Annotated in this window: 33 protein-coding genes; 22 read left to right on the top strand and 11 right to left on the bottom strand. The window is 38.5% G+C overall.

The annotated features are described in order from the left end of the window. Nucleotides 1-143: 143 nt before the first annotated feature. From E1140_RS17085 to E1140_RS17045, 9 genes are all read left to right on the top strand, one after another. Nucleotides 144-1,034: an ABC transporter ATP-binding protein gene (locus E1140_RS17085; RefSeq protein ID WP_155186742.1), complete on the top strand. Its 891-nt coding sequence runs from the start codon at nt 144-146 to the stop codon at nt 1,032-1,034. Beyond that, nucleotides 1,031-4,360: a golvesin C-terminal-like domain-containing protein gene (locus tag E1140_RS17080; protein WP_155186739.1), complete on the top strand. Its 3,330-nt coding sequence runs from the start codon at nt 1,031-1,033 to the stop codon at nt 4,358-4,360. The genes E1140_RS17085 and E1140_RS17080 overlap by 4 nt, the downstream gene beginning before the upstream one ends. Nucleotides 4,361-4,366: 6 nt before the next feature. Continuing rightward, nucleotides 4,367-5,881 carry a TolC family protein gene (locus tag E1140_RS17075; protein ID WP_155186736.1) on the top strand — a complete coding sequence of 505 codons (1,515 nt, stop codon included), beginning with the start codon at nt 4,367-4,369 and terminating at the stop codon, nt 5,879-5,881. Nucleotides 5,882-5,953: 72 nt separating this feature from the next. Further along, on the top strand, nt 5,954-7,012 hold the full coding sequence (locus tag E1140_RS17070) for an efflux RND transporter periplasmic adaptor subunit (protein ID WP_155186733.1): 1,059 nt from the start codon (nt 5,954-5,956) through the stop codon (nt 7,010-7,012). A 124-nt stretch (nt 7,013-7,136) separates the two neighbouring features. Next, a complete protein-coding gene (locus E1140_RS17065) occupies nt 7,137-10,298 on the top strand; it encodes an efflux RND transporter permease subunit (RefSeq protein ID WP_185153649.1) in 3,162 nt (1,053 codons plus the stop codon). Next, nucleotides 10,291-15,027 (top strand): efflux RND transporter permease subunit, encoded by a 4,737-nt coding sequence (locus E1140_RS17060; RefSeq protein WP_155186730.1) that lies wholly within the window; start codon nt 10,291-10,293, stop codon nt 15,025-15,027. Before E1140_RS17065 ends, E1140_RS17060 begins: the two co-directional genes overlap by 8 nt. Before the next feature lie 237 nt (nt 15,028-15,264). Further along, nucleotides 15,265-15,966 carry a hypothetical protein gene (locus E1140_RS17055; protein ID WP_155186725.1) on the top strand — a complete coding sequence of 234 codons (702 nt, stop codon included), beginning with the start codon at nt 15,265-15,267 and terminating at the stop codon, nt 15,964-15,966. A 107-nt stretch (nt 15,967-16,073) separates the two neighbouring features. Beyond that, nucleotides 16,074-17,696, top strand: a complete 1,623-nt coding sequence (locus E1140_RS17050; protein ID WP_155186722.1) for a caspase family protein — start codon at nt 16,074-16,076, stop codon at nt 17,694-17,696. Nucleotides 17,697-17,834: 138 nt separating this feature from the next. Further along, nucleotides 17,835-18,467, top strand: a complete 633-nt coding sequence (locus tag E1140_RS17045) for a hypothetical protein (RefSeq protein WP_155186719.1) — start codon at nt 17,835-17,837, stop codon at nt 18,465-18,467. An 8-nt stretch (nt 18,468-18,475) separates the two neighbouring features. Here E1140_RS17045 and E1140_RS17040 read toward each other — a convergent pair whose 3' ends face one another. The 4 genes from E1140_RS17040 to E1140_RS17025 form a co-directional block, all read right to left on the bottom strand. Beyond that, nucleotides 18,476-19,195 carry a hypothetical protein gene (locus tag E1140_RS17040; protein ID WP_155186715.1) on the bottom strand — a complete coding sequence of 240 codons (720 nt, stop codon included), beginning with the start codon at nt 19,193-19,195 and terminating at the stop codon, nt 18,476-18,478. A gap of 213 nt (nt 19,196-19,408) precedes the next feature. Next, nucleotides 19,409-20,743: a DEAD/DEAH box helicase gene (locus tag E1140_RS17035; RefSeq protein WP_155186712.1), complete on the bottom strand. Its 1,335-nt coding sequence runs from the start codon at nt 20,741-20,743 to the stop codon at nt 19,409-19,411. Between the two features lie 159 nt (nt 20,744-20,902). Next, nucleotides 20,903-21,649: an alpha/beta hydrolase family protein gene (locus E1140_RS17030; protein WP_155186709.1), complete on the bottom strand. Its 747-nt coding sequence runs from the start codon at nt 21,647-21,649 to the stop codon at nt 20,903-20,905. 190 nt (nt 21,650-21,839) lie between these two features. After that, complete coding sequence (locus E1140_RS17025) at nt 21,840-23,861, bottom strand: M13 family metallopeptidase (RefSeq protein ID WP_155186705.1); 2,022 nt, start codon at nt 23,859-23,861, stop codon at nt 21,840-21,842. A gap of 257 nt (nt 23,862-24,118) precedes the next feature. Here E1140_RS17025 and E1140_RS17020 point away from each other — a divergent pair, with 257 nt between their 5' ends. Beyond that, nucleotides 24,119-24,667 carry a hypothetical protein gene (locus E1140_RS17020; RefSeq protein ID WP_155186702.1) on the top strand — a complete coding sequence of 183 codons (549 nt, stop codon included), beginning with the start codon at nt 24,119-24,121 and terminating at the stop codon, nt 24,665-24,667. Between the two features lie 25 nt (nt 24,668-24,692). Here the strand turns inward: E1140_RS17020 and E1140_RS17015 are convergent, their stop codons facing one another. Then, nucleotides 24,693-25,250, bottom strand: coding sequence for a hypothetical protein (locus tag E1140_RS17015; RefSeq protein WP_155186699.1), 558 nt, complete (start codon nt 25,248-25,250; stop codon nt 24,693-24,695). A 236-nt stretch (nt 25,251-25,486) separates the two neighbouring features. Between E1140_RS17015 and E1140_RS17010 the strand changes: the two genes are divergently transcribed. From E1140_RS17010 to E1140_RS16970, 9 genes are all read left to right on the top strand, one after another. Further along, nucleotides 25,487-27,943 carry a TonB-dependent receptor gene (locus E1140_RS17010; RefSeq protein ID WP_155186696.1) on the top strand — a complete coding sequence of 819 codons (2,457 nt, stop codon included), beginning with the start codon at nt 25,487-25,489 and terminating at the stop codon, nt 27,941-27,943. 15 nt (nt 27,944-27,958) lie between these two features. Then, on the top strand, nt 27,959-29,107 hold the full coding sequence (locus tag E1140_RS17005) for a PepSY-associated TM helix domain-containing protein (RefSeq protein WP_155186693.1): 1,149 nt from the start codon (nt 27,959-27,961) through the stop codon (nt 29,105-29,107). Nucleotides 29,108-29,280: 173 nt separating this feature from the next. After that, on the top strand, nt 29,281-31,440 hold the full coding sequence (locus E1140_RS17000) for a PAS domain S-box protein (protein WP_155186690.1): 2,160 nt from the start codon (nt 29,281-29,283) through the stop codon (nt 31,438-31,440). Between the two features lie 203 nt (nt 31,441-31,643). Further along, nucleotides 31,644-33,101 carry a M81 family metallopeptidase gene (locus tag E1140_RS16995; RefSeq protein WP_155186687.1) on the top strand — a complete coding sequence of 486 codons (1,458 nt, stop codon included), beginning with the start codon at nt 31,644-31,646 and terminating at the stop codon, nt 33,099-33,101. A 97-nt stretch (nt 33,102-33,198) separates the two neighbouring features. Then, nucleotides 33,199-34,209, top strand: coding sequence for a glycosyltransferase family 2 protein (locus E1140_RS16990; RefSeq protein ID WP_155186684.1), 1,011 nt, complete (start codon nt 33,199-33,201; stop codon nt 34,207-34,209). 95 nt (nt 34,210-34,304) lie between these two features. After that, entirely contained in the window at nt 34,305-35,420 is a 1,116-nt protein-coding gene (locus E1140_RS16985; protein ID WP_155186681.1) for a DUF2914 domain-containing protein, read from the top strand. 129 nt (nt 35,421-35,549) lie between these two features. After that, entirely contained in the window at nt 35,550-37,580 is a 2,031-nt protein-coding gene (locus E1140_RS16980; protein ID WP_155186678.1) for a glutamine--tRNA ligase/YqeY domain fusion protein, read from the top strand. A 335-nt stretch (nt 37,581-37,915) separates the two neighbouring features. Beyond that, entirely contained in the window at nt 37,916-38,179 is a 264-nt protein-coding gene (locus E1140_RS16975) for a YtxH domain-containing protein (protein ID WP_155186675.1), read from the top strand. Between the two features lie 48 nt (nt 38,180-38,227). Then, complete coding sequence (locus E1140_RS16970) at nt 38,228-38,428, top strand: CsbD family protein (RefSeq protein WP_246202997.1); 201 nt, start codon at nt 38,228-38,230, stop codon at nt 38,426-38,428. A gap of 58 nt (nt 38,429-38,486) precedes the next feature. Here E1140_RS16970 and E1140_RS16965 read toward each other — a convergent pair whose 3' ends face one another. From E1140_RS16965 to E1140_RS16940, 6 genes are all read right to left on the bottom strand, one after another. After that, nucleotides 38,487-38,666, bottom strand: coding sequence for a general stress protein CsbD (locus tag E1140_RS16965; RefSeq protein WP_155186672.1), 180 nt, complete (start codon nt 38,664-38,666; stop codon nt 38,487-38,489). Between the two features lie 13 nt (nt 38,667-38,679). Continuing rightward, nucleotides 38,680-38,874: a hypothetical protein gene (locus E1140_RS16960; protein WP_155186670.1), complete on the bottom strand. Its 195-nt coding sequence runs from the start codon at nt 38,872-38,874 to the stop codon at nt 38,680-38,682. Nucleotides 38,875-39,265: 391 nt separating this feature from the next. Further along, nucleotides 39,266-39,469 carry a hypothetical protein gene (locus E1140_RS16955; protein WP_155186666.1) on the bottom strand — a complete coding sequence of 68 codons (204 nt, stop codon included), beginning with the start codon at nt 39,467-39,469 and terminating at the stop codon, nt 39,266-39,268. Nucleotides 39,470-39,472: 3 nt separating this feature from the next. After that, nucleotides 39,473-39,628: a lmo0937 family membrane protein gene (locus tag E1140_RS16950; RefSeq protein ID WP_155186663.1), complete on the bottom strand. Its 156-nt coding sequence runs from the start codon at nt 39,626-39,628 to the stop codon at nt 39,473-39,475. 10 nt (nt 39,629-39,638) lie between these two features. Next, entirely contained in the window at nt 39,639-39,944 is a 306-nt protein-coding gene (locus E1140_RS16945) for a hypothetical protein (RefSeq protein WP_155186660.1), read from the bottom strand. A 78-nt stretch (nt 39,945-40,022) separates the two neighbouring features. Continuing rightward, entirely contained in the window at nt 40,023-40,589 is a 567-nt protein-coding gene (locus E1140_RS16940; protein WP_246202996.1) for a helix-turn-helix domain-containing protein, read from the bottom strand. Nucleotides 40,590-40,803: 214 nt separating this feature from the next. Between E1140_RS16940 and E1140_RS16935 the strand changes: the two genes are divergently transcribed. The 3 genes from E1140_RS16935 (at nt 40,804) to E1140_RS16925 (ending at nt 44,803) form a co-directional block, all read left to right on the top strand. Beyond that, nucleotides 40,804-41,910, top strand: coding sequence for an SPFH domain-containing protein (locus E1140_RS16935; protein WP_155186657.1), 1,107 nt, complete (start codon nt 40,804-40,806; stop codon nt 41,908-41,910). Next, entirely contained in the window at nt 41,910-43,004 is a 1,095-nt protein-coding gene (locus E1140_RS16930; protein ID WP_155186654.1) for a TFIIB-type zinc ribbon-containing protein, read from the top strand. The genes E1140_RS16935 and E1140_RS16930 overlap by 1 nt, the downstream gene beginning before the upstream one ends. Before the next feature lie 335 nt (nt 43,005-43,339). Continuing rightward, nucleotides 43,340-44,803, top strand: a complete 1,464-nt coding sequence (locus E1140_RS16925) for a M20/M25/M40 family metallo-hydrolase (RefSeq protein WP_155186651.1) — start codon at nt 43,340-43,342, stop codon at nt 44,801-44,803. Nucleotides 44,804-44,999: the final 196 nt, after the last annotated feature.

The raw sequence follows: 44,999 nt of genomic DNA, 5'->3' as shown, positions 1-44,999 counted from the left end.
AGGATGAGAGCAGTAGAATTATCATTAATTAAAATCATTTGATAGTTAGCTGTAACAAAAACCAGTTTCAGTCTTCCTATAGTAAATCAATCAAAACAAATGTCAACGGTCAAACTCATTTACAGTTCTCAACCTGAAGCCCAATGAATATAGAGATCACAGGTCTTTCTAAGGTCTACCCTAACGGTTTTGCGGCTATTAAAAACATCAATCTCGAAATAGGTAGTGGTATGTTCGGACTACTAGGACCTAATGGAGCAGGAAAATCCAGCTTCATGAGAATCCTGGTAACAGTTCAAAAGTCTACCTCTGGCACTATTCTTATTGATGGCATGGATATCAATGAGCATCGCCAGAAGATCAGACCATTAATAGGTTATCTCCCTCAGGATTTCACTTTTTTCTCAAAACTGAAAACCTGGGAGTTTCTGGATTATGCAGCGAGTTTATCAACTTCTTTAAAGAAAAAGGAACGCATCAAAAAAGTGGATGAGCTATTAGATCAGGTTGGTCTGCTCGATGTAAGAGAAAGAATGGCCAATAAGCTGTCTGGTGGTATGAAACGGAGATTAGGTATTGCGCAGGCTTTGATCGGTAATCCAAAATTATTGGTAATTGATGAGCCTACTACTGGTCTTGATCCCGAAGAGCGCATCAGGTTTAGAAACATCTTGTCAGACTTAAGCCAGAAGGATGTTACAATTATCCTTTCCACACACATTGTTGGTGATATAAGCAGTACATGTCACAATATGGCTATGTTAAACAAAGGCGAGGTGGCCTTTAAAGGATCACCAGAAGGCATGATAGAGCGAGTACGAGGGCATGTATGGCAGGTGCTTCTTGATGATGAAGAGTTTAATGAGCTGAAGGCGAAATATCCGGTGGTTTCCACCATTCCTACCGAGGGTAAGTGGGAAGTACAGTTGATTGCTAACGATCAGCCACACCCAAGAGCTAAGAATGCTAACCCTAACCTGGAGCATGCCTATGTATATTTTATGGAAAATGAATTAGGAGTATCGCTGGTATGATTTCTATCAAAAACATATTAACCATAGCTAAATACGAATCGAAAGTGCTTTGGAGAAATTGGTTCTTCAGAATAGTTGCCTTGGCAGGTCTATTCTTTGTTACCGTTTTTAATATTGCAGTTTTCTCTGAAGTAGACGACCCTAGGTGGTTTGTGCTGTCCAATAGCTTTATAATGCCGTCAGCGGTAATGGTGATGATCAGCATCCCACAGGTAGCAGCAGTTATATTTCTGGCTACTGGACTTGTTAAAAAAGACAAGAAAATTGACACCAACGAAGTGTTCTTTGTAAGACCAATAACAAACCTGGATTTTGTGCTTGGTAAAGCTTTAGCGCTTTTTAAGCTATTCTTTTTATTGAATTTGGTATTACTGTGTATTCCGGTGATTGTTAATCTCACAAGCCCCTACACTACCTTTAACCCATTAGCCTTTGTAGCTTACCCTTTGTTGATAAGTGTACCAAGTATTGTATTTACAACAGGAATAGCCTTTTTGGTTGTAACACTACTAAAAAATCAACCAATAACTATCGTGCTACTACTGGGTGTAGCAGGTGTACAGCTGATCTACTACTTCGATCAGTTCTCAAATATTCTGGACTTTATGGCTTTCAGGCTATCATTATTAGGCTCAGAGATGACAGGCTTTGCAGATTTTGAATTCGCATTAAGTCAACGACTGTTTTACTTTATTACAGGCATTGGATTACTATTCTTAACTGCGTTTTTTCTTGATCGCTTATCGAGCCACAGAGCTACCAAAATAACAACCGGGCTTCTGGGGGTTGGAGTATTAGGTTTCGCTTCTCTAATTATAGTTAAGCTCTGGAACATGCGCCAGGAGACTATTTCTATACGTCAGGATATGATTACTGTTAATGGTAAGTGGGCTGATATTCCTAATGTAGATATTGTTTCTAATAGTCTTGAATTAGAATTAGTTGACGGTGAGATTATCAGCACCTCAACGCTCATGGTTCAAAACAATACCTCAAAAGCTCTAAATCAGATTTATTTTACACTGAACCCAGAATTGGAAGTAGATGAAGCTAAAGTAAATGGTAAGTCACAACAGGTTGATAGAGAGTTACAGATAGCATCAGTAAAGCAAGGCGTTAACATCCGTCCAGGTCAAAAATCTGAAGTACAGTTAAAATACCATGGGCGAATATCAGAAGCTGCCGCTCACCTGGAAGTGGAACAGGAAAGGTATGAGTCTCCCTACGATTATCTGATGTATTCTCTAAAGAAGAAGTATGCTTTTCTTCAACCTGATTATGTATTGCTGACAAAAGATGTGCTCTGGTACCCAGATACTCAAGTTGGCTATAGCCGAGAGGCCACAACAAAGCAGCGTCAAGCCTTTATCAATTTTGAATTGTCTGTTACCGCTCCTGAAGGACTAACCCCTATCTCGCAGGGTGAATTGACAGTAGAGGGCAACACTTATCATTTTAAACCAGAGTATGATCTGCCTCAAATCTCATTGGTTATTGGTGACTATGTCAAGAAAGAAATTATGGTTGACAGCGTTAATTATGCTGTCTATCACTACCCTAAAAACACCTATTTTGAAACGCAACTTACTGAGTTGTCAGACACATTGAGCTATCTTATCACTGATGTTTCTAATGAATATGAAGATGCCCAAAAGCTCTCCTACCCTTTCAAAAGGATGCTATTTGTAGAAACACCTATCCACTTTATGGCTTATAATAAGATTTATGAAAGCCATCAGGCTTACCTGCAACCAGAAACGGTTTTCTGGCCTGAAGAAGGTGGTAATATCAGACAGTATGACTTTAGAAGACAGCTGCGAGATATGAATCGACAAGCCCGTGAGCAGAATCAGACATTAACAGACAAGCAAAAACAAGCGAATGTATTTAATGATCTGGTAAAGAAAGTGTTGACCAAGCAGATTGGTGAAGGGTGGGTCTTTGATGGCCGTGATGAAGACGAACCTGATTATTCACTATTTCCAAATTATTATACTTACAGCTCAGGTATTGTGAGTAAAGAATGGGATTTACTGAACAGAAGTATTGCCACTTATTTGAGAAATGACAAAGAGAGTGCGTATGACTATTCTAGAAACGTTAACGGTATTTCTTTTACCGAGGAATGTAATGAGTTGATGCGTGAGTCATCATTGACCGAAATTCTAACATCTTCAAAGTTTAATAAGATCAAGAAGTCGGTGTCACTTAAAAGTCAATACCTATTTTCCTACCTCGGTCAGGTAGTTGGTGAAACTGAATTTAAAGAATTCCTATACAACTGGGTAAACAGCCATCAACATCAACTTACAAGTTATGAAGAGTTTAGAAAGGCCATAGTAGAAAGATTTGAACTGGACATCGATCCTATTATTAAGAAAGTATATTTTGATAAATCTCAGCCTGCATTTGAAGTAATGAATGTTCAGAAATATGAAGTGCTCGATGGTGACAGAAAACGCTATCAGGTGCTCATGGACATCAAAAACTCTGGTGAGAATGATGGTGTAGTGGAGATAAAATTCAATACTGGCGAAGATTCTCCTAATGACTACAGACGCAGAGTAAATGAGGAAACAGAAGAAGAAGCACCAGGGCACCTTTCTGTTATAAAACAAGGGCATATTAAGCATATGGGTTTTGTTCTTGATGAGAAACCAAATGAGATAACAGTTAATACCATCATTTCCAGAAACATACCCTCAGTTATCTCAATGTCTATTGGAACAATGACAAAGCGTGAAGGAGGAACACTTTTCGAAGGTGAAAGAATAGTAGAAGCGTTACCAACTTCAAGTCAATATGAGGTGATTGTAGATAATGAAGATCCAGGCTTTACAACCTTCAGCCCTATTGAACCAACTTACCTAAGGGCATACCTTGATGGACGTAGTACTACTGAGAAAAAATATCATGGTAGCTGGTTCCGCTCCTACTCTAAATGGCTGGCCACTACAGGCTCTGATTTTTATGGTAGTGTCATCAGATCGGCTCATTTCACAAGATCTGGCAGTGGCGATAAAACCACAACATGGACACCTGAATTTAAAGAAGAGGGCTTCTATGACATTTATGTGTACATGAAAGGCAAGAATCAGAATGAATATTACGGCCGTGATGGTGATGGCAGACAATTCAACTATCACTACATCATTAATCATGGTGATGGTACAGATAATATAAAATACAACATAACAAATGCAGAGCCGGGCTGGAATTATCTGGGGTCATATTTCTTCAATAAAACTGGCGGAAGTGTCTCATTAACAGATGAATGTGATATGAGAACGGTATATGCAGATGCTATTAAATGGGTTAAGCAATAAAATATTATGAGTCAAAAACAACAAATCAATATGAATCAGAAAAGGTTCTCAAACCATCAAAAGCTGTTCAGGCTTGTGGTGCTCATTGGCTGCTATTGCCTGGTGTCCACGGCTAGTATGGCGCAGCGGAAGCTTACATTGGATGAATCCATAACTATTGCCCAAAGCAGTAGCCTTGATATCAAGAAATCAAAGCTTAACCTCTTTAGTAATCAGAGGAGTCTGGATGCACAACGTGCTGCTATGAAATCGAGGTTTTCTTTAGATGTTACACCATTCGATTATAATAGGACACGTATGTTCAACGACCTGTTTTCTCAGTGGAATACAAATGAGGATTATAACTCCTTTGCCAATTTCTCTGTTAGCCAGCCAATCGCTGCTACTGATGGTACAGTCTCTTTGGTAAATAGATTAGGCTATAGAGACAACTACTCTGAATTTCAGGATTCCAGAACCAAAACATACAGCAATAACTTATACCTTCAGGTAGATCAACCCATTTTTACTTACAACAGGAATAAGCTTCAGTTAAAGGAATTAGAACTGAATTTGGAAAATGCTCAGATAAGCAATTCTTTGCAATTGCTCACACTCGAGCAAAATGTGACCCAGTCGTTCTACACACTTTACCAGCGTCAAAATAGTCTTGAGATTTCATTAGATGAGTATGAGAATCAGCAAGTCAGTTATGAGATTACTAAAAACAAGGTTGACGCTGATCTACTTGCACGTGAAGAGCTATATCAGGCAGAATTGAACCTTTCTACATCTAAATCAACATTAGAGAACAATCAGGTACTATTAAACAACGCTGCTGATGATTTCAAAATGCTGCTGGGTATGGATTTGGATGAGCAAGTTGAAGTGCAGGTAGACATCAACTTCATTACCCGTGATGTGGATCTAAACCAAGCCATTACTCATGGCTTAGAGAACAGAATGGAACTGAGACAACGTGGTATAGCCATTGAGCGCTCCCAGTTTGAACTGCAACGCACCAAAGCTTTAAATGAATTCAAAGGTTCCGTTTCATTGTCTTTAGGTGTATTTGGTGATAATGCCCGTGCTCCGGAGATCTATGAGTCCCCTACTATGAATCCTCGGGTGGCCATTTCATTTAGTATTCCTATTTGGGATTGGGGTGAAAACAAGGCGCGTATGGAAGCTACCAATGCCAATTTAGAGATCAACAGAGTGGACCTTGAAGTTGAAGAAAGGAACATCACCATTGGCATCAGAAAAGTATACAGAAACCTTCAAAACCTTGAAAACCAGATAGAAATAGCTCAACAGAATGTTAAAAATGCGGAGCTTACCTATGATCTTAATTTGGAGAGATACCGAAATGGCGATCTTACCAGTATAGACCTAAACAGGTTTCAAAGTCAGCTATCAGAAAAGAAAAGTGCATTAGCTGATGCCCTGATCAACTACAAAATAGAATTACTAAATCTTAAGATTCTCTCTTTATATGATTTTGAGAATCAGGAACCGGTTATCACTCAAAACAACTACTAATCACCCCAGAATACATAGATTATGCAACGCACAACACATAACCCAAATTCTCAAATCAAACCCTTCACTGACATGAGAAAGAACCTATTCTTTGCTTTAACACTATTGTTATCCATTTCAATTTTTGGATGTGATAGCGAAGAGTCTAATATCGATACAGAAATCAAAATCCCAGTATCAGTAATCAGTATTAAGCCAGAAAGTATCTCCAGGTTTATAGAGACCACAGGAACGGTTTATTCTTCTAAAGAAGGAACTATGAAGTCTGAACTGGGAGGCTTCTACAGGCTTCAGAATAATCCGGCAACTAAAAAGCCATTTGCCCTTGGTGATATGGTAAAAGCCGGACAGGTGATTATCCGAATTGAAGACAAAGAATTTGTTAACAATCTACAACTTGAAGGTAAAAAACTAAATCTCGAGCTAGCTGAGAACAACCTCACGAAGCAAAAGTCTTTGTATGATAAGGGTGGTGTAACACAAACTGAGCTTAAAAATGCTTCAATTGAGTATGTCAATGCAAAGTATTCCTATGAAAATGCAGAGATACAGATAGCCAAAATGGCCGTTCGAGCACCTTTTGATGGTGTGATTGTAGAGCTGCCCTACCATACTGATGGAGTGAGGATAGATCAGAACTTAGATTTATTTAAAGTGATGGAATACAACAACCTTTTGATGGATGTCAAACTTCCAGAGAAACACTTACCTGAAGTTACAATGAATCAGCTTGTGCAGATCACTAACTACAACATCGCTAAAGACACCATTATAGGAAGAATAAGCCAGATCTCTCCTATTGTTAATGCGGACACTAGAACTTTTCAGAGTGTGTTGCAAATAGACAATAACAAGCGATTACTACGTCCAGGCATGTTCATTAAGGCTGCAATCCTATCAGAGAAACGCGATAGCACCATTGTAATCCCTAAAGAAACAATTATTTCACGCCAGGATGGTAAGGTTGTATTTACAGTAGAGAACGGTATTGCTACAGAAAAGAAGATCACCACTGGGCTTGAAAATATGGATGTGATTGAGGTGCTCAGCGGACTTAAAGTCAATGACAGGCTGGTAGTTACAGGATTTGAAACACTAAGAAACAAGTCTAAAGTGAGTGTCATTCAATAGCAGCGTATACTCCCCGGATATATTCCGGGGTCTCATTAACCTGAATGTTCAGCTTAATGATACAGGTGCCGGAACAGGTCCGGCAAAAGAATTCAAAACACAATAACAATAAAATCAATATAGTGTGAAAAAGATTGTATCACTAGCCGTATCTTACCCCATTTCCATCCTTATGATGGTGCTGGCCGTAATTTTACTAGGCTCCATCTCCTTCGGAAAATTAGGTATAGAGCTATTTCCTGACTTAAAGAACCCTACACTCTTCGTAGAGCTGAAAGTGGGCATCAGACCACCTTCTGAAGTAGAAAAGCAATTTATAGAAGACATCGAATCTGTAGCTATCAGACAAAATGGAGCAGTAGAAGTAAGCTCTATTAGCCAAACAGGCTATGGCCGTGTTACTGTTCAGTACGACTGGGGCAAGGACATGGATGAAGCCTTTCTAGATCTTCAGAAAGCGTTATCCAGCTTCTCTTTAAATGATGATATTGATGAATTTGTGATTTCGCAATTTGATCCTAATGCCACTCCTATCATGATATTGGGCATTTTCAATCCCAATTCTGATGATCAGGAAGCTTTACGCAAGGTGGCAGAAAACAACTTCAGAAATGAGCTTATCAGACTTCCGGGTATTGCAGAAGTTAGACTTTCTGGTGATCTGGAGAAGGAAGTAGTATTAGAAACGGATCCTAACCTGTTAGCCGCCTTTGGTCTTACAGTAAATGATCTTGTAGCTAAAATTGAAAACTATAACCGAAATGTCTCTGGAGGTTTTATTGAAGAGTTAGGTAAAAAGTATGTCATCAAAGGATTAGGCATAATAGAAAAACCTGAGGATCTGGAAGAATTAGTAGTCGGTTATACTACCAGACAAAATGCAGCAAGTAATTCCAGTTCAACTACAGCTAGTACATCACAAAGTGCTGATAATCAATCATCAACATCAAATCAGGTTCCTGTATTATTGCGAGAAGTAGCGACACTTAAAATCATGGACAAAGAAGCGAGCAGCATTGTTCGTGTCAACCAGAAAAGAAGTCTGGGGATGTCCATTTATAAAGAAACCAAGTACAACACCGTCAATGCAGTTAATGAATTAACAGATGTGTTGGAGGATCTTAAGAAATCAGTACCAGGCTATGAGTTTGTGGTTATTCAAAATCAGGGACGCTTTATACAAGGTGCAATTGATGAAGTAAAAGAGTCAGGCCTTTATGGTGCCCTGTTCGCCATGATTGTACTCTTTATTTTCTTAAGAAGAATGGGCTCCACACTAATTATTAGTATTGCAATACCTATCTCTATCATTGCTACATTCAACTTAATGTACTTCAATGGACTTACACTTAATGTAATGACATTAGGTGGACTCGCTTTAGGAGCCGGTATGCTGGTTGATAATGCTATTGTGGTTGTAGAAAGCATATTTCGAAAGCGTGAGGAAGGATTAAGTGTTATCGATGCTGCAATTCAAGGTACCAGCGAAGTAAGTGGCGCTATCACTGCTTCTACACTAACCACTATCATAGTATTCTTGCCTATAGTATACCTTCAGGGGCCATCTGGCGAATTATTTAGAGATCAGGCATGGACAGTGGCATTTTCTCTTATTTCTTCATTAGTAGTGGCAATTCTCGTTATTCCGATGTTATTCTCCAGAATATTCAAAAAAGACAAAACAGTTCAGGAAGTACAGCCATTAAAATTCAAAGCTTACAGAGCATTTTTAGATAGAGTGCTTAAGCATAGAATAGCTTTTATCATTAGTTCTTTTATCATGGTATTAGGTGCTTATCAACTGATCGGTATCATAGGTAGTGAATATATGCCTCAATCTGGCACCAGAGCTATTTCGGTAGATCTAAGCCTTACTAATGGTACACCATTATCCAGAACATCAGCTACAGTTGGTCAGGTAGAAAGTCAGCTATTAGAGTTATTTGATGGCCAATTGGACAAAGTGTATTCTCACATCGGTCCGGAGCAAAGCCAGTCTGGCATTGAGAATGAGAATGTTTATGATGAAAACAAGGCTAGCCTCAAACTCATCTTTAGAGAAGATATAGAAATGGATATTGCTAATGTAACTGCAAAGCTCTCCAATTATTTTGAAGGAATTCCAGGTATTGATGCCACCTTCTCAAATGATGAAAGTGCTTTAAATGCGGTATTAGGCGATGAAGAAATGCCATTAGTTGTAGAAATCAGTGGCGCTAGCTTTGACGCGCTCGGCCCTCTCTCAGACTCGGTTATATTAGTCATGGGCAGCAACGAAGATATTTATGAGCCAATGTCTAATTATGAGCAGGGTGTGCCTCAAATACAAGTTGATGTTGATAAATACAGAGCTGGATTACTTAACCTTTCTATTGATGATATTATCAGTCAGATAAAGGATCAGCTGGAAGGTAAAAATGCTGGGACCATTGAACGAGGTGGCGAAATGCAAGACATCCAGATCAAAGTGCCTAAAATTTCGATGGCAGGTCTCGAAAACATGCGGATCAAAAGTGGGACAAGGGAATTTCCATTAGGCGAGGTGGCTAATATCAGTGTTCAATATGCTGCTAATTCTATTTATAGAAAGAATCAAACAAGAATGGTTTCTATCGGTGCTCGTGTGAATCAGGAAAAGGCCTATGACAAGGTAGTAAGGTCGATAGAGGACTCCTTCTCATCACTTTCGGTACCTCCACAATACAAAATTGATGTAGCAGGACAGGAAATTAAGCGCCAGGAGTCTATGGAGAACCTGACATTCTCACTGATCCTTTCAGTGTTATTAGTATATATGGTGCTGGCTTCTCAATTTGAATCGCTGCTTCATCCATTTACCATTTTGCTAACCATTCCATTGGCCGGAGTAGGTGCGCTCCTCTCCTTCTTTATTTTAGGAATGCCGCTTAACATGATGGCTTTTATAGGCATCATTATGCTGACAGGTATTGCCGTAAATGATTCCATTATTCTGGTGGATAGTATTAATAAAAACAAACTCAACGGCATGCCCTTACGGGAAGCTATTCTAGATGCAGGTCAGCGCAGGTTTAGACCGATAATCATGACGAGTTTAACCACAATACTGGCACTCTTACCGCTTACTTTTGGGTTTGGCGAAAGTGCTGCCTTAAGAGCTCCTATGGCCATAGCAGTAATTGGCGGATTGGTAACATCAACATTACTAACGCTGATTATCATTCCTTGCTTCTATGAAAGTATTGAAAACTTTGTAGCATGGTTGAGAGGTAGCAAAACAGAAAAAACTGCAGTTTCTCATGGGTAAGCCGGGACTATTACATACAATCATTAATCGCAAGGTACTGATCTCGATGCTATTCATTGGGTTTTCAGTAATGGGTTATATCTCCTATAACAAGTTGCCGGTTGAGCTTTTTCCTAATGTAGAATTGCCCATTCTTATCGTGCAGGTAGGTTCAACTTCAGAGGTTGATCCTAAATACATGGAGAGTCAGGCCATTGTGCCTTTAGAAAGTGTCATTAGCACTTTGGAAGGGGTTGAAGAGATAACTGCCAATGCTGACAGCCAACAAGGAATGATCTTCATCTCCTTTCAGCAGGGCGTCAATATCAAATACGCTTATCTGAAATTAGAGCAAAAGGTTGGGGCTATTAAATCTCAGCTGACTCCTGAATTTGTCGTCAATATCGTCAAAATTGATACCGAGCAGTTTACCAACACTTTTATGGATTTACAGGTGCTTGGTAGCGGTGGTGTAGATCGAGTGCGTAATGTCACAGATCAGTACATTACAGACCGTCTGAACGATGTTGATGGTGTTGGTGGCGTAGAAGTGTTTGGTGGTCGTCAAAAGACTGTAGAAATCATTATGAATGATGCGGTATGCGAGGCCAATGGCATTACTCCCAATACTATTAGCAATGTGCTGTCACAAAACTCTAATAAAAGCGCATTCGCAGGTCAGGTGGAGCGAGATGGAAGACAGGTATTTGTGAATGTGACCGCAGAGCTCAAAGACATTAAGAACATCCAAAGTCTTGTAGTTTCTGATAAAGGGCCACTCCTGCTCAGCGATGTTGCTGATGTATTCTTCGGAGTGAAAGAGGAGACTTCATTAAGTAGAGTCAATGGAAAAGAAGCTGTCTCTCTCAGATTATCAAAAGATACTCAAGCTAATCTCATAGCCCTTTCAGATAGAACATTAGCCACTATAGAAGCGATTAATAAGGATTTGGAGGCACTTGATGTCGAGATTTTAGTCCAAAGCAATCAGGCTGAGCTAATGACCAAAAATATTGATCAGATTAAGAATCTGGCCATAACAGGAGGCCTGCTAGCCATCTTTGTGCTCTGGGTTTTCCTAAGAAGGCTCAAGTTCATTCTGAGCATTGCACTGGCTATTCCTATTTCGGTTTACACGGCTTTCAATTTCTTCTATGCTGCAGGTATTACCATCAATAGTTTAACACTTATTGGTATGGCGCTGGCCATTGGTATGCTGCTGGATAACAGTGTTGTGGTTATTGAAAACATTTATCGCCATGTGGTGAATAAAAGACCAATCACCGATGCGGTAGTTGATGGCACCAAAGAGGTTATGCGATCTGTTGTTGCTGCTACACTAACAACGGTTACGGTATTCCTGCCATTCATCTTCTCTTCTAATTTTCTGGTGACTTTGATAGGGACACACATTGGTGTTTCGATCATTTCTACACTATTGGTTTCACTTGTAGTAGCGCTTGTTTTGATTCCAATGCTGGCCCATACTGCCATTAGTAAAGATGATCAGCAAAAGGCACCATTAATTAAAAACGCATCAATCCGTCAGCGCATCATCCAGATTTATATGGTGGTATTAAAGTCATGCTTTAGAAGACCAGCTTTCACTGTTATTGGTGGCCTGGTGCTCTTCTTCGTGACCATTGGCTTGAGCTTATTGGTGAGTGTTGCCAGTTTAAATGAGGTGGAAAACACAAATATGAACCTGTTCGTCACCATGCCACAGGGCTCCACTTTAGAGTCGACTGATATTAGAACAAGAAAAATCGAGGAAAAGGTAATGGAAATACCTGTGGTTGAAAATGTAATCAGTCAGATATCTGAAGGTGATGCTGTATTAGGCATCAGCCTGGTAGAAGGTTTTCTGGATTTGGATACCATTTCAGTCGAAGATGTACGTGATAAGCTTAACAGCATAGCTGATGATTTCGAAGATCTCGAAATATCCATGGACGAACCACCACGGCAAAGAGGTGGACAAGGTGGAGCAGCGAGCTCTGCTTCTACTGATTTTGAGCGGATGTTAGGTATTGGAAGTGCTCAGGAAAGAATCATCATCAAAGGACAAGACTTTGAGCTCATGAAGACCATTGCTAATGACATCAATACTTTTGTCAGCAGCCTTCAATCTATTGATCGAAGCACAGTAAATATTAGCCCTGATCGGCCTGAAGCGCATATTTTATTCGATCAGAAACGAATGAGTGCTAATAACATCACACAACAGAATGTTGCTATAGCACTGAATGATTTCCAACCTTCATTTACTTCAGGGTCTAATTTTGTGAGCGGTGGCGAAGAGTATGAAATCACTATTCGAACCAAAAATCAGGTAGAAGAATCTGCTAAGGAAATGAAAGATTTGCGAGAAATGCCAATCACAAGCACAGCAGGTGTCAGCCACAATTTATCTGATGTTGGGTCGGTTATTTATTCTTCCGGAGAAAGCACTATCACTAGATTAAATCAGGAAAAGCGCATTGAAATTACTTATAGTTTTATCGATGAAGTTCAAGGTTCTGAGTCTTTATTGGAAGCTTCAAGAGTTGAAATTGATCAATTGGTAGCTGGTGTTAATATCCCTTCAGGTATGGTGGTAGATGTTATCCATGATGATAATCTGTATGATGAATTCTACTTCCTCATCTTCGCTGCGGTAATCATAATATTTATGATCCTTGCTGCAGTATTTGAGTCATTGTACCTGCCTATAGTGATCATGTTCTCTATCCCATTGGCGGCCATTGGTGCATTTCTTGGATTAACCTTTACAGGAAACTCATTATTAAATGCGAATACCCTCATTGGATTTTTGATCTTACTTGGTGTGGTAGTCAACAATGGCATTATCCTAATCGACTACTCCCGTATTTTAAGAAGACAGGGCTATGATAAGTATAGAGCCCTGATAACCAGTGGTATATCTCGGATAAGACCAATTTTAATCACCTCCATCACTACCATAGTGGCTATGCTGCCTTTGGCATTAGGCGAGGCAGAGTATGTAGTGAGTATTGGGCAGCCATTTGCAGTTACGGTAATGGGCGGACTGGCCTTTGCCACCATTCTTACACTTATCTACATTCCTACTATGAGTGCCGGACTGGAAAGTGTATTGACCTGGTTTAGGAACTTGAAGGCAACAGTTAAGGTAGCTCAGATTGCTTTAATTGTGGTGGTAGGTGCCTTTGTTTATTTACAAATCGAAGGCATGATCTGGCAGATGATCTGGTTCCTTGCAGGCATCATATTGATTCCTGGCGGTACACATTTTATAATGAGCTCATTGCGACAAGCAAATGCTAAAATGGTCGCTCCTGATGAGGTGATGCATATTGAAATTCAGAACCTTACAAAGGTCTATGGCAGAGATAAACGTTGGTTGAGAGAATGGAAGGGCAATAAGCATTTGTATGAAGAGCGTGGTGAAGAGCCAATTTCAGTAAAAAGTATCTTGCAAAACCTGATTTGGCAAGGAGCACTTATTGGCTTCCTGGTATATTTCATCTATTTCTTCTTAGACAAAGCCTTCTGGCAGCTGTTCTTCATGATCTCGTTGCATGCCTTACTACTTACCATGTTTGGTGAAGCAGCGCAGTTAGTTAAGAAAAGACGCAGACTGGTCAATGTCCTTTATCGATTGATTTACTGGGGTTTTCCTGTCGTTAGTTCAATGCACATCTATACAGACATCAATACTAAAGGTCTGGGAGTATTCCTTATCATTCTATGGTTCATCGGACTGTTTTTAGTACGTGTTTCCAGAAAGCTGAAGGCTAACCCTATAAATGTTAATGAGATTACCGGCCGATTTAAAAAGATCAGAAAGCTGTATTATAAGCTGATACTGGCCATTCCTTTTGTAAAGCCAAAGCAGGCACAATTTAAGGCGCTGAAAGGTGTAAGCCTCAATATTGAGCAAGGCATGTTTGGGCTACTAGGACCCAATGGTGCCGGCAAAACGACATTGATGCGTATTCTGTGTGGTATTATGGATCAGAGTTATGGTAAGGTCTGGATCAATGGCCATGATACTAACCTGTACAGAGAAGAGCTGCAGGGGTTGATTGGTTATTTACCACAGGCCTTTGGTACTTATGAAAATATGACCCCTTATCAGTTTCTTGACTATCAGGCCATATTAAGAAAGATAACCAACAAAGAGAAGCGTGAAGCAAGAGTTCAATATGTGCTAAAAGCGGTACATATGGACGAGCATCAGCATAAGAAAATAGGCTCCTTTTCAGGCGGTATGAAGCAGCGAATTGGTATTGCTCAGATTCTATTGCACTTGCCGAAGATTTTAGTGGTTGATGAGCCTACGGCAGGTCTTGATCCATTAGAGCGTATCAGGTTTAGAAACCTATTAGTAGAGCTGAGTCGTGAGCGTATTGTAGTATTCTCCACACATATTATCGAGGATATAGCCAGCAGCTGTAATAACCTGGCAGTATTGATTTCTGGTAATATAGAATACATGGGTAGCCCGACTACCATGGCAGAGCTGGCGCATAATAAAGTGTGGGAGTTCCATTTAACGCCAGATCAGTTTGAAACGGAGAAAGAGAACTATCTGATCGTACATCACATGCGTGAAGGCGATCAGATTAGAGTAAAATGTTTGGCTGATAGCCAACCAAGACCAGATGCTACGCAGGTACGTGCAAATCTGGAGGATGCCTATTTATGGTTAATGAAGAGTAAAAACAAAAAACCGGTTTTAGAACCGGAGGTTGAAGAAATAGTTTAAGCAGTAAAAACGAAGTTAACGTCATTATGAGCACTTTAATAGTAGGTGATTGTCTTTTATAGTTTTGAGATGCTCACATCTTTTATTCCAAATCATGGCCTAAAAGACTCATAATGATGTTGGTTTTTGCGTATTACCTCCCCGGATATATTCCGGGGTCTCAGAGTTAGAGATACCGGAACAGGTCCGGTAAAAATTAAAATAAATTGGCTCTATAGCCATAAATAATAAGATAAAATGAAAAGCTACTTATTGCTATTATACAGGCTCATCACTTACAATGTAAAAGTGATCTTCGCGAACAAATTCGTCTACTTTGTAGTGGCCGCATTCCTGTTCTTTGGGTTCATTATTACCATCACCATATTTGAAGATCCTGATTTCAATGAAGCAGTAATCTATGGTTTTCTCGTCTTCCCAGGACTATTACTGATCTTCTACCCTATGGCCTATGGCATCCAGAATGATGATGACTCCAAAATGTTGGAAACCATTTTTGGTATTCCTAATTACCGCTATAAAGTATGGCTGGTGAGGTTTGTACTTACTTTAGGAGTAGCATCTGCCATTTTATTGGTATTGGGTATTATTGCCAATATCACACTTTACAGGTTCAACATTTTGCCTATGTTGGGCCAGGTGATCTTCCCTATTGCCTTTTTGTCTTCATTGGCCTTTATGCTTTCAACAAAAATCAAGAATGGTAATGGTACCGCCATTGTTATTGTCATTGTTGCGTTCATCTTCTTTGTATTCGCAGAGCCATTAGAATACAGTCCGTATAATGTATTCCTGAACCCTTTCTCAGAACCAAGAGATATGAGTGAGTTCATCTGGCTAACGATAATCTTCAAAAACAGAATTTACCTGATGGTAGGCAGTGCATTAAGCTTACTGTATGGGATGTATAATCTGCAGTTTAGGGAGAAGTTTGTTTAAGTATTTGTTTAAAGATTCATATATTAAAAATGTGTAATTATTGCCGAGGGTATTAATGGCCCAGATGATAAAGTTGAACATCATGTAGGAAAAGGGTATTTTAGGCTATGATATTACGTGTAGTTTTCTGCCTTTTGCTGTTGATGGCATCGTATCCATCGTTAGGTCAATTAAAATTACCATCCCCAATTAGCTCTACTGCCAATAGCTTGGCTATAGCCATGCTCCCCGATTCATCTCTTTTATTATCTAAAACAATAAATGATAAGTATCAAATTGTTAGATATGTTTTTAAAAATCAAGTGTGGACCTTAGAGTCTAATAAGTTATCAGATCTATTGAATGGAATTGTATATGAAGGCAGTCACTTGCATTTCCGTTTTTCCAATGATTACACAAAACTTATCGTGATGCTACATGGTAAGGGTGATCAGCGAATTTATCTCAGCGAGCTAAAAAATAATAACTGGAGTCTGTTTAGGGATATAATTGACCCAGCAGATTATAGTTATTTCAATTTTACTCCAAGTATGTCTTTTGACAATGAAAAACTGTTTCTTTCAGATAATTCAAAACCTGAAAACACTATTTATACTTATAACAATACAGATTCCTTTTCAGGCCTTAAGAAAGATGTACTTAAAGAATTCAAATACATTCAGGACGTAATAGGAGTTGGAGTAAATAGTGTTTTAGTAAATGCTCAGCGAGTTAAAGGCAATCCTTATGGATGGTTTTTTATAAAACAGTTAGAAACAGGAGGATGGTCCGTTCCATATAAGGTCAATGAGTTAGATGGTGCGATATACAAATTTGCCTTATCAGTTACTCCTTTTGATGAATTGATGCTGTTTATCGATTTCGAGAAAGGAGATGTATACTTGACACCAACACCCCCTATTGTTCGTCAGGAATTAACTGCATCTAAAAAGGCAAACCAGAAGATTAGTTCTTCTGATGCAATCAGCCGTACAGCGGATGATAATCAGTTGGTAGAAAAGGGTATTATAAAACCAACAGGAAATTATTATGCGTTGCTTATTGGAAACTCAGATTATGAAGATAACACCCTCGACCTTGATCAACCTGATAAGGATATAAAAGCCCTTAAAAAAGTGCTTACAACACAATATAGCTTTGAAGAGAAAAATGTTGTGCTTTTAGAAAGCGCAGATCGTGAAACGATATTTAAAACCATGTATAAATATAGAACTCAATTAACTTCAAATGACAACTTATTGATCTTCTATGCAGGACATGGTTATTGGGATGAAAGAGTTCAGCAAGGCTATTGGTGGCCAACTGACGCACGTCCAAACAATCCATCTAACTGGTTATCAAACAGCGATCTAAAAGAGCAGATAAAAGCCTTAAATACTGCCCATACGTTGTTAATTTCTGACGCTTGCTTTAGCGGTGGTATTTTCAAAACTCGTGGAAGTACGAATGATATCCGAAGTGCATCGGCAGATATACAGTTACTTTATAGAATGCCTAGTCGTAGAGCTATGACCTCCGGCACAAAAACTACAGTACCAGACAATTCAGTATTTTTTAAATACTTGATTAAATATTTACTAGAAAATGAAGATAAATACCTCTCATCAAGCAATCTGTTTAATAAAGTTAGAAAAAGCGTTTTAAATAATAGTTTAACTGTTCCTCAAGAAGGCGTTATTATGGACACCGGAGATGAAGGTGGAGATTTCATCTTTATAAAAAAGGATTAGGTTCAAAGCCATATCACGAAGAAACGATGGTCTTATACAAACCCTTCAAATAAACTCTGGCTCTCCTAATCATAAAACAACACTGGCGCCATTAGCTTTTTAACTTTAGCTACATTAGTTTTATATAAACACTGAATAATGAAATCAGATTTAGTCAAAAGCCTATTTAAATATATTCTTGAAGCCGCCATAGTGGCGTTTGGTGTTGTTTTAGGGCTTTACCTCTCAGAGCAAAATGCTCAATCTAAAACTAATGAGAACACAAAAGTTGCACTTAATTATATCGTGCAAGAGTTACGTGCTAATCGGGAATTATTAATACAAGCCAAAGAATACCATAAGAAAATTAGTGTAGAATTCGATTCATTATCAAAGACAGCAACTGCAGCTGACCTCGAACAGGTATATTATACCAATGATAAATTTAAACACTTTAAGTTGCCGGGTTGGCAAGGTGTGGGAACTGCAAAAGTTAAGAGCATCATCTATGAAAGTGCCAAATTGAGTGGTGTATTGCAAGAATTGAACATCACAACCATTCAAAACATAGCAGAAGTTTATGAGACACTAGACAGCTATAAAAACCTTAGCAAAACTGCAATGGATGGCTTGTTGAATGTTGGGGCATCTACAAAGGTTGCCGATGTATTTCGTGTTTTTGAGCTGATGAAGTATGATATTCAGAGTTTTGAAGGCTTTTTAATTGAGCATTTGGATGAGAAAGCCGATGAGCTTGAGCGGACATTAGAAACTCAGAGCTATCGGAAATAAATAGAAATTCAATCCCATTTAAAAGGTTCAAAAACACCTTCATGCTCTTCATCATAAAACAACACAGGTGCCATTAGCTTTTTAACTGTGGCTTCTAAATTGGTAAAGTTAGACTGTGGGATGTGGAGGGGTATTTTATAAAGCCTACTATCCTTTTTCTCAAACGGGCAAGCTACTTTTGACTGGTGCAAATAAGGAATGAGTGTAGCATTGCAGCTTAATGCTATCCGCGCGATGTCATAGTCTTCAAAAAGTGCTATTAAGGTTGTATTGATGTTTTCAAAAAACTCTACGGTCTCGGCCAGACGAACCCGTGAGCCAGCCCTTGATTTACCCTTTTTCTTCAAATACTTGATCTGGCTAAAGCCCTGTTTTTTGCGAGTCATATACGCAGAAAATGTAGTGTGGTAAATCATCTGCTTGCCTTCCATCAACACTATTGCAGCATTTCCGGATTCTATACTTAGGTACAGCACAAGGTTGTCAGCATCAATAATCTTAAGGTACTCATCAATCACTAAATGAAGTGGCAATCTTAGGAATCCAATGGCCTCATGGTTCTCATCTTTCAGTTTGATGATATGTCTACCATAATCATACTCATAGCCCGGTATATCCTCCTTAATTAGAGTGAAAATCTCCTTAAATGGAATATGAAATAAGTTGAGCAACTGCTGCTGCATGATCAGCGAACTTAGTGAAATCTTGTTACAAATAAGCGCGATCATCTCGTTGAAAATGACTCACTCTCTCTGGACTCCTTAATATTAGGAGACTTCTCACTACACTGCGTTGCGTATCGAAGTGACGATAATATATTAAAGTTCGTCATATCGATATGTAGTGTAACGAAATGAGATATCTCCCAATCGAGAATGTAATACAATAATGTAGAGACTTCTTACTACACTACGTAGCGAAGGGTAGTTGACACCTATCTCTTATCTCTTCTTCTTGAACTTATCCCCTTTCGTTCTTGGCTTTTTATATTTAGCGGCTAGTTTAACTTTATAAGAACCGCCCATATTCTTCTTTTTATTTTTATCGAGCTTCTCTGCGTCTGCAACTTTAGGGGCAAGTTTCGTATCTCTTCCATATTTACCCTGGTTGACTTTCGGGCGCTCTTCCGGGATCAATTCATGATTTATCTCAACCTCTTCTGGAAAATCAGAAATAGGAATTTCCAGATTCATCAAGGCCTCAATTTCAATTTTGGCTATTACCTCCTTCTCAGAGTAAAAAATTATGGCCTCCCCCTGCTCCGATGCACGGCCAGTTCTACCTATGCGGTGCATATAGTTTTCTGGATAGGCAGGTGTATCAAAATTGATAACATGCGAGACCTTTTCAAGGTCAAGCCCCCGGGCTATAACATCAGTGGCTATTAGAATTCTGATTTTTCCGTTTTCAAATTCTTCAACTGTACTGATCCTGTGATTTTGAGTTTTATTAGAATGAATTATTCCTAATTGAGAACCAAAGTCATCCTCCAGTTTTTGAAAGAGTAAATCAGCCAGTCGCTTGCTTGACAAGAATACAAGTACCTTTTTATAGGTGCTTTTATCTGCTAACAAATGTGTTAATAAATTGACTTTGGTATTGAAATTCTGAACCTGATAGCAACTTTGCTTGATATTATCCAAAGGCGTACCACTAAGCGCGACAGTCACTTGGGTTGGCATGCTAAAGAAATCATTGATGAGTTCATTGACATCATCAGTCATAGTAGCCGAGAACATGATATTCTGTCGTTTGGCAGGCAACAAGTCGAATATATTATTCAGCTGTGACCGAAAACCCATATCCAGCATCACATCAACCTCATCAATAACGAGTTTTTTACAATCTTTCATAGCGACAGATCTTGCCATCATCAAATCAAATAACCGACCTGGTGTAGCGACTATGATATCCTGACCTTCTGCTAATGCTTCTTTTTGCAGCCTGATATTCGACTCACCAAATACGCCCAACACTCTAATATTGATATAGGTAGTAAGTTGTTTTATAGTATCCACCACCTGCGTTACCAGCTCCCGCGTAGGTACTAAAATCAGTACCCTTGGGTTAAGACTGTTTGAGAATTTAAGATCTTGAAGAATGGGTAATAAATAGGCAATTGTTTTACCAGTACCAGTTTGTGAAATACCCACTACGTCCTTACCTGAAGCTATGACTGGAAATGCCTGCTCTTGAATTTCAGTGGCATTGTTAAACCCTAAATCTTCAATTGCATTACGCAATTGTTTATTGATATTTAATTGATCAAAACTCATGGTGCAAAGCTAACGGTTTTGAAATCAATTTAGGATGGAGCAGCATTATCCATACGCTTTATCATGGCAGCAAATGAAGTCTTAAATTATAATAAGGCTTATTTATTCGGTATTTCTTTAACCACACGGAAGGTCATAATTTTAAGTAATCAACTAATTCTATAAGTTTTTCAGAAAAGCATTAACCACCTTCCAGGTAGCATCGGCACTTTCTCCAATGCGCTCATCAACCAGCATAGATGAGCCATGCCTACCATTAGTTGCTTCATAAACCTGATGATGATATGTTTTCGCAAGTTCAAATTGAGATTTAACACTTTCAATTTCCATCTCTCTTGAAGGTCTTAATAGTAATAGAGGTACTTTTAATGAAGGAAAATATTCCTCTGGGCGGCATCCTTCCATTGGCTCACCAGAAGCAGGTGAGAAGGCCAAAACACCTGATATATCCTTGGTCTTTTCATGAGCAAGCTTAATTACTAATGTTGCGCTGTAACTACTACCCCAGATGATTTTCTTACCTGTAAAGCCTGTTTCAAGAATATAGTTTAAAGCCCCTTCAATATCCGCATAAGCATCGCAATAACTGAATCGCTTTAAACCTAAGTCGGCTACTGTTCTGTTATAGCTTCCATACAACTGTCCGCCACTCCTTTGATCTGTAACAAGAACATTATAGCCCTGGCCAATTAGTTTCGGGATTATAGGTTTGTATTCAGCCCTTGCATTTGAACCTCCCTGATGGAAAAGAAGAATGGTAATTGCCTTTTTATCTACTTCATACAGGTCACCATAAATCTTGATGCCATCTGTAGTAATGTAACTGATCTCTTTTGCCATTGGCTCATTTAAAGGACTTTGGCCGAAAATCGAAGCAATAGTAATTAATGCAATAAAGTAATTCATATGTGAAATTATAACTTTGGTTGAATGCTATTAAAGAATACGTGAATTGTGAATGCTCAGATATATATTACCCTAAACAACAGTATTTGATCGTTAGATAACCTGTTGATTCCTACAAATAGGTAGAATAAAAAAAGAGGACAGCTAAATTAAGTTGTCCTCTTCTATAATAAGTTTTCGTGTTTAGTGATTACCAGATTTTTATACGTTCCTCTTCCGGCTTGTAATTCTTATCACCAGGCTGCACATCAAAAGTTTCATAAAATGGCGTGAAATTCATCAACGGACCATTAACTCGCCAAATAGCTGGTGAATGCGAATTAGTGTTGATATAGTTACGCATGAATTCATCACGTACTTTTACACGCCAAATTCTGGCAATAGACATCATGAAACGCTCATCCGGTGTGTAACCTCCAATTCTTGTAGTATCCTGACCTTGCTCTGTCAATTTGAAAGCATCATAAGCAATAGAAATACCTCCATTATCCGCAGTGTTCTCTCCTACTGTCAATGCTCCTTTAACATGCACACTATCGAGTACAGTAAATGTGCTATAGCGATCAATCATTTGCTGCGTCTTGGCTTTGAACTTCTCAAGATCATCTTTAGTCCACCAGTTTTTAACATTGCCATCTTTGTCATACTGACTGCCCCTGTCGTCAAAAGCATGGGTAAGCTCGTGGCCAATCACCATGCCTATGCCTCCATAATTGATGGCATCATCGGCATTGACATCAAAATATGGAAACTGCAATATGCCTGCGGGGAAAACAATTTCGTTTAATGAAGCTCTGTAATAAGCTGTCACTGTTGATGGTGTAGTACTCCATATGTCTTTATCTGGGGCCTTGTTCAATTGATCAGCATCAAAACGGTAATCATTGCGTCTCAATGCTACCACATTTTCAAAGTACTTATCACGATCAATTTTTACATCATACGTTCTCCATACATCAGGATACCCAATCTTTTTGGTAATGGCATAGAGCTTCTCTTTAGCCTTTTGTTTTGTACTGTCGCTCATCCAGTCCAACTGATCCATTCTGGTTTCAAAAGCTTTCTGCAAGTTGTCTACAAGCTCCTTTACCCTTCTTTTGGCCTCTTCATTAAAATACCTTTTAACATATAACTGACCCAAAGCAAAACCCAATTGTCTATCCACCTGCTGTACCATAAGCTGAGCACGTGTTTTTTGATCAGATTGGCCTAACAAAACTTTGGTATATGCAAAAGTGGCATCTTCAAATGGCTTGCTTAAATAATCGGCATAGTTGGCAATAGAACTAGCTTTTAAGTAGGTCTTCCAGTCATCAATAGAAACTGAAGTCAGCATCCTATTAAGCTCATCATAATAAGCAGGCTGACGTACATCCACAGAATCTGCTTCGAGCATAAGTCTTGACAACATTTTAACCCAGCCAATATTAGCTTGATCTTTATTGATATCTGATAGAGCCAGTTTATTATAGTTGGCCTTAATATCTCTTCTTTCTACACGCGTCTTGTGTGATTGTGCCAATTTCTTTTCTATACCATAGACAGTTCCCGCTAGTTTATCAGGATCTTCATGTCCTGTCAATTCCAATAAAGTAGAAAGGTATTCCTTATAGGCCTTTTGGATGGATAAGGTAGATGAATCAGTTTTGAAATAATAATCACGGTCTGGCAAGCCCAACCCAGACTGATTGAAATGCAGGATATTGATTTCACTATTTTTATTATCAGCAGAAATACTCAAACTAATGATTGAATTATTTTGCACCTCAATCTCCTCGGTCACAAAACTCATCAGAGATTGAATATCGCTAATGGCATCTATCCTTTCCAGAGTTGGTTGTATCGGCTCAAATCCTCTCTTATTGATAGCTTCAAGGTCCATGCCCGAAGCATAAAAATCGCCTACTTTTTGTTCAATACTTCCTACTGGGTGGTCACCTGCAGATACATCTTCAAGAATGTTTTCAAGTAAAATTTTTTGAGGAATATTTAGAAAACTGTAAGACCCAACACCTACCTGATCATCAGCAATCACAGCATTGTCATACCATTCTTTATTAACATGCATAAAGAAATTATCACCAGGCTTGATAGAATCATCAATACCATCAAATGCCAGCTTATCATCATCAGGAGCTTCATCAGGGGCTTCCTGTTTAGCGCATGATACACATAATACAATAGAGAGTGAGAGGTAAAGCAGTTTTTTCATAATTACAGTTCTGTTTTAATTAAAGATAGAGGAAAAATGTAGCGTGACCAGACGCTATTACATAACAATGAATTCTGCCGTTTGAATGGAGGCATTACTTATTTGGAAGGTTTTATATAAATTATTAACTTCTACTATTATCAAGTTGAAGTGCAGGTTCCGCACGTGGGTACTATTAGAAGGATGAATTAATTTCTTATTCTGAGTTGGAACTTGCCCTTAAAAGAGGAAATTAATTTCAAATAAAAAGTAATACTATGGCACAATTTAAACCCTTCGCAGATAATGTTAAAGTGTTAGGACAAACGGTAACATCATTGATTGACGCACTAGATAGCGGTAAGGAAGTAAGAGAACAAATCCTGGCAAAACACGGCATATCCAATATTGATCCTGAAAAATGGTACTCACAAGAAGCATGGCTTAAGGCATTTGAAGAGATTTCTAATAAAGTAGGACCAAGTACAATATTTATGATTGGAAAGTCGATTCCTGAGTCTGCTAAATTTCCACCAGAGATTGATTCACTTGAGAAAGGCTTGGGGGCAATAAATATGGCTTACAAAATGAACCACAAAGGTGGGGACATAGGCTATTATAAATTAGTTAGTTTTGATCCAAAGGCAAAAAAGGCTGTAATGGAGTGTAATAATCCATACCCATCTGATTTTGATAGAGGTATTATAACAACAATGGCCAGAAAATTTAGACCAAAAAATTCGTTTAAGCTTGAGGTTAATTTAGACACTTCCAAACCAACTCGATTGAGTGGTGCGGATAGTTGTACTTACAACATTGAATGGTAAAATCTTATGATCAAGGCCCTAAGGGCTAGTTGTGGCCCTTGGTCTTATTATTAATGGAATTAATATACCTATCCTTATACTTTGTCAGCTGCTTAAGTAAAAAATTAGCTTCTTTTTCTTTTAACCCTTTTATCAACCTAAACTTTTTACCAGTTTTTGGTATTACATGAATGTCATAATAAGTGGTAAGAATACTTGGCCCCTCTTCATTTCCTGAACTTTCCATTCTCGAATCAATTTTTATATGCTGGACCTCATTATAGTCAGCAGATATCATTGTCCAACCTGGAATTAGCAACAAACCACGTTTGAATGTAACGGTATTTCTATCTATGACCAGTATTCTTATTCTGTTAAAATAATCTAGCAAGGCTATTACCAAAGCCACCAATATAACCACTGATGCTACTGCAAGTGTTACGCTTTTGTGACTTAAACCTAGCAGCCTCATTATTTCATTTACTAATAAACCGAGAGGCAGTGCCCAGGCTATAAAAGTGCCAACAGTAAATACTTCTCGCCATTTAAACTTCGCATAATCCTTGCAAAGCTCACAAGAGATACGACCATTCATATTTCGCATTGTTGTACTTGTTGACGTCACTGGCAATTCGGTTGTAAATGGCTTTCTATACTTATTCGCATGATACTATTAATTAAGCTCATTTCCAATGAGATTCTGTGCCTCAATAGCTATAACTAGCTAGTCATTTTCACTACTTCTAGCGATTGCCAGTAATCCCAAATCGATTTACGTTTGCTATTATTTATAATTAGTCTAAATAAGTATTTAACAAACATTTAAATCTTACCTATAAAATGAAACAAGTATACCTCATTGTGCTGCTGCTAGCACTAGCAATATCTACTTCAGCCCAAAATCAAGGAACAATAAAAGGTAGAATTATTAATAAGCAAGGTGAAGCTTTGCCCGGCATCAGTGTTGGACTTGAAGGCACCAGCTATGGAGCACCAACTACTGAATCTGGTTATTACAATATCAAAAATGTGCCCACGGGTAACTACAAATTGATAGTGTCAGCTATTGGATTTCAGTCAATTACCAGAAATATTAACATTTCAGGAGCCAAAACAATCACCAGAAACTTTACACTAAGGGAAAAGAGTGAGGAGCTGGATGAGGTGGTGATATCAGGTAAAAGAGAGGAAAACTATACCACAGATGTGTCATCACTTGCTTCAAAAACAGACATTCCACTCAAAGATGTGCCTCAGGCTGTAAGTTATGTTACCAAAGACCTGATTCAGGATCAAAAGGCCTTTTTAATCACTGACTTAGTCAAAAATATTAGTGGCGTTAATCAGGAATCCATTTCTGGAGATTATATGATCAGAGGGTTTGGTGCCAGCAGATACATCATGATTAATGGTGTAAAAGTAAGCAAAGGCTGGATGCCAACACTGATTAGCAATATGGAGCGCATTGAAGTGATTAAAGGGGCTAATTCAGCATTATACGGTTATTCAGATCCGGGTGGGACCATTAATAGAGTTACAAAAAAGCCGTTGGCTGAGTCAATACAAGGTATTAATTTTTCAGTAGGCAGTTACAATACCATCAGAACTGAAGCAGACCTTACCGGACCACTGAATGAAGACAAGACCATTCTTTATAGGTTAAATGTAGCTTATCAGGATGCTGGTTCTTTCAGAGACCTTATGGGCAGAAAAGATGTGTTGCTTGCGCCTTCTGTATCCTTTGTGCCCAATCAAAAAACACGTGTTGATCTCGATGTAATCTACTCTAAGATTCAGGCACGGGTTGACAGAGGTCAACCATTTACTAATGAGACAGATGGTTTGGGAAGGTTAAACTCTACTCCCAATTCGCTCAGCGCTACATATTCTAATAGCTATAATCACGAAGAATCCTTTTCTCTGCTAGGAGCCATAAGTCACAAGTTTACTGATAATGTGCAGTTCAAAACCAGTTTTATTTCTAATCAATACAGTAGAGATTACCTGGAACATAGGACCAATAATGCCTACGGTATCAATGGCACAGGCAATGAAATACCTACAGTCATGCAAATGCGGTTACAAAGAGGTGTAAGCACCAACACTAATTCTAATGTGATGTCTTATTTCAACTTTGGTTTACAAACGGGCCGAGTTAAGCATAACATAGTTGCAGGTTATGACTTTTCACAAGAGCTTACTCCTGTTGGTGGCTGGGATAAGCGATTGGCCGGAGCTTACAGAAATGCTACCAATACCGCTGCTTTGAACTCTTATGACCCAAGTAAGTCAGAACTATATCTGCTTGATAGTGACGGCAGCCCAGTGCCTAACATGCCCTACTTTGACTTGTTGAACCCTGACTATACGCCACAAGATATTGATGACTATTTTACATCTACCAGAAGCAGAGCGGCTAGCAGGTACTATACCAGTGGTGTTTACATTCAGGATCAGATGAAAATGGGAAAACTTCAGCTGCTTATCGGGTTAAGGCAAGAGTTCTATACCGATTTTGAAAATTACAAGGAAGAAGATGTGAAGACTGTGGAACAAACCGCTTTCATCCCAAGAATAGGTGCTGTTTATAGTCTAACACCCAATGTCAATCTTTATGGAACCTATGTTGAAGGCTTCCAGCCCCAAAGTGCAGGTGTTATAGGAGATCCCGCCATTTATGGTGGTCCTTTTGACTCACTGACCAGTAATATGCTTGAGTTTGGTACTAAGACTGAGTGGTTTAACAAAGGACTAACTGTATCAGCCAGCATGTATCAAATTGAGCTAAACAACATCCTTATTAATGCTAATGACCCTGACAATCCTGAGTTGTTAAAACAACGCGGACAGGAAGTATCTAAGGGACTTGAACTGGATATTAATGGTAGAATACTGCCTAATCTTTCTATCACTGCAAACTACTCTTACAATGAAGCACTCATTACAAAAAGTGATGATCCTGATTTAGTAAATACAAGAAAGGAGTATGCACCAATGCAAATGGGTGGCACCTGGATTAAGTACAATTTTGTCAAAGGCTTATTAAATGGAGCAGGTATTGCTCTGGGAAGCAATTTCGTCTCAAAGCAGGAAACAGGATCTAATTTCACCTTGCCAGACTACACCGTTTTTGACGCAGCACTTTTCTACAGTATAGACAATATTAAGCTGTCTTTAAATGTGAATAATTTGACTGACATGTCGTACTGGATTGGTCGAGGAAGAGCTGGAGCAGGCATTTCTGCAAACCCAGGAACACCAAGGAATTTCCTATTCAGCGTAGGATATACTTTCTAATCCAGGCCGCCTCAGATGAAAAAAGTTATCGGTACGCTGCACCTCACGCTCGGACTTTTGTCCGGGCTGGTGGTGTTAATTGTTAGCATTACAGGCTGTATTTATGTATTTGAAGAAGAACTTAAAAGTTGGCTTTACAAAGACAGGATTACTATTGAAGTTCCTATACAGGCCTCAAAAAAGCCACTTACAGAACTTTTTGAAATTGCGCAGCAAGCAGCAGGAAATGATCATCCCATTCAAAGCGTAACTGTACCCACAAAGGCTAATAAAACTTATGAATTTCGTCCTGAACAAATTAGAGACAACACCGCTTACACCCACTTTGGCGAGATTGCTTACTACCATAAGTTTTATCTCAATCCTTATACTGGTGATGTTGTAATGGATGAAAACACTACTTTGGAGTTTTTCTATGTTGTTCTGCGGTTACATAGAAATCTGCTGCTAAACAGAAAAGTTGGCAAAATGACTGTAGGTGTCTCAGTTATCATATTTGTGCTTCTTCTAATTTCAGGCCTAATACTTTGGTGGCCGAAGAATAAAAAAGCTGCCAAGCAGCGCTATGCTTTTCGTTGGAAAACGTCAACAAAATGGAAACGCAAGAACTATGACCTTCATAACATTCTTGGCTTTTACAGCATGATAATACTCTTTATTATCGCCTGCACCGGATTGGTTTTTTCTTACAAGTGGTTTGGTGATGGTGTACAATGGCTCGTCAATGGAGGCTCCCTACCTCCAAAGTCAGAAAGACTATATTCAGATACCACTAAAGTGGCCACACTTCTACCCTTAGATAAAATACTATATTCTGCTAATCAGTTAAATGCTGAGGCCAAGGCTTTCAGTATTAACCTGCCAGATAAAATTACTGATGTGGTAAGCGTCACTGTTCAGAATTCGGAAAAAAGGTATAAACGGGAGCGGCATCTCTTTGATCAGCATACTGGTCAATTGTTAAATACTGCGAGCTTTGATGACAAAACAACAGGAGAAAAGCTTAGAGCCATGAATTATGACATTCATGTTGGAAATATTCTTGGCCTTCCCGGTAAGATACTGGCCTTTATTGCATCACTCATATCAGCCAGCTTACCTATAACCGGATTTATGATTTGTATTGGCAGAAAGAAAATGAGAAAATTAAAAACAGTAAGTTGAAAGTTAGAAAAGTTCAATACTCTATTTAGCAATTCTTAAAACTCAGCCAAAATTGGTGTTTTAACGCATGAGACTGCGTGATTCTACGTATGTCCATTTTCTTTTGAATTGGATACATTGCCAATTAGTTAATAAGTAGATTCATTCAGACGATAAATGTAGCATTGCAGCCCATGTTAAGAAAGAAGATATTACTAGTTGAAAATGATGGCTTAAGTAATGACGCCCTTCTTGTAGACTTGGGTTATGATGTATTGACAGCATCATCAGGTGAAGAAGCCATTAAATTGGCGCAACTGATGGGAAACATCAATTTAGTATTAATGGATACTAAGCTTGGTAGTGGCATAGATGGTATCACCGCAGCAAAAGAGATTTTGTCTAAAAAAGATATTCCAATTGTCTTCATCACTTCACAGACCAACAAAGACTTTGTCAATCGCGTAAAACAGGTTTCTCGTTACGGCTTTATTCCAAAAGGGTCTGGTGAGTTCGTTATACAATCGACTATTGAAATGGCCTTTGAACTCTATGAGTCCAATTTAAAATTGCTGGCAGCTGGGGAGAGAAATCAGAAATTATTGAATCATCTTGCTGTTGGTGTGGTCGTACATGCCGCTGACACATCTATTATAGCGAATAATAATCGCGCCTCGGAGCTGCTTGGTCTGGACGATGATCAAATGCGAGGCAAGAAAGCTGTCGATCCTTTCTGGAAGTTTGTTGATAAAGACGGCAATATCCTTGCCTATGAAAACTATCCGGTAAATCAAATCATAAATACAGGTGAACCAATGATAAACCAGACATTTGGTGTCATACATCAGGAAGATCATGAAATCACATGGCTTGAAGTAAATGGTGTTCCTAATAGGAAGAATCATAATCTGGTTGAGGTCATTATAAGCTTTTTGGATGTAACCGATCGGATAAACCTTATTAAGGCATTAAAGGAAAGTGAGAGCAGGTACAAACATCTATTTGATAATAACCCGCAGGCAATGTGGATTTGTGATGCTGATGAATTTACTTTCCTGGAAGTAAATGAAGCTGCCATTAGAAAATATGGTTATTCACAAGATGAATTCATGAGAATGTCTGTCAGCGATATACTTCCAAAAAACGATCGGGATAAATTAATAAACCCACACTACCAATACACTGGTACTGAAGCGCAGGAATGGGATCATCAAAAGAAAAACGGTGAAATCATGAACGTTGAGGTTAAATCACATCCTATTGATCATGAAGATAGAAATGCCAGGCTAACATTGGTGAATGACATAACTGTTTTAAAGAACAAAGAGAAACTAATTCGGGAATCAGAGCAATTTGCCTATGGTAGTTTAAATGCATTACAATCACAAATAGCCATTTTAGATGAGAAAGGAGTTATACTTTCTGTAAATGAAGCCTGGAAACATTTTGCTGAAAATAACGCTAAGACAGAATCCCCAATATATCATATAGGCAACAACTACCTGGATGTTTGCAAACACTCAAAAGGTAAAAATTCAGAAGAAGCGCCTGGCATGTATGAAGGTCTTCTTGCCACACTAAATGGAGAAAAGTCATACTTCTCCCTTGAATACCCTTGTCACTCTCCTACTGAAAAACGCTGGTTTCAAGTGCAGGTAACTAGTTTTAACATTGGAGATAAACTTCGAGTTGTTGTCGCTCATGAAAACATTTCTAAAAGGATTCTATCTGAAATGAAGATGAAAGAGCTACTGCAAGAAAAGGAAATAGTGCTACATGAGGTTCATCATAGAATCAAGAATAATGTGAACATGGTTAGCGGATTGCTCTTTTTGCAGGCCACTACTACAGAAAATAAAGAGGTTGCCAACGAACTGAATGATGCCGTTGGCAGATTAAAAAGTATGGGACATATTTATGACCAGCTGTTTAAGTCAGAAAATTTTGACCAAATATCTGTACAAGGGTATTTAACACAATTGATTAAAGATATTTCTGGAGTATTTAGAAACTATAACATCAAGATTAATGAGGAAATTGAGGACTTTATCCTCTCTAGCAAGGATCTGACAGCCTTGGGGATTATTGTCAATGAGCTTATAACCAATGGTGTTAAACATGCATTCCCTGAAAACAAGGAAGGTGAGATTAACTTAAACCTAAACAGAAGCAATGGGTCCGTCCTATTGGTTTATCAAGACAATGGTATTGGCATTAGTGAAAAAGCAAATGATACCGACAGTTTTGGACTTAAGCTGATTGAGCTTCTTACTGGACAACTGAAGGGCAATCACACAGTTCAGTCTGCTAATGGAACGAAGTTCTTAATTGAGTTTCCCTATAACCTCAACTAACCTTCTATTCAAAACACTTCATTTCATGCTATAATCCTGTTACACACGGAGGTGAATCCTTTTCTGCAGGTGTTAATAACACTTATAAAAAAAGATAATATTCAATTAAATACTGAATTACTAATTGATAAGAGTCAGATCCATTGTATCTGCATTGTTGTTGCTGTACCTTGATCCTATTAAGGTTAATTCACCCCGTTTTTATGTACCGTCTAGCACTTATCGAATTACACCAAGAGACCAATAGCTTTTCAACAGTGCCAACTGAACTGAAGAATTTCGAGTCCTTGGCCCTACATTATGATGAAGATGTGCATACAGGAGGTGATAAACACAAACTTCAAGTTGATGGTTTTAGAAAAGCAATAAAGAAAATAGGTAAAGGAAAAGTTGAGTTCGTGCCCATAATTGCTGCATGGTCACATTCTGGTGGCAAAATAACCGCGGAAGTTTTTGAGCATTTCAAATCGCATATTTTATCTCGTTTAGAAGGCAATAACCTTGATGGCATTTACTTTTCAGTACACGGTGCAATGGGAGTAGAAGATATGCATGATCCAGAAGGCGACTTACTAGAAGAAATTAGAGCCATTGTTGGAAATAAAATGCCCATAGGAGTTTCATGTGACCTTCATGCTAATATTACTGCTAAACTTGTAGATAATGCTACTTTTATTAATGCCTACCGAACTAATCCGCACCGTGACCATAATAAAATAGGATTTAAGAGTGGCGAGATGTTGATTAGAACAGTTTTTGGTGAAATAAATCCTGTTATGGCTTTCCAAAAAATGCCATTGTTAAAAGGTGGGGGTTTTAACATTGACTTTATAGCACCAATGCGCAAAATATTTAAAGCCATGAAGAGAATGGAACGCGACCCTAGGGTGCTCAGCGTTTCCAATTTTATGGTTCATATTTGGATTGATGCTCCTGAAGTAGGTTGGAGTTGCGTGGTAGTCACAGATAATGAGCCCAAATTGGCCAATGAGTTATGTAATGACTTATGCAACTTGAATTGGTCTGTAAAGGACTATCCTCACCCTGCACCAATTACCGCTATAAAGGCCATTGAAATTGTGAAAAAGAATAGGTGGATAAGACCATTTGGCACTGTCATTATATCAGACTTATCTGACTTGGTAGCAGCAGGTGCACCCGGAGAAAACACCCATATACTTAAAGCATTGATGGCTGAGAGCAATAAACTAAAAGCTTATATTCCGCTATGTGATGCTGATAATGTACGGCAATTGGACGGTGCTAATCTGAATTCAGAAGTTAGAGTAGAAGTTGGTGCTAAACTGGATAAAGTGTATAATGAGCAACTAACCTTTAAAGGAATATTATTATATCTTGATGAAAGTCGGTATGGAAAAACCGCTGTTATTGTTAAAGACAAACTTTACCTCATTTTAACGTCACTACCTTGCCCAGCTTTCAAACCATCTTTTTTCACCAAGTTAGGGTTGAGTTTGTGGAAAGCAGATGTTGTAGTTGTCAAAAACCTTTTCCCATTTAGATTATTCTTTTGGCTCTATAATAGAAAAACGATTTATGTCGAAACAAAAGGAGTTACCAACATCGATGTATTTCAGTTAGATTACAAACATATCCCTCGTCCTATTTACCCGCTAGATAAAATTGAAAATTGGAATTAACACTATCATAGGTCAATGTGACTCATTAGTAATTTGGAAGGTCAGCTAAAACTTTACTAATTAGTGATCTCTTCTTACCAACTATCAAAACCTCTCCATGAACAACCCACTGGTTTCTATCATAATGGCCGCAAAGGACACTGCCCCTTATTTAGTAGAATGCCTAAAATCCATCCAAAACCAAACTTATCAGAACTGGGAGCTAATTGCCATTAATGATCATTCCAGCGATGACACCCCACAAATACTCAAAACATTCGCCTCAACGGATAATCGTATAAAAGTTGTTGACAGTTTAAGGCACAAACTTATACCAGCGCTTAAGGAAGGATATGCGGTAGCCCAGGGGACACTAATAAACCGGATGGACTCTGATGATAAAATGCCACCTTACAAATTAGAGGTCATGGTTTCAGAATGGCTTAAATATGGAAAAGGTCATATCGTTGCTGGAGGCACATCACACTTTGTAGATGAAGGAGAAGTTGGTGGCGGATTTTTAAGATATGAAGAATGGTTGAACGATATTGCAAGATCAAGTACGCATTATGATCATATCTATCAAGAATGTGTTATTCCATCGCATTGCTGGATATTACATAAAGATGATTTTGATGTGGTAGGTGCCTTTAACCCAGAGGTGTATCCAGAAGATTATGATTTGTGTTTTAGGTTTTACAAACAGCAGTTGAAAGTAATTGGAATTGATCAAATCGTGCACTTTTGGAGAGATCGATCTGATCGAATTTCCAGGACTTGGGAGGTTTATAAGGACAATAGATACTTTAAACTAAAACTTAATTACTTTTTTGAACTAGATAGAGACAACAACAGGCCTTTAGTGTTTTGGGGTGCCGGCAGAAATGGCAAAGACTTGGTTAAAAAAGCTTTGAAATATGGACATGAGCTGCATTGGGTCTGTGATAGTAAAAAGAAAATAGGTAAAGATATCTATGGTATTAAAATGGAACATTTTGAAGCCATTAAGTCATACGATCACCCACAAATATTAATAGCCATAGCTGGCCCTGAACATAAAGAAGAGGTTATAAAGGTGTTAAATTCATGGGGCAAAAAACTGACTAAAGACTATTGGCTTTTTCTCTAAAATTGCTGCATTTAGAGCTAAATATTTCAACTTAATTATTATTACATAGTTACTAATAAGTACCGCAGAAGTAGCTTTGCTTTTTATCAATTTAAATGAAACGAACGCTAGCCAAATTTAGGAACAGTCCCTTCAACAAGTTCATCAGACGTCATCAAAAATATGGCCCTGTTTTCTTTTTTATAGCAGGTTTTATATTTGATACGCTAACCCTTGGTCGCATCGATGGCTGGTATGTTATGATCGTTTTATGTCTTCATATGATACTGCTGACAGCTACGCTATTTGCATATAATTTGGTTGATGATGGAAAATGGAAAAATACATTAATTGATAAATATCAAGACTACTTCCCACTGGCCATTCAATTTTTCTTCGGAAGTCTTTCAAGTGCCTATGTCATCTATTTTTCCAGAAGTGTATCGCTTTCCAGAGCAGCCTCATTTTTAGTCATTCTCTTAATCTTACTGTTTGCCAATGAAACTTTAAAAAAGAGGATATCTAACAAGTATTTGCAATTCAGCGTCTATGCTTTTATCAGCTTTACTTTCTTCTCGTTCATGATACCGGTGTTTATAAAAGAAATGAACAACACTATTTTCTTTATATCGGGTGCCATCAGCTTAGCCGGTTCTCTTTTTCTGATAACGGTTATTTATAAGACTAGCCCGAGTACTCGTGAAGAAATTCATTTGGGAAAATTGACTGGAATAACCTTCATCATATATGCGCTCATCAATACATTCTATTTCTTCAAGTTGATCCCTCCTGTGCCTTTAGCTTTAGAAAAAGGCTTAGTGGCTCATAACATACGACTCGAAAACAATAAGTATATCATTGATTATGAAGAAGAGGAATCATTAATATTTTGGCGAGACCACAAGTTTGAGTTCATCCACAACCCAGATGATAATGTGTATGTATTCTCATCCATATTTGCTCCAACTGAATTGAAAAAATCAATATTTCACCGATGGAAATGGTACAATGAGCATAGAGAAGAATGGGAACTTATTGAAGATATCGGTTATGTAATTGAGGGCGGCCGTGATGGTGGGTATCGTGGATATACCTTCAAGAAAAATGTGAAACCAGGCTTGTGGAAGGTACAAGTAATTACAGAAGAAGAAATGATACTTGGCGTAATCGATTTTAAAATTATAACAAGTGCCGGCAGTGTTCCAAAAAACTTAAAGCAACAAGTGTTTTAATAAGATCTGAAATCAGATTTTCTTTATTATTGACTGATCTAGACTATAACAAAAGAACTTTTCAATTAATAAAGCACTCCGTTGCAATTATAGGCTTTTGGACTAATTTTGTTTTTCAATTTTTTAAACATGACAGAAGCCTCAGAATCGCTGAATTTTATTGAACAAATTATAGAAGAAGACTTAGCCAATGGCATGTCGAAAGACAGCTTGCGCTTTCGTTTTCCTCCAGAGCCTAATGGTTATTTGCACATTGGTCATGCAGCATCTATCTGCCTCAATTTTGGATTAGGTGAGCGTTATAACGCACCTGTAAATCTTCGTTTTGATGACACCAATCCTGCCAAAGAAGAGCAGGAATATGTAGATGCCATTAAAAATGACATTGAGTGGTTGGGCTTCCAGTGGGCTACTGAGTGCTATTCTTCTGACTACTTTCAGCAGTTGTACGACTGGGCTGTAGAATTGATTAAAAATGGTAAGGCTTATGTTGATGGCCAGTCCTCGGAAGCCATGGCTGAACAAAAAGGCACGCCTACTACTCCAGGTGTGGCAAGTCCGCACAGAAATCAAAGTGTTGAAGAAAATCTTGAGCTCTTTGAAAAAATGAAAAATGGTGAGTTTGAAGCTGGAAGATATGTGCTTAGGGCCAAAATTGATATGGCCTCCCCGAACATGCTTATGCGTGATCCCCTACTTTACCGTATTATCAATAAGGAACATCACAGGACTGGCTCTGAATGGTGCATCTACCCCATGTATGACTGGGCTCATGGAGAGTCTGATTATGTAGAGCAGGTTTCACATTCCATCTGCACGCTAGAATTTAAATCGCACCGTGAGCTGTATGATTGGTTTCTTGATCAGATATATGACAGCGCTAAACTAAGACCAAAGCAAAGAGAATTTGCCAGACGTAACCTGAGCTATACAGTAATGAGTAAGCGTAAGCTGCTTCAATTGGTGCAAAGTGGTACGGTGTCTGGCTGGGATGATCCGCGCATGCCTACTATTTCAGGTTTAAGACGCAGAGGCTATACACCTGAATCCATCAGAAAGTTTAGTGAAGTATCTGGCATCACCAAAAGAGATAGCGTTACTGATGTTTCTTTACTAGAGTTCTGTATCAGAGAGGATCTTAACAAAACAGCCACCAGAGTGATGGGTGTTGTTGATCCTGTAAAACTGATTATAACCAATTACCCTGAAGGCAAAGAGGAAATGCTCATTGCTGAGAACAATCCTGAAGATGCCAATGCAGGAACGCATGAGGTACCCTTCTCTAAAGAGGTGTACATCGAAAAGGAAGATTTTAAGGAAGAAGCTGGCAATAAGTTCTTTAGGCTGACTTTAGGCAATGAAGTGCGACTGAAAAATGCATATATCATCAAAGGCGAATCAGTAGTAAAAGATGCCGATGGAAATATCACTGAAATCCACTGTACTGCTGATCTGGATTCAAGATCTGGTAGCGGCACAGAAGCTAGCTTAAGGAAAGTTAAAGGCACATTGCATTGGGTATCTATCAAACATGCTGTAACCGCTGAAGTTCGCGAATATGATCGTTTGTTCTTGGACGAGGCCCCAGATGCTCATGAAGACAAGGACTTTATGGAATTTGTAAACCCAGACTCTCTTAAAATCATAAAAGAGGCCTATGTTGAGCCATTCTTAAAACAAGCTAAGCTTAATGATAAATTTCAGTTTCAACGCTTGGGTTACTTTACATTGGACAAAGACACCACAGAAGGAAATCTCATCTTTAACAAAACCGTTGGTCTGAGAGACTCATGGGCAAAGCAAAAACCAGCTCAGCCGCAAGCTCAAAATAAGCCCGCTGCTAACAATCAGCCTCAGGGACAAAGAAGCCCTATCAATGAGATTCAGAAGATAGCCAAGAAGTACACCAACCTTTCAGGAGCGAAACTGGAAGCGGCCAGAGCAGATATTGCAAAGTTGGCAGAGAAGGTGGAGTATGATGAATTGGAGCCATTATTCAATACTGCAGCCAAGAAGGTAGGAACCAGAATTGGTGTAATGATTTCATTAGGAGTATTACTTAAAAATGGTCTTGAACGCAATGATAAGATTGAAGCTTTTATTGAAGCAGGGCTTTCTGATGGTAATGAACTTTTAGTGGCTGAGGCTCAGGAGTTATAAAGTTATAGTATCCCAAATTATAAGGAAGTCTCTTCAGTAAATGAGGAGACTTTTTTATTTAAATGCCTTTTTATTTGCTTTTTAAGGCGTTTTTCCTTATACTATAACAAGTGATGAGAAAAGAAACATATTGTGCCGATAAGGCGATAAGACAAATCTAAGTCTTAAGTGCAGCGTTCCTAGCTGCCCAGCTCTCACTACTCAAGCGATATTTTCAATCATTGTAATTAGTATTGAAATTTTTTCAATCAAATCATTTATGATGGTTTCAATAATCGCCCATTGAAGAATGGCTCGAAGGTATCGAGCATGATTAACATTTAAATTTTATAAACATGAAAACTTTAAAAATTATCGCATCAATAGCTGTTGGAGCAACTGCAGGACTAGTAGCCGGATATTTAACAGCCCCAAATAGCGGAAAGAAAACCCGTAAAAAGATTGTAGGCGAAATAGATTCACAGTTTAAGTCTTTAGAAGAAGGTCTTAATAATAAGATGTCAGAACTTAAGAAGGATTATAACAAGCAGTTGAATCAGGTAACTGACAATGGTAAATATGCCCTTAACAAAGCCAAAGAAATGGCATCAGTCAACTAAAGACTGATTACAGTGAAAGCCAATTTTTAAATTAAAACAATAGACATTATGGAAGATATAGCAATGCAAATAGAAGGTAATATTGATATCCTAAAAGGAAAATTAAAAAAGAAATATGGTAGCCTGACTGATGATGATTTAATCTATCAGAAAGGAATGGATGATGAGTTCATTGGCCGTCTTCAGACGAGGTTGGGTAAAACCAAGGCTGAGATAAGACATGAGATTACCAAGCTTTTAGACTCATGATACCTAAGCAATATTCTAACGTATAACTTAAGCTCTTTCTTTAAAAGAAAGGGCTTTTTTAGTATGTCTGCAACTCAGCAAACAAAAGTTCCAGTTCCTTTTTTGACTTCTTGAGTTTATCGCAAAGCCTGTCAAGCATACTTTCCCTTTCTTTAAAATCAAAATCCTGATCACTAAGCATTGGAAACCGTATTTTTAACATAGCCTTTTGCTCTCTCCAACTTCTTGTTATCTCCATATATTCGTAATCGTTAAAAGTTAATCTTCTCTTGTATCATTAGCTCTCTTTCAAAGTATACGAGCTCTTTCGCATCAGGCTGCTCCATTATCTTACAATAATAAATCCTGTCTATATAACGCCTTACTATCAGTTTTAATGCAGGATTAGCTTTTGCATAAACAATATCTCCCGCCACATATCTATTTTCATGATATTCATCTTTCATCGCCTATTAGTTTAAATGTAAAAAGGAATTTTAAATAAAGGGCAGGTTTTTAAACGCCTACCCTTACCTCTGAATAATGTAAGTGAACTATCTATTAAATATTTCATGATACGTTAATCCAGATATATTAAACATCAACTATCAAATCATACTGAATTGATTAAAGCCTAATTATTCTTCCCTTCTTTTCTCCTCGCGCTTAGCCTCTTTTGATGCTCTTTTTTCTTTTAATGTTTTGGCAGGAGCTGTTTTTCCTGATTTTGATTTACCGTCTTTATCCTTTGACATAAGATTTGTTATTTAAATGAAGTGTACTCAATTGAAAAATTGACCTGAAACAGTTAACTATTCATCAATAAGCTTGGTTAAGCTCAACTAAGGAGTTATAGCATTATTTATTTAATATCACTTCAGGTTTTGCATGAAACCCTTTTAAATCTCGCCCCATAAAAGCCGTTAATCGGTCATTTTTATGCTCAATGCGCTTGCAATAATAGAGCGAACCCTGCTGTCTGGTAATTAGCATCAACTGCTGCGGACTGGTAACCTCATAAACTATGTCACCTTCCTCAAACTTCTTATCTATCCCAACCATTCATTAAATGACCTTGTCACCCTTAATGACTCTAAAAAGCACCGAAATCAATGCGATAACCAGTAAAATATGGATTATTCCGCCTACATGAAATCCCAAGTAGCCTATAACCCATAGTATCACTAAAACCACAGCAACTGTATATAGTAAGTTTCCCATTTCTATTTTTTTAAAGTAAGATGATAAGAAGTAGAACGATGAGTATGACAGCACCTGCAGACAAATAAACACCACCGCCATTTTTCTTCAATTGCTTTTTAATGGACTTTACTTCCTTTCTTAGCTCCTTTTTCTCGGTTGTGGTGATTGAGTGTTTATCTACTGCTTTAATGTCTTCCAATCTTTCTATCAGAACTGCACTATTTGTTTCTGTTGTTACAGGCTTTTTGTTAGATTTTTCGTTGGGTAAAGCCGTGGCAGGTACGCTAAAGATTAACATTAATGCCACAAGCACACACATTTTATTATTTTTCATGAGGTTTATTGATTTATGCAAAGTTGAGTTTATTGCACCATCAATATATTACATCGCAAAATCAAAGAGTTACATAAATCACACGTCTTCAAGGTTCAGCTTCCGCTTATCCTTCAGCTCTTTGTAAAATGTAGGTGTAAGGCCAGTTATTTTCTTGAATTGATTAGATAAATGAGCCACACTACTATAGTGTAGTTTATATGATATTTCAGTTAAGGATAATTCATCATAAATAAGCAATTCTTTAGCACGTTCAATTTTATTGATAATTATAAATTGCTGAATTGTTATTCCCTTGACTTCAGAAAAGGTGTTCGCCAGATAGGTGTAATCATAGTCCAGTTTTTCACTGATGTAATCTGAATAATTTACTTTTGGTAGCTCATCAGTATGATGGATCATTTCTATAATTACATTTTTGATCCTTTCAATTAGAATGCTTCTCTTGTCATCTAAAAGCTCCAAGCCAGATTTGAGCAAGTTCATTTTCAGTTCAGCACGTTGCTCAATTGTAATATCTTCCAGTACTTCTACAACTCCAAGGTCGAGTACCACATAATGAATGCCCAGCTTTGATAACTCTTCCTTGACCATCATTTTGCAGCGTAAACTGACCATGTATTTGATATATAACTTTACACTCATTTGCTACAAATTGTAATTGAAAAGGAAAATTGAATATGATCTTAAAATGGTTGCTCACAATGCCTTCGAATACCGATTTTAAGCATTATGGTTGCTGCTTTCCTGATTTCACAAGTTACACCTATTATAACTCAAACTACTGAATTTCAAATAATTATTGCAGCCTTAAACAGGTATCATTATATTCAAAGTCTAATAATTAAAATAGAACACTATGGGCATTTTTGATAAGTTAAGGAACGAGTTTATAGACATCATCGAATGGTTAGATGATTCTAACAATACCATGGTTTATCGTTTTGAGCGATACCAGAATGAAATTAAAATGGGTGCTAAACTGACAGTTAGAGAAGGTCAGGTGGCGGTATTCATCAATGAGGGCAAAATAGCAGACGTTTATAACCCCGGTATGTACACACTTACTACTGAAAATATGCCCATCCTTTCTACACTTAAAGGCTGGAAATATGGATTTGACAGTCCTTTTAAGGCAGAAGTATATTTTGTAAGTACCCGAAATATTACTGCTCAAAAATGGGGAACCAAAAATGCGATTACACTTTCTGATGCCCGCTTTGGCATGTTAGAAATCCGCTCTTTCGGAACTTATGTGCTCAAAGTAACCGATGCAGCTTTGTTCATAAAAGAAATAGTAGGTACAGATGGCCATTTCACTACTGAAGAAATTGCAGAGCAATTAAAAAGCCTTATTGTAACCCGATTTACGGATGCTGTTGGAGAATCAGGATTCCCTGTAGAGGCCTTTGCGGCCAAACTCAATGAGCTCTCAGGTTTTGTTCATGAAGCCATTAAACCTGAGTTTAACCAATATGGCCTTGAGCTTACCAAGTTCTTAATCGAGAACATCTCAATGCCTGAAGAAATCAAGAAAGAGATCTTCGAGTTGAGTAGACTTAATTCTATTGACCTCAACAAGCTAACACAAATGAAGGCAGCCAAATCTATGGAAGCGGCAGCGAACAACCCTAGCGGAACTGCCGGAGCCGGTATGGGCATGGGTATGGGCTTTGCTATGGCCAATCAAATGGGACAGCAGTTCAGTCAACAGCAGCAGCAACCTAAGGCCTCTCCGCCACCCGTACCAGGTGGACCACCAGCACTCTCCTATTTTGTGGCTGTTGGCGGTCAACAAACCGGACCATATGACATGACCAAGTTAAAAGAAATGGCAGGCCAGCAACAATTTACCAAAGAAAGCCTGGTGTGGCGAGAAGGCATGGGCAACTGGACTGCTGCAGGAGAATTAGGCGAACTAAAAGATGTTTTTGGTAGTGTGCCACCACCAATCCCGGGTCAGTAATGGAACAAGAGAATCTAGAGGTTGAAATCGGCAAAATGCACTGCACCAATTGTGGTGCAGAATTAAATTACAAGCCTGGCACTACAGAACTGGTTTGCGAATACTGTCAGACCAAAAATGAGATTCCTGTTTCTGATGAAGAGATCAAGGAACTGGATTTTCATGAGTATTTAGAAAACATGATGTCATCTGCAGAGCAGGTGACAGAAAAGTATATTAAATGTAGCTCATGCGGTGCTTCATCTACTATGGAACCGCACATTACAGCGGCTGATTGCACCTATTGTGGCACTTCATTAATACTTGAAGATGCTAAAGATGAAGTCATCATTCAGCCCAAATCTTTACTGCCTTTCAAACTGACTAAAGATGAAGCTAAAGCAGCATTTAAAAAATGGATCAATGGCCTTTGGTTTGCACCAGATAAGCTCAAAAAGGCAGCTTTAAATTTTGAACACCTTCATGGGATCTACATCCCCTACTGGACATTTGATACACTAACGCACTCCTCCTATTTTGGACAGCGAGGAACCTACTACTATGTGACAGAAACTTATCAAAGTGATGGTAAAACTAAAACCCGTCAGGTAAGGAAAACGCGCTGGCGTAGTGTCTCTGGTAACGTGACTGTCAATTTTGATGACATTTTGGTGGTGGCTACCAAATCACTATCGCAACCCCATATAGAAAAATTGGAGCCCTGGGATTTACAAAACCTCATGCCCTATGAGAAGTCCTTCTTAAGCGGGTTTGTATCTGAAAAGTATCAGGTTGACCTTGGTGCTGGTTTTGAAAGAGCCAAACAACTTGCTGATGATGATATAAGGCGCGCCATCATGCGCGATATTGGTGGTGACACCCAGAGGATCATTAGTAAAAGCTCTCGATATGACAATATCACCTTCAAGCACATATTATTACCTGTTTATGTCAGTGCCTTTAAGTTTAAGGATAAGGTTTATCAGTTCTTTGTGAACGCTAGAACCGGTGAAGTACAAGGCGAAAGACCTTGGAGTTGGGTTAAGATCACATTGGCAGTGCTTCTTGGTATAGTGGTAATTGGAACAATTTGGTATTTTACTCAGAATAAATAAACTAGTAAAACGTCATTTCGACTGAGGCACGAGGGAGAAATCTCCCTAAGCTTAAGGAGATTTCTATATCACACGGAGACCCGGAATACCTGCCTGCCGCAGGCAAGAATCCGGGGAGAATGTTTTCTTGCCGGACCTGTTCCGGCATCTCATAAGGTTGAGAAATAAGATTCCGGCTCGGAGAGCAGAATGACAAGGAAGAATTTGTGTCATTGCGGACTTGATCCGTAATCTCTCTAAATAAGGCACGAGATAATAATCCTACCACTCATATAAAGTCATTCTGCCAATTGTGTTTAACATGATAGCTTTAACGATCACCTAAACACTACAGCATGATAAGAAAGACATTAATTCTATCCTTAGGCGTTGCCTTTGCCTGTACTGCACCCGAAAAGCAGACAGAAGAAAATATATTCGAAAAAATCAATTCAGAAGTATTACAAAACTCTGAAGCCTATAGCGCTTTAAAAGAAGCTTCTGAAACCATCGGTCACCGATTAACCGGTTCTGAAAATGGAGCAAAAGCAGAGCAGTTTGTCTTTGATAAGCTAAAATCCTATGGTTTTGAGGATGTTAAATTTCAGGAGTTTGAAGTTGAAGCCTGGAGCCGTGGCACTGTGCAGTTAACTACAAATACCGGTGGTACTGTCGATTCTGTGGCTTCTGTAAGTCTTGGTCATTCCCCAGTGGAATCCCATGTAACTGCCGAAATAGTAGATATGGGCAATGGTGTTGCTGCAGACTATGAAGGCATAGGCGATAAATTGAAAGGTAAAATTGCCCTAAGCTTTATCTCATTACTTCCTGATACACCAGAAGAAGTGAAGAACCTGCACAGATCTGAAAAAGCTGAACTTGCCATTAATAATGGTGCTGCCGGCATTATCATCTTCAATCAGTATGAAGGCGGTATTTTACTAACAGGTACAGCTTCAGTGACTGGCGAATTATTGGATATCCCTGCCATTTGTATTGGTTATGAAGATGGTATGAAGATAAAAGAGCAATTGGCAGCAAGTCCGGGTAGTGTGTCTGCTACTATTGACATGACCAATAACAGCGGAATGATCAAAGCCAGAAACGTTATTGCCACTTTACCGGGATCAGAAATTTCGGAAGAAAAGGTAATTGTAGGTGGTCACCTTGATAGCTGGGACTTAGCTACCGGAGCCATTGACAATGGTATTGGTTCTTTTGCAGTATTAGACATTGCCAGAACATTTAAAGCTAACAACCTACAGCCAAAAAGGACCATGCAGTTTGTGTTCTTCATGGGTGAAGAACAAGGCTTGTTCGGTTCTCGCAAGATGGTGGCTGAAGCTGAAAAGGATGGTTCTATTGACAATATCAAGTTTATGATGAACCTTGACATGAGTGGCAACCCGGTAGGTATGAATGCTTCAGGTGCAGCTATTGACACGGCATTTTTTGCTTCACTTGGTGAGAAATTACAAGCCATTGACACCGTCTATAAGGCGGAATTCTCATCACGTGCTGGACTGCATAGTGATCATCAGCCATTTATGTTAGCAGGTGTACCTATCCTTTCGGTAAAATCAAACCTTGACAGAAGCATTTATAAATGCTACCATGCCGACTGTGATGATTTTGATTTGGTGAACAAGGAGCATATTACCAACACCACCAGATTTGCAAGTATGATGCTTTATGAAGTAGCTAACGCAGAGAAATTACCTGCCGTAAAAATGAACTCAGAGGAGACCAAGCAATTTATGATTGACAATGGTCTTGAAGAGAACCTTAAAATGCAGGGCGACTGGAAATGGGGAGAGTAATTGCTAATTAATGCTATTAGAGAAGCCCGAGATGTGAGTCTTGGGCTTTTATTTTGGATCAAAGTGAAATCTATTAGATTAGAAGAAATTTCGTATCGACAAGTTTCTAATGATATGGACCCATTACTATTTAGAAAGAATGAATCAAGCAATACTTCCTGAGAAATTTGAGGAAATTAATGAACCCATCTATGCC

It is taken from the genome of Fulvivirga lutimaris (assembly GCF_009711525.1).
Classification (GTDB): Bacteria; Bacteroidota; Bacteroidia; order Cytophagales; family Cyclobacteriaceae; genus Fulvivirga; species Fulvivirga lutimaris.
Note: the sequence above shows the minus strand (reverse complement) of the source record. Positions and strands in the feature narration are given on the sequence as shown.

Excerpts from the sequence above, each read along its gene's own strand:
- E1140_RS16960 (WP_155186670.1), bottom strand. The coding sequence starts at position 38,874 with ATGAAAGATGAATATCATGAAAATAGATATGTGGCGGGAGATATTGTT.
- E1140_RS16925 (WP_155186651.1), top strand. The coding sequence starts at position 43,340 with ATGATAAGAAAGACATTAATTCTATCCTTAGGCGTTGCCTTTGCCTGT.
- E1140_RS17070 (WP_155186733.1), top strand. The coding sequence starts at position 5,954 with ATGAGAAAGAACCTATTCTTTGCTTTAACACTATTGTTATCCATTTCA.
- E1140_RS16955 (WP_155186666.1), bottom strand. The coding sequence starts at position 39,469 with ATGGTTGGGATAGATAAGAAGTTTGAGGAAGGTGACATAGTTTATGAG.
- E1140_RS16980 (WP_155186678.1), top strand. The coding sequence starts at position 35,550 with ATGACAGAAGCCTCAGAATCGCTGAATTTTATTGAACAAATTATAGAA.
- E1140_RS16985 (WP_155186681.1), top strand. The coding sequence starts at position 34,305 with ATGAAACGAACGCTAGCCAAATTTAGGAACAGTCCCTTCAACAAGTTC.
- E1140_RS16940 (WP_246202996.1), bottom strand. The coding sequence starts at position 40,589 with ATGAGTGTAAAGTTATATATCAAATACATGGTCAGTTTACGCTGCAAA.
- E1140_RS16930 (WP_155186654.1), top strand. The coding sequence starts at position 41,910 with ATGGAACAAGAGAATCTAGAGGTTGAAATCGGCAAAATGCACTGCACC.
- E1140_RS17075 (WP_155186736.1), top strand. The coding sequence starts at position 4,367 with ATGAGTCAAAAACAACAAATCAATATGAATCAGAAAAGGTTCTCAAAC.
- E1140_RS17060 (WP_155186730.1), top strand. The coding sequence starts at position 10,291 with ATGGGTAAGCCGGGACTATTACATACAATCATTAATCGCAAGGTACTG.
- E1140_RS17050 (WP_155186722.1), top strand. The coding sequence starts at position 16,074 with ATGATATTACGTGTAGTTTTCTGCCTTTTGCTGTTGATGGCATCGTAT.
- E1140_RS16970 (WP_246202997.1), top strand. The coding sequence starts at position 38,228 with ATGGAAGATATAGCAATGCAAATAGAAGGTAATATTGATATCCTAAAA.
- E1140_RS16935 (WP_155186657.1), top strand. The coding sequence starts at position 40,804 with ATGGGCATTTTTGATAAGTTAAGGAACGAGTTTATAGACATCATCGAA.
- E1140_RS17035 (WP_155186712.1), bottom strand. The coding sequence starts at position 20,743 with ATGAGTTTTGATCAATTAAATATCAATAAACAATTGCGTAATGCAATT.
- E1140_RS17015 (WP_155186699.1), bottom strand. The coding sequence starts at position 25,250 with ATGCGAAATATGAATGGTCGTATCTCTTGTGAGCTTTGCAAGGATTAT.
- E1140_RS16995 (WP_155186687.1), top strand. The coding sequence starts at position 31,644 with ATGTACCGTCTAGCACTTATCGAATTACACCAAGAGACCAATAGCTTT.
- E1140_RS16950 (WP_155186663.1), bottom strand. The coding sequence starts at position 39,628 with ATGGGAAACTTACTATATACAGTTGCTGTGGTTTTAGTGATACTATGG.
- E1140_RS17040 (WP_155186715.1), bottom strand. The coding sequence starts at position 19,195 with ATGATCGCGCTTATTTGTAACAAGATTTCACTAAGTTCGCTGATCATG.
- E1140_RS17055 (WP_155186725.1), top strand. The coding sequence starts at position 15,265 with ATGAAAAGCTACTTATTGCTATTATACAGGCTCATCACTTACAATGTA.
- E1140_RS17025 (WP_155186705.1), bottom strand. The coding sequence starts at position 23,861 with ATGAAAAAACTGCTTTACCTCTCACTCTCTATTGTATTATGTGTATCA.
- E1140_RS17020 (WP_155186702.1), top strand. The coding sequence starts at position 24,119 with ATGGCACAATTTAAACCCTTCGCAGATAATGTTAAAGTGTTAGGACAA.
- E1140_RS17045 (WP_155186719.1), top strand. The coding sequence starts at position 17,835 with ATGAAATCAGATTTAGTCAAAAGCCTATTTAAATATATTCTTGAAGCC.
- E1140_RS16975 (WP_155186675.1), top strand. The coding sequence starts at position 37,916 with ATGAAAACTTTAAAAATTATCGCATCAATAGCTGTTGGAGCAACTGCA.
- E1140_RS17010 (WP_155186696.1), top strand. The coding sequence starts at position 25,487 with ATGAAACAAGTATACCTCATTGTGCTGCTGCTAGCACTAGCAATATCT.
- E1140_RS16990 (WP_155186684.1), top strand. The coding sequence starts at position 33,199 with ATGAACAACCCACTGGTTTCTATCATAATGGCCGCAAAGGACACTGCC.
- E1140_RS17000 (WP_155186690.1), top strand. The coding sequence starts at position 29,281 with ATGTTAAGAAAGAAGATATTACTAGTTGAAAATGATGGCTTAAGTAAT.
- E1140_RS17030 (WP_155186709.1), bottom strand. The coding sequence starts at position 21,649 with ATGAATTACTTTATTGCATTAATTACTATTGCTTCGATTTTCGGCCAA.
- E1140_RS16945 (WP_155186660.1), bottom strand. The coding sequence starts at position 39,944 with ATGAAAAATAATAAAATGTGTGTGCTTGTGGCATTAATGTTAATCTTT.
- E1140_RS17085 (WP_155186742.1), top strand. The coding sequence starts at position 144 with ATGAATATAGAGATCACAGGTCTTTCTAAGGTCTACCCTAACGGTTTT.
- E1140_RS17005 (WP_155186693.1), top strand. The coding sequence starts at position 27,959 with ATGAAAAAAGTTATCGGTACGCTGCACCTCACGCTCGGACTTTTGTCC.
- E1140_RS17080 (WP_155186739.1), top strand. The coding sequence starts at position 1,031 with ATGATTTCTATCAAAAACATATTAACCATAGCTAAATACGAATCGAAA.
- E1140_RS16965 (WP_155186672.1), bottom strand. The coding sequence starts at position 38,666 with ATGGAGATAACAAGAAGTTGGAGAGAGCAAAAGGCTATGTTAAAAATA.